Here is a 53423-nt window from a genome sequence, read left to right as displayed (position 1 = left end):
CCGGAGGCCGAGATCCTTCGCGTGATAGTGGAGGGCGGTCGTGGCGGGTTCGCCGTCGCGCCCCGCCCGACCGATCTCCTGGTAGTAGGCGTCGAGGGACTCGGTGACGGCGGCGTGCAGCACGAAGCGCACGTCGGGTCGATCGATGCCCATGCCGAACGCCGAGGTGGCGACGACGACGTCGAGCTCGCCGTCGCGCCAGCGGTCCTGGATGCTGCGACGATCGGCGGCCTTCATCCCGGCGTGGTACGCGGCGACCCGACGATCCGCCGCGGCGATCTCCTCGGCATACGCCTCGGTCTCCTTGCGGGTCGCCACATAGACCAGACCCGGCGCGGTCCACGTGCGGGCCTCCTCGACGACGGCCGCCCGCTTCTGCGTCTCGCTCTCGTGGCGATGCACGACGAGACGGATCTCGGGGCGGTCGACGCCGTGCACCTGCACGTCCACGTCGGTCATCGCCAGCTTCTCGATGATCTCGGCGCGCACCGGCTCGGAGGCCGTGGCGGTCATCGCGAGCACCGGCGGGTCGCCCAGCTCGCGACGGACGTCCGCCAGCCGCAGGTAGTCGGGCCGGAAGTCGTGCCCCCAGGACGACACGCAGTGCGCCTCGTCGACCACCAGGAGGGTCACGCCGGCGGCCGCGAGTCGGGCGACGGTCTCCTCGTGGCTCAGCTGCTCGGGAGCGAGCAGCACGTACACGGGGCCGCCTGCGTCGATGAGATCCCAGGCTCGCGCGGCCTCGGATGCGGGGATGGCCGAGTTGATCGCGACGGCCGGCGGCGCCGCCGGGGCCGCGGCGATCGAGGCGATCTGGTCGGCCTGCAGCGCCACGAGCGGCGACACGACCACCACGACACCGCCCCGCTGGGCGCCCGCGATCTGGTACACGGCGGACTTGCCGCCGCCGGTCGCGAGCACGAGCAGCGTGTCCCGACCGGCCGACGCCGAGTCGATCGCCTCGCGCTGCCCGGGAAGGAGCTCGTCCCACCCGAAGCCCTCTCGCGCGATGGTGTCGACGGACGCGGGAGACGTGCGGGAGGAGCTCATGCGAGAGACGGTATCCGCGCTCATCCCGATCCGCGCGCGGGTTGACAGACGGCGCCTCGGACGGCTCCGGACGGGCGTCGACCGCTGCTCATGATCGGCCGCGCTCCCGGTGCCTCGCCGTCAGCGCCGCCTCTCGGCGTCGAGGACGGCGGCGGGCAGCTCCTCCGCGAGTTCTCGCGCCAGGAATCCGAGCCCCATCCGCTCGGTGAGGCGGTCGCCGGCGCGACCGTGGCACCAGGCGCCCCAGACGGCGGCGCGCTCCAGCGGGAGTCCGCGGGCGGCGAAGCCGGTGATCGCGCCGGCGAGGACGTCTCCGGACCCCGCCGTGCCGAGCCCCGCGCCGCCCGCATCCAGCTCCCACACCTCGCCGGAGGGCGCGGCGACGGCGGAGTAGCAGTGCACCACGGCGTCGAGATCGCGCGCGAGTCCGCGCAGGTCGCGAGAGAGATCGTCGACCGGGCGGCCGAGGAGGATCTCCGCTTCGTCGAGGTTCGCGTTGACGATGAGCGATCGCGGCAGCTCGTCGCGTGGCACATCGCGCAGGATGCCGACGGCGAAGGCGTCGACGACGAGACGGTCGATCGTCCGCTCGGACAGCCGTCGCAGCCAGTCGCGCGCCGTCTCCGGGTCGGCGAGTCCCGGCCCGACCAGGACGGCATCCGCGTCGTCGCAGGAGCTCGCGCACGCGGCATCCGTCGGCCCGCCGGATTCGGGCGCGTCATGCACGCCGGCCTCGGGGAACGCCCCCCGGACGACATCGGTCAGAGTGGCATCCGTCGTCACCCCGACCTTCCCCGCGCCGACGCGCAGCGCAGCCTCGCCGGCCAGGATCACGGCGCCGGTCGACAGGGGCGACCCGCCGATCACCATCGCGGTGCCGCGGGACTTCTTCGAGTCGCCGGGGTCGGGCAGCCCCCATTCCGCGAGAAGGGCGGGCGTCACGGCCGTCGGGTCAGCGGGGAAGGACATCGGGGCTCCCGGGGTGTGCGGTGACCTCCGCGCCGAGCCGCTCGAGGTGGCGCACATCCGAGAAGTCGGTGAGCTGCCATCGCTCCCCGTCGGCGCGGAGACGAGTGACCGAGGCGTTCAAGACCGTGTTCGCGGCGGCGAATCGCAGGAGAGCGGCTTCGCCCATGCCCGTGAGCAGCGCCACCAGCAGCATGACGACGGCGTCGTGCGCCACGACCAGACCCACCCTGGCATCGGCCGCCGAGGCGTCGTGGAGGAACGACCGCAGACGCAGCGACACGTCGGCCCAGGACTCGCCGCCGGGCGGCCGGTGATAGTACTTGCCCAGGTTCGCCCGCCGTGCCGCCTCCTCCGGATGCCGCGCGACCACGCCCCGTCGGGTCAGCAGGTCGAGGATGCCGAGCTCGCGGTCGCGGAGCCGCTCATCGGTGAGCACGCGGCGGATGTCCGGACCGTTCTCGATGCTCAGCGCGAAGGTCTGCTGCGCCCGCACGTACGGCGACACCCAGGCGATCTCCGGAATCCGCTCGGCGCCGAGCAGCGGTGCGCCGAGCGCTCGCGCCTGCTCCACTCCGGTCTCGGACAGCGGCACGTCGGCGTCGCGCGTGTCGAGCGCGATCACCTCGGCACCGGCCACCTCCGCGGCGGTGGCCGCGACGTTCCCGATGCTCTCTCCGTGACGCACCAGCCACAGCTCTTCCAACGACGTCATGCGTGCCCTCCGTCCGACGGACTCCGAGAATCCCACAGCTGCGGAGCGTGCGTCGCGGGGTTGACCACACGACCGGCGGGGAGTACCCGGGGGAACAGACGGATGCGGTGCGAATGCTGCGGGGCAGGTTACGCGCGCCGTCGCGGAAGAGCAACCGCCCTCACGCATCGACGCGAGAGGCCTACATTCCGCAGCATGAGCACACGAGACAGCACACCCGACCCCGCCGCTCCGCGTGACCCCCGCACGCCGCGCGACCCCGACTACGTTCCCGATCCCCGCGCCGCCCGTGAGCAGGGCGCGACCGTGCACGAGGTGCCGGAGGGCTCTCCGCCGGCCCGCGACGACGCCCGATCGCTGCACGACGACGTGCATCGCCGCGAGAAGGCGGAGTTCGGCGGCTTCAAGTTCGGCTCGGCGTTCTTCGGCTGGCTCACCGCGATGGGCACGACGGTCCTCCTCACCGCCCTCGTCACCGCGATCGGTGCGGCGGTCGGCGCGAACAGCGGAACGACGCCCGAGGAGGCGGCCGACTCGGCGATGGGTCCCCTCGGGATCGTCGCGATCGTGGTGATCGCCGTCGTGCTCCTGGTGTCGTACTTCGCCGGCGGCTACGTCGCCGGGCGGATGGCGCGATTCAGCGGGGCCAAGCAGGGCATCGCCGTCTGGATCTGGGCGATCGTCGTCGCGATCGTCGTCGCGATCGTCAGTGCGATCGCGGGAGCGCAGTGGGACATCCTCGGGAACCTGCAGGGCTTCCCCCGCATCCCCGTCACGCCCGAGACGGCGACGACGACCGGCATCCTCACCGCGGTCGGAGCCGCCGTGGTGACCCTCGTCGGCGCCGTGCTCGGCGGCCTCGCGGGCATGCGGTATCACCGCAAGGTCGATCGCGTCGGCCTCGGTCGCTGACGCGCAGGAGGCCTCGGGCCGCGCGACCCGAGGACTCCCGCGTCGGCGGGGTCCGGATTAGCGCGACGTCGGCGGAAGCTTGTCGACGCCGTGACGGTTCGGCTTGTCCGGTTCGGCGGCCGTCTCGGGCGAGGCGTGGGCGGGGCCGGTCGGCGACTCGGACGTCGGGTAGCTCGGCTCCTCGATCTCGACGGCCTTGTCGCGTTCGTCGAGCGGGGGGAGGTGGTCGAGGGGCTGCTTGATGTCATCGGGGTGGCTCATGGGCCCAGGCTCCGCCTGCGTGCCGCCCCGCGCACAGGGGGTTGAGATCGAAGCCGGGTTGTGGTCGCCACCGCCGAAGCGCCACCCGACGCCGATCTCAGAGAGGGATCGCGTGGCCCTTGTCCTCGTGATCCGCGAAGCTCTGCATCGGCTCGTGGACGAGGTACAGCCCCGTCGGCGCGTGCGCCGTGTACGAGAGCGCCTCGACCCATCGCCGGTTGATCGACGGCTGGCGGCTTCCATGGAACTTGTACACGATCGCGCTGCGCCCGTGCAGCCACACCGTCGTACGTCCCCCGCCGATGCTCGGGTCCTCCTTCCAGGTGAAGGTGAACGGTTCGCTGCGGCGCAGCTTCGCAGTGATGACGATCTGCAGGTGCGCGAGCGCGCGGTCCTCGATCTCTACCTTGACATTGCTCTCGTAGATGAAGCTTCCCATCGCGGGCCCCCTGTGACTGTCGATCTCAACGGAGACGCGAGTCGGGGACTGGGACCAGCGGTGGCATCGGTCGGATCCGAGGATCCGCGACCACATCCACAGAATATCGTGTCGCCCGCGGCGAAGGAACCCTGCGCGGGCGGTCAGTGCGAGGCGGCGGAGTCGATGACCTCCTGGGCCACCACCGACAGGCGTCGCCCGCTGCTGCGCGCCCGATGTCGCAGCAGCCGGAAGGCCTCGTCCATGTCGACCTGCTCGCTGTGGGAGAGGACGCCCTTCGCCTGCTCGATCAGCACGCGGCTGTCGAGCGCTCGCTGCAGCTGGTCGCGGGCGATGTTCGCATCCCGGAGGGCACGCTCCTGGATCGGGCTGATGGTCGCGATGTCCGTGAGCGCCCTGGCGATGGTGAGGTCGTTCGCGGGCAGCGGTCCCGCGCGATCGCTGAAGAGATTGAGGGAGCCGATGACATCGTCGCGGAACCTCATCGGTATCGCGTACAGGGCGCGGTATCCGACGCTGGCCGCGCTCTCGGCGAAGGTCGGCCAGCGCGCGGCGCTGGAGGCGATGTCGTCGACGGAGACGACGGAGCCGGTCTCGTACGCGTCGACGCAGGGGCCTTCGTCGGCGCGCAGCTGCAGCAGACTCACGAGGTGGCTGCGCTCGCTCGTCGATGCGACCACCTCGAGGTCACCGGACGCGTTGGGCAGCAGGAGGCCCGCATCGGCGGCCTCCAGGATCCGCGACGACTGTTCGACCAGCGTCTGCAGGACGTCGACCATGTCGTAGTCGTTGACGAGCGTGTCGGCCAGGGCGACGAATGTCTGTGCGAGCTGGGCCTCGCGGGTCTGGGCGATCATGAGCACAACCTACCTTTCGGGTCGGTGCGAATCACGGTTCTAGGGTGAGTCGGCGGGATGTGATGTCGGCGGCCGTCTCGCGCACGGAGCGGCCGGAGGCGAACGCATGGGCGCGGATGCGAAGAAGTGCCTCGGTGGGGGGGATGCGGAGCTGCGCGATCACCATGCCCGTGGCCTGATGCACCTCGCGCCGCGAGAACGGGCTGTCGTCCGAGGGCTCGAGACTCCGGGTCCGCAGCGCATGCTCGAGGACATCGGCGGCCGATCGGGCGACGAGGTCCGTCGCGAGATCGATCGCGTTCGGGCTCAGCGCATCCGCCGACTCGGCGTACAGGTCGACGGCTCCCATGCGCAGCGAGCCGATCGCCAGGGGGAAGGAGTAGAGCGCGCGCACGCCCGACTCGGCGATCGCCTGACCGAAGATCGGCCAGCGGACGGGAGACACCTCGCCGAGGTGGGGGACGAGGACGGGAGCCTGCGAGCGGTGGGCATCCCAGCTCGGTCCCTCGCCGGCATCCAGTTGGGATTCGATGAAGTGCGCGGCGAGGTCGTCGCTCGCGCTGACCGTCTCGACGTCGAACGGCACGTCCAGGGTGGAGATCGCCGCCCTCTCTATGTTCAGCGCGGCGACGAACCGTGCGCTGAGATCCGGCGCACGCGGAGTTCGCGCGGTCGTGATGATGACCTCCTGGTCCGGCGGGGTACCAGAAGCCGTGAGCGGCCATGGTCGGGACGGGATTTCCGTCTCACACGATATAAGAGGACCCGCGTCGCCTTCACGGAACCCCCTTCACAACGGCGAGTCGAGATCCTACAGTCAGCCCTGGCGACATCTCCGGCTACTCGGGCTGGCGGGGCGCGGTTCGCGCTGTCAACCGGTTCCCCCGGGAGCCTGCGGCGAGAGATGATCGATTCATGGATACAGCGGTCGTCGTCGGTGCCGGTCCGAACGGTCTCGCCGGAGCGGTGACGCTCGCGCGCGCAGGGATGCGGGTTCGGGTGTACGAGAGGGCCGACCAGCCAGGCGGGGGCGCGGCGACCCGTGAGCTCACTCTTCCGGGGTTCCACCACGACGTGTGCTCGGCCGTGCATCCGATGGCGTTCGAGTCGCGCTTCTTCCGCGAGTTCGGCCTGAGCGACCGCATCCCGTTCGTCACGCCCGAGGTCTCCTTCGCGCAGCCCCTCGACGGCGGTCGCGCCGGGATCGCGTATCGGGACCTCGAGCGCACCCGCGAGGGGCTGGGCGCCGACGGGGACGCCTACGCGCGACTGCTGCGTCCGCTCGTCGAGCGGGCGAGCGAGGTCGCGGAGTTCACCGGGTCGCCGCTCCTGCGCATCCCCGACCGCCTGCGCACCCCGATCGTCTTCGGGCTCCGCTCCCTCGAGCAGGGCACCCCGGCGTGGAACGCGCGGTTCCGCGAGGAGGTCGCCCCGGCCCTGCTCACGGGCGTCGCGGCCCACACGATCCTCGCGCAGCCGAGCATCGCCGGAGCCGGCGCCGGGCTCGCCCTCACGACCTACGCCCACGCTCAGGGGTGGCCGATCCCCGTCGGCGGCAGCCAGTCGATCATCACCGCGCTGCTCGACGACCTGCGCGCGCACGGCGGCGAGCTGATCCTCGACCATGATGTGACCTCGCTGGCCGAGCTGCCGGAGGCCGCGGTCACGCTCCTCGACGTCACGCCGAAAGCCTTCCTCGGTCTCGCCGGCGACCGGCTTCCGGCGCGATACCGTCGGGCGCTCCGGCGCTTCCGCTACGGCGGCGGCGTCGCGAAGGTCGACTTCGCGCTCGACGGACCGGTGCCCTGGCGGCATCCCGAGCTGGCCCGAGCGGGCACCGTGCACGTCGGCGGTACGCGGCAGGAGGTCGCGGAGGCCGAGAACGCGGTGCATCGAGGGCGACTGCCCGACCGCCCCTACGTGCTCGTCTCGCAGCCGTCGGTCTTCGACGCGACGAGGGCGCCGGCGGGGAAGCACACGCTGTGGACGTACACGCACGTGCCCGCTGGCAGCCCGGCCGACCGCCGGGAAGCCGTGACCGCGCAGATCGAGCGGTTCGCGCCCGGGTTCCGGGACCGGATCCTCGCGACGAGCTCCCGCACCGCGATCGAGGTCGAGCGCCACAACCCCAACTATCCGGGCGGCGACATCTCGGCGGGCGCCCCCGAGCTCTGGCAGCTGTTCGCGCGACCCACCTTCAGCGGCGAGCCGTGGCGGACGCCGATCCCCGGGGTCTACCTCGCCTCCGCGTCGACCGCGCCGGGGCCGGGTGTCACCGGACTGCCCGGATGGTTCGCGGCGCTCACGGCACTGCGCCGCGAGTTCGGCATCGCGACGGCACCCGACCTCGCGCCGCGCTGATCGCAGGCCGCACCCGATCTGTCAAGGGGCCGGTGAGCCCGTGATGCGGCACCTATCGTCGCCGCATGCGCGCAGCCCGGAAGAGGAACCCGCCCGTCGTCGTCATCACCGGCGCGTCGAGCGGCATCGGCCGCGCGACCGCGCACCGCCATGCGCGCCGAGGAGCCCGACTCGTCCTGGCATCCCGCAGTGCGAGCGCCCTCGAGGTCGTGGCCGAGGAATGCCGCGCGGCGGGCGGTGAGGCCCTGGTCGTGCCGACGGACGTCACCGACGAAGCCGCGGTGCAGGCTCTGGCGGCAACGGCCGTCGCGGCGTTCGGGCGCATCGACGTGTGGGGGTGACGGTGAACCCGGCCCACGTCGTCGCCGATGTCGTCAGCGCGCTGCACGACGATCACGGGCGCATCCGACTGCCCCGCTTCTACGACGACGTCGACGAGCTCACATCCGAGCGTCGCGCGGACTTCGCAGACCTTCCGTCCGACGAGGACGAGTGGATGGCGCGGGTCGAGACCACCGCGGTCGACGGCGAGGAGGGCTACACGCTCCTCGAGAGACTGTGGGCCCGGCCGTCGATCGAGATCCTCGCGCTGCTCGCCGGCGACCCGCTCGGCCTGGAGCGCTCGGTGATCCCCGAGACGGCGGAGGCCTCCTTCAGCATCCGCACGGTACCCGGTCAGCGCGTCCACACCGTCGCCGACCAGCTGCGCGAGTTCGTCGCCGAGGTCGTCCCCGCTCACGTCGAGTACACGCTCGAGACTGACGAGGTCATCGCGCAGGAGGCGTACATCAGCCCTGCGGGAACCGCTCGGGACGCGCTCGAACGCGCGCTCGAGCGCGGGTACGGCCTCCCGCTCGCCGGGCGCATGGGGAACGCGGGCGGCGGACCGGCGGACTTCCTCGCCAAGACGCTCGGAGCGCCGGTGATCCTCATCGGCACCGGCCTTCCCGACGATCACTGGCATGCGAGCGACGAGAGCGTGTCGCTCACGATGCTGCGGCGCGGTGCGGCCTCGATCGCCCACCTGTGGGAGGAGCTCGGAGCGACGGCGCCCCCGCAGTCGGGGCGGTGAGGCGCTACCACGACGGGGGAGCGGTGTCCATCTCTTTCGGGTGACCTGCTCACGGCTCTACTGTTGTCGTCCGAGGCCGCGCCCGCGGTCTCGGAAAGGGTGGTCATCATGGGTATCGGCAGCGGCATCGCACTCGTCGTCATCGGAGCGATCCTCGTCTTCGCCATCAACGTCGACACCGGCGGCTACGTCAACCTCGACATGATCGGCTACATCCTCATGGCGGCGGGAGTCCTGGTCTTCCTGATCAGCCTCGTCCTCGTCATGCGGCGTCGTCAGACCGACAGCGTCGCGCGCACCACGGTCGATCCCGCGACGGGCGACCGCGTCACGCGCCGCAGCGTGAGCGACAACGACCCCATCGTCTGAGCCCGATGGATCTCACGGCCTTCCAGGTCGTCGACTGGCGACGCCGCGTCTTCGCGCTGTACGCCGCGGTGCGCCAGTCGTCCTCGCCGGAGGAGGCCCACGAGCTGTGGCGCATCGAGCGCGACGACCTCCTGCTGCGGCATCCGTCGACCCCGCTGCTCGCCGAGGATCGGGCGCTGTTCGAGGGTCTTCCCGTCGCGCCGTACGATCCCGCGTGGCGTTTCGAGCTGCCTCTCCTCGACACGGAGTCCGCCGGGTTCGAGTTCGCGACCGGCACCGATGGCGTCGTGCCCTTCGACCGCGTGGGGCGGGTCGAGGTGCCGGACGTCGGATCGCTCGACGTCTGGCGTATCACCTCGTACGGCGGTGGGCTGTTCGTCCCGGTGCGCGACGCCCTGGCGGGCCGACCGGGCGGTACGTACGGCGGCGGCCGGTACCTGCTCGACACCATCAAGGGCGCCGACCTCGGATCCGACCCCGTGCAGGGCACGATCGTGCTCGACTTCAACTTCGCGTACAACCCGTCGTGTGCGTACGACCCGGCGTGGGCCTGCCCGCTGGCCCCTCCCGGGAACGTGCTCGCCGTGCCCGTCCCGGTGGGCGAGCTCTACGGGGGCAGCGCGCACTGATGACGTGACCGGCACGTCCGGTGCGCGTCCGGGGCCATTCCGACCGAGCGGTGCGGAACGGGCTGTCGATCCCTCGGCATCGGTGGGATAGTGGAGACATCACCACTCAGCGATCATCTCGGTCGCGCCTCTTGGCGCGGGTTCCCGTGGCGACGACGAAGAGGAGCCCGTCATGGGCAAGTTCATCTATGAGGGTGGTCCCAAGGTGGAGATCGAAGACCGCGCTCTCACCCACATCCAGCTCGCGGTCACGGCGAAGCTCCGCCGCGGTGAGCCGTTCGGCTTCACCTGGAAGGAAGACGCGAGCATCGGCGGCGGCCGGACGACCGTGTGGATCCACGCGGGCAGCTCGATCGTGTTCAAGTACTTCGGCAGCCGTCAGCCCCAGATCAACCGTGCATGGGTCGAGGCTCTCGCCTTCACGGCGAACTCGCCGAGCGGCCTGTACCTCGTGCCGGAGCCGACGGCGGAGGGCGCTGCGAAGTCGCCGGATCTCGCCAGCGCGTAGCGCCGCCTTTACTCCCGGGTTCGACGGTACGCAACCCCCTGAGTGATCGCGCGGGTCGCGCCTACCGTCGCTGACATGGGCGGCGCACGGACAGGGATCAGGACGCATGTCGAGGTCGACGGCAGGGACTTCCTGCTGGGCGGTGATCGGGATCTGGTCCACGTGATGTCGCAGATCGAGGCCGCGGCCGCCTCGCCGCCCGCGTTCGTGGACCTCTCCGACGGAGACGAGATGGTGAGCGTGCTCATCCATGGGACCTCCCGCGTCGTCGTGTCCGTCGAACGGGAGCATCGCCCTCCCGAGCCTCTGGATCCGCCGACCGCGTCGATCGATGACTGGGAGATGTGAGGGAGAGACGCCGGACGCGGATCAGCGCCGCACGCGAGCCCTCGTCTTCGCGACGCTGCTGAGCGTCGCCCGCATCGGCGTCCCGAGGTAGAGGCCGAGGGATGCTCCGGACGCGAGCGCGATGCCGATCACCGCCGCGTCGATCAGCGAGCCGCCGATGCCGAGCACTCCGGTGGAGGTGCCCGCTGCGTGCACCATCTCGAGCAGTCCCTGGAAGACCGCGACTCCGGGCACGAGCGGCACGATGGCCGCCGTCGTCACGGCGACCGAGGGCACGTGCAGATTGCGGGCGATCAGCATCCCGACCACGCTCGCGAGGAGGGCACCGATCGCGCTCGCCGCGGCAGGGTGCAGGTTGAGCGCCGTGGTCGCGGAGTATCCGGCCAGCGTGACGGCGCTGAGCAGCGCGCTGACGAGGATGATGCGCAGACCCGCGCCGTTGAAGACGGCGACCGCGACGGCGATGATGATCGCGCCGGCGAACTGACCGAGCAGCGGCCCGAAGGGGGCGGGGTCGTCGGGGAGCTCCATCGTGAACCCGAGCACGCCGCCCAGCTCCAGCCCGACGAGGATGCCGATCACCACGCCGAGCGTCTGCATCGTCAGGTCGAGGATGCGCCCGCCCGCGGTGAGGGCGAAGCCGTCGATCGCGTCCTGTGCGGCGCCGACGACGGTGAGACCCGCGAGCATGAGCACGATGCCGGAGGCGACGATGATCGACGGCCGGATGCCGACGAACGGCTCGATGCCCGCGGCGCCGAGCGCCGAGACGATGACCGCGACGACCGTCGTCACGAACCCTCCGGCGATCTGGCTGAAGAAAAGCGGCACGCGGAGGCGGGCGAGTCCGGCCTGGGTGAGCGCCGCGCCGAGCGCGGCGACGAACGTGAGGCCGACGACGATCGGCGAGGCGCCGAGCATGATGCTCACCCCGACCGCGAGCAGGGCGCGGGCGACGATCACGACCGGCTGCTGGTAGCGGAACGGCACCCTGCGGATGACGCGGAAGGCCGTGCGGGCCGACTCGAGGTCGAGGCCGTCGTCGATGTCGGCGACGAGCGCCTGCACGCGCTGGAGCTTGGCATGGTCGGGAGCCGCGACGCGCACGACCCGCACCAGGGTCTCCGGCCACGCCTCTCCGCTGAGGTGGAAGGAGACGGTGATCGAGTTGTAGGTGACGTCGACCTGCACGTCGCGCATGCGATAGGCGGCGCAGACCCGGGTGATGGCGAGGGTGACCTCGTGGGCTGACGCGCCGACCGCGAACATCGACTCCCCGATGCGGGTGGCGAGATCGAGCACCCGGGGGATCGTGCGATCGTCGATCACGGGGATCGCCTCGGTGAGAGCGGCGGAGGTCGGGTCGGTGTGCAGGATCCGCTGCACGGAGGCGAGCAGTCGCCGCGGGGAGTTCGGGGACATGTCCTCCATTCTCGCGCCTCCGGGGCGATGCTCCGGGACCTCGACCCATGTGTACGAACGTACGCATAGTTGCTAGCATCGACACCATGACCGACCACTTCGCAGGCGACCCTCGAACGAACCGGGAGCGGATGCTCGCGGGCGACCTGTACATCGCCGACGACCCCGAGATGGAAGCCAGGGCCGCCCGTGCCGCGCGACTCGCCGAGCTCTATCGGCGGCAGGTGCTCGCCGGCGATCCGGCCGCGCGAGGATGGCTCGAGGACCTCATCGGCGATCTCGCGGCCGACGTCGTCATCCGGCCGCCGCTGCACGTCGACTACGGCGATCACATCTCGATCGGCGCGCGCACGTTCGTGAACTTCAACCTCACCGCGCTCGACGTCGCGTCGATCACGATCGGCGCCGACTGCCAGATCGGTCCGAACGTGCAGCTGCTCACCCCCACGCATCCGATCGACCCCGAGCTGCGCCGCGACAAGCTCGAGGCGGCCGAGCCGATCACGATCGGCGACAACGTCTGGCTCGGCGGAGGGGTCATCGTCTGCCCCGGCGTCACGATCGGCGAGAACAGCGTCATCGGCGCCGGCTCGGTCGTCACGCGCGACATCCCCGCCGGCGTCGTCGCCGTGGGCAGCCCCGCCCGCGTCGTGCGCACCATCGAGGCCACTCATGTCGCGTGAGGTCGGCGATGCGGGCGAGACCGGAGCTGCGGACGAGACCGGCGCGGGCGCCCGGCCTGTGGGCAGCAGGAGCGGACGCCGCACCGATCCCGAGCGTCGCGATCGCATCATCGCGGCGTGCCTCGACGTGATCGCGGAGTCCGGCGTCGCCGGCGCCTCCCACCGACGGATCGCCGAGGCCGCAGGCGTGCCCCTGGGGTCGATGACCTACCACTTCGACGGTATCGACGATCTGCTGCACGAGGCGTTCACGCGGTTCTCGACCATGATCAGCGCCCGTTTCGAGCACCGCCTCGCGGCGGCATCCGATCTCGAGTCCGCCAGGGCTGCGGTGGTGGACATCATCCGAGAAGACGTCTTCGGCGACACCCGCGAGTTCGTGCTGTCGCACGAGCTGTACACGCTCGCTGCGCGCAAGCCCGAGTACCGCGCGCTCACCACGGCGTGGATGCAGCGCAGCCGTGCCGCGCTCGAGCGTCACTTCGATCCGGACACCGCGCGGCTGCTCGACGCCATGATCGAGGGCATCTCGATCCATCGCGCGCTCGACGAGCAGGCGCGCGAGGTCGGCGAGATCGCGGTCGCCGTCGAGCGCATCACCACTCCCTGACCGAGCTACGGCTGAGGCGCTGACGGATCACGGACAGAAGGACAGATCACGGCCGAACGGGATCAGAACCTCCGTCATCCGTCCGAAGATCCGTGATCCGTCCGGGCCTGGGGCCGGCTCGGCTGAGCCGGGCCGGCCGAACGGGGTCAGCTGAACAGGATCAGCACGTACGCCGCGAACGTCACGAGATGTGCAGCGCCGTGCATCGCCGTCGCGCGCTTCGCGCCGAACGTGGTCACCGACAGCAGCAGGGTGACGCCGAGCATCAGCAGGTTCGCGGGCGATTCGGCGAGCACGACGGTCTGCCCCGTCGCCATGCCGATGATCAGCACCGCGGGGATCGTCAGCCCGACGGTCGACACGAGCGCGCCGTGGCACAGGTTGCTCACGCGCTGCGCCTCGCCGCCGAGCGCGGCGCGCACCGACGTGATCGACTCGGGCAGGAAGACGATGGCCGCGATGAGCACGCCGGCGAGGGCCGGCGGGGCGCCGAGACGGCCGAGCCCGTTGTCGAGCAGCGCCGCCATGTCGTGCGAGAGCAGCACGATCGGCACGACGGTGACGACGAGCAGCACGAGCCGTGTCACGACCTCACGGCGGTTCTCGCGGAGCACGGCGCGGATGCCGCCGGTCGGCGCCTCGCTCCGCGCGGCGGTGCGCGCCGACATCCGCCCGCCGACCGGCATCCGCTCGCCCACCGGCATCCGCTCGCCCACCTCGATGAAGTCCGCAGCCTGCGCGCCCATCTGCCGGGAGAGGAAGAAGGCGTAGAGGCCGAGGGTCAGGACGATGACCGGGATCGCCTGCCCGAGCGTGTAGGAACCGCCCTCGCCGATCAGCGCCGGCAGCCCGAATGCGAGCGTGCCGAGCACGACGAGCATCGCGAGGTACGCCGACGTCCCGGTGCGGTTGTGCGTGAGGCCGCGGTGGCGGATGCCGCCCAGCAGCAGGCACAGGCCGATCACCAGGTTGAGGATGATCATCGCCACGGCCATGACCGAGTCGCGGGCGATCGTCCCGTGCTCTCCCGGTCCGAGCATGACGGCCGAGATCAGGATGACCTCGATGAGCACGATCGACAGGGTGAGGACGAGCGATCCGTAGGGATCGCCGAGCCGATGCGCGAGCGCTTCGGCCTGCTTCACGACGCCGAACGCGCACACGATGATGACCGCGATGATCGCACCCAGCGCGACGATCAGCACGGGAGCAGGTGCGGGCGCCTCGATGAGCGGATGGATCAGCAGCAGGATGCCGAAGGCACCCCACCCGAGGACGATGCGCCCGATGTCGGTGGGTCCGACCAGTCCGGTCCGAGGTGGGCGCGACATGACAGCTCCTTCGAGGCGGGGCCGTCCCCGGTGCGAGAGGCGACCGGGTCGTCCCGGCCGCGGTGCTGCGTCAGCGTTCAGATCCCATGGTACGCGGTCGACCGTCGTGAACCCTGATCATCGTGTGTGCGACGAGGAGCAGCCGGGCGCTGCAGGTTCCGGCGGCTCTGCCTCCGTTCTCTCGTGTGCGGCTATGGTGGACGCGACCGTCACGACTCCCTCGGCGGAACCGCGTCGGTCTCCGAGCGCGTGCCTGGCTCGACCGGTCCGATCGACGACCTTCTCGTGGACGCCGAGCAGGTCGACGCGACCGTCTCCTTCAGCGTGACCTGTCCGAACGACTAGGCGCCGGTTCCCGCGTCACTCGTGCTCGGGAAGCACCGGCGTCGACCACCCGGGATCGCGTCCGAGCTGGGTGCCGCGCGACAGCGACTGCGCGCCGAATCGATCGCGCACCGCGTCGAGAGCGGTGTCGAGACGCTCTCGTTCGCCCCAGTCGATCGGCAGCTCCGGCTGCAGGTTCTCGATGCGATCCAGGTGGGAGAGCGAGACGCCGATCAGCGTGATGCCGCGCTCCTCGATCGTCGGCAGGGCGGCGGTGAGCAGGGCGCGGGCGACGGCCAGCAGCGTGGAGGTCCGCTCGGTCGGCACGCCGACGGAGCGCGAGCGGGTGGCCTTCGAGAAGTCGCCGAACCGCAGGCGCAGCACGACCGTGCGGCAGGTGCGTCCGCCGTCACGCAGCCGGCGGGCGAGGCGGTCGACGATCTGCGTGAGGGTCACATCCAGCTCCTCCGTCGTGCGCGGACGGCTCCCGAGCGCGCGCTGCGACCCGATCGAGCCGCGCCGGCGTGTCGTGTCGACCGGCCGCGGGTCGCGGAGCCGCGCGAGGGCGTGGAGGTGCCCACCCGTGGCCTTGCCGAGCAGGCGCTCGGCCGTCGCGGCCTCGAGCTCGGCGAGCTGACCCACGGTCCGGATGCCGAGCCGATGCAGCTTCTCGGCGGTGACGGCGCCCACGCCCCACAGGCGCTCGACCGGCAGGGGGAGGAGGAACTCCTCCTCCCGGTCCGGATCGATGACGAGCAGTCCGTCGGGCTTGCTCACCGCGCTCGCGACCTTCGCGAGGAACTTGGTGCGGGCGACGCCCACGGAGATCGCGAGGCCGACGTCGTCGCGGACCCGGGTGCGCAGCCGCACCGCGACCTCCTCCGGGGTGCCGGCGATGCGCCGGAGCCCGCCGACCTCGAGGAACGCCTCGTCGATCGACAGGCCCTCCACCAGGGGCGTCGTGTCGGCGAAGATGGCGAAGACGTCCTTGCTGGCGGCGCTGTAGGCATCCATTCGCGGCGGCACGACGACGGCATCCGGGCACAGCTGCAGGGCCTGGCGACCGCCCATCGCCGTGCGGACCCCGCGGGCCTTCGCCTCGTAGCTCGCGGCGAGCACGACGCCGCCGCCGACGATCACGGGGCGGCCGCGCAGCTCGGGGGCGTCGCGCTGCTCGACCGAGGCGTAGAACGCGTCGAGATCGGCGTGCAGCACGGTGGCCTCGTCGCGCATCGCGCTCTCCTCTCGACCTGCCGATCGTCGCATCGGCCACCGACATCGACGGGCCGTCGGGAATAGTGCACGCGGTGCGCTCCTTGCGTCCCTGTGTGAGTCTTTTCGAGCCCGCCGCCTTCGGCGCCCTGTCTCTGTCCAACCGCGTCGTCATGGCGCCCCTCACCCGCACCCGCGCGGACGACGAGGGGGTGCCGACCGAGATGATGGTCGAGTACTACCGCCAGCGCGCGGGCCAGGGGCTCATCATCACCGAGGGGACCTGGCCCGTCGCCGAGGGCAAGTCGTACTCCGGACAGCCGGGCATCGAGACCGCCGCGCAGATCGAGGGCTGGCGCCGCATCGCGGATGCCGTGCACGAGGCCGGCGGCACGATCGTGATGCAGCTGATGCACGGCGGCCGCGTCTCGCACCCCGAGATCTCGGGTCAGCCGCGCGTCGTCGGCCCGAGCGCGCTGGCCGCGCCGGGTGAGACCCACACGCCGGTGGGCAAGGCCGAGATGCCGGTCGCGCACGCGCTCACCCTCGACGAGATCCCCGAGGTCGTCGAGCAGTTCGTCCAGGCCGCCCGCAACGCGATCGCCGCGGGGCTCGACGGCGTCGAGGTGCACGGCGCGAACGGCTACCTCGTCCACGAGTTCCTCTCACCGGTCTCGAACGTGCGCGACGACCGCTACGGCGGATCGCCCGAGAACCGCGCGCGGTTCGCGATCGAGGTCACGCGCGCGGTCGCGGACGCCGTCGGGGCCGACCGCACCGGCATTCGGCTGTCGCCCCAGCACAACATCCAGGGCGTGCTCGAGGAGGACGACGCCGACGCGCTGGCGACCTACCTCGCCGCCGCCGCCGGTCTCGCGCCCCTCGACCTCGCGTTCGTCGACATCCTGCACGCCGCCCCGACCTCGGAGACCGTGCAGCGGATCCGCCGCGAGATCGGCGCCCCGTTCATCGTGAACTCCGGCTTCGCCGTGCCCACGAGCCGCGGCGAGGCGCACGACCTCGTGTCGGAGGGGTGGGCGGATGCCGTCGCCGCCGGTCGTCCCGTGATCGCCAACCCCGACCTCGTCGAGCGCTGGCGCCAGGATGCCGAGCTCAACGAGCCGCGGCCCGCGCTGTTCTACGGCCGCACCGCCGAGGGGTACACCGACTACCCGTCGCTGGAGGCCGTGCGCGCGGAGGCCTGAGTCCCGCCGGTCGGTCTCGCCCCCGGCATCCGTTCTGTCAACCCTCTGTGCTGTCGCCACGTCGTCGCCGAGGGTGGCCCTTCGACGACTTATCGAGGAGGACGGACGATGAAGGCACTCACCTGGCAGGGCACACGGAACGTTGCGGTCGAGGAGGTGCCCGATCCGGTCATCGAGCACCCGACCGACGCGATCGTGCGCATCACCTCGACCGCGATCTGCGGATCCGACCTGCACCTCTACGAACTGCTCGGTCCGTTCCTCGACAAGGGCGACGTCCTCGGCCATGAGCCGATGGGCGTCGTCGTCGAGGTCGGCAGCGAGGTGACGCAGCTCGCCGTCGGCGATCGCGTCGTCGTGCCGTTCAACATCTCCTGCGGGCACTGCTTCTCCTGCCTGCGCGGCCTGCAGTCGCAGTGCGAGACGACGCAGGTGCGCGAGTACGGGAGCGGTGCCTCGCTGTTCGGGTACACCAAGCTGTACGGCCAGGTGCCGGGCGGCCAGGCCGAGTACCTGCGGGTGCCGCTCGCCGACTACAACCACATCAAGGTCGCCTCCGATCTGCCCGACGAGCGCTATCTCTTCCTCAGCGACATCATCCCGACGGCCTGGCAGGGGGTCGAGTACGCGCAGGTGCCGGACGGCGGCACCCTCGCCGTCATGGGGCTCGGGCCGGTCGGCCAGTTCGTGGCCCGCATCGGCGCCCACCGCGGCTACCGAGTGCTCGCGGTCGACCCGGTGGCGGAGCGCCGCGAGATGGCCGCGCGACACGGCGCCGAGGTCTTCGACCTGACCGACGACGTGGTCTCCGAGCTCCGCGACCTCACCGAGGGGCGGGGCGCGGATGCCGTCGTCGACGCCGTCGGCATGGAGGCGCACGGCAACCCCGGTGTCTCCCTCGTGCAGAAGGCGGTCGGGCTGCTTCCCGACGCCGCTGCGCGGAAGATGATGGAGACGGCGGGACTCGACCGCCTGGCGGCTCTGCACGCGTCGATCGACGTCGTGCGGCGCGGCGGCACCGTGTCGCTCAGCGGCGTCTATGCGGGAGACGCCGACGTGCTGCCCATGAAGACGATGTTCGACAAGCAGGTGAGCCTGCGCATGGGGCAGTGCAACGTCAAGCGCTGGATCGACGACCTGATGCCCCTGGTCGAGGACCTGCACGACCCGCTCGGCGTGATGGACCTCACGACGCACTCTGCCCCGCTCGAGGACGCACCCGCGCTGTACGGGACGTTCCAGCGCAAGGAGGACGGCTGCATCAAGGTCGTGCTCCGTCCGGACGCGGCCTGAGCGTCTCCGAGGGGCGCGTCCGGCCGATCAGCCGGCGCGCCCCTCGGTGAGTCAGCCGGCGCGTCCCTCGGCGAGGTAGGCGAGCCGGTGCAGCGTCTCGGAGTTGCGCCAGCGCAGCAGGGGAGTGGTGATGAGGCCGGGCACCAGGGTCGCCGGTCCCTCGACCGGCTCCTCGTCGATGCGCACCATCGAGCCGCCGTCGAAGGCGCGCACGCGCAGAGTGACGCGGGCCTCGCCGATCGGCCATCCGCGTGCGCGCATGACCATGCGGTTCGGCGGCGACCACTCCTCGACGACCGTCGTGTCGTCGAGGAGTGCGGGCCAGACGCCGACGGAGTGGTGCAGCTCGGCCCCGGGCTGCGGCCACGACTCGTCGACGTCGCGCATCCGTGACGCGCCGACGACCCACGCCGGGTAGAGCCAGCCGTCGGCCAGCACCCGGAAGACGTCGTCGGGGCGGCAGTTCATCGTGCGGACGTTCTTCGCCATGGCGGTTCCTTCCCTCGCTCCTGCCAGCATCGTGACGGTCGACGAGACGTCGTCCCAGGGGGTTGACGAGCGGATGCCGGAGCATACCGCCGCTCCGCCGGCGCTAGCACACGACCCCGGATCGCGCCTCCCCCTGGAAGCGTCGTCCGGTCCCTGAGAACGTCGTGTCATGGCACTCATCGATCTCCCCGCGCAGGCCGCGCGCCGACTCGGCGCCCTCGCCCGCGACGATGCCCCCACCCTCCTCACGCACGGCTACGGCTTCGGCGCCCGCATCTGGCGTCGCGTGCGACCGGGGGCGCGATCCGCGCCCCTCCGACTCCTCGGCAGCGACGCGGTCTTCGTGCGCGGCGTCGAGGGCGTCGAGCTGTTCTACGACGAGAGCCGCATCGCCCGGCACGGCGCCATGCCCGCGCTCGTGCAGGAGAGCCTGTTCGGCCACGCCTCGGTGCACAGCCTGGACGGCGCAGCGCACCGTCATCGCAAGGCCACCTTCGTGGACGTCGCGTACGAGGACGAGCAGGTCGCGCGGCTGACCCCGTTCCTCGAGCGCGAGTGGCGCAGGGAACGCCGGGCGTGGCTCGACGGCGGCACCCGCAGCGCCTACGACGCCGCGGTCGGCGCGCTCGGCCGGGCGATCATGCGCTGGGCGGGCGTGCCGGGCACGCCGGCGGCGCAGACGCGCTGGTCGGCGCGGCTCGCGCAGATCGTCGACGGCTTCGGCTCGCCGTACTCGCCGGAGTATCTCGTCGCCATCGCGAACCGCTGGTGGTCGGATCGGCACGCGGAGCGGCTGATCGAGGCCGTGCGCCGCGGGGCGCTGACGGCGGCGGAGGGCACAGCGCTCGAGCAGTGGGCGCATCACCGCGATCCTGACGGCGAGCTGCTCCCGGCGAAGGTCGCCGGTGTGGAGCTGCAGAACAGCATGCGGCCCATGATCGCCGTGGCGCGCTTCGTGGCGTTCGCCGCGAAGGAGCTGCACGACCGCCCCGAATGGCGCGACCGCATCGCCGCCGAGACCGCCGAGCGCGAGGCGCTCGTGGGCGGCCCGCTCGCGGTGATGTTCGCACAGGAGGTCCGCCGGACCGCGCCGTTCGTGCCGATGCTCCCCGGCTGGGCGACGGCCGACATCGAGATCGACGGCCAGCACGTCCACGCGGGCGGCCGCGTGGTCCTCGACATCATGGGCACCAACGCCGACGACCGCTTCTGGGCCCGCCCCGACCGCTTCGATCCTGAGCGCTTCCGGGATGCCGAGGACTACGAGGCGCTCGCCGCCTTCATCCCCCACGGCGGCGCGGACGTGGCGACCGGGCACCGCTGCCCCGGCGAGAAGCTCGCGATCGCCGGGCTCTCGGCCGCGATCGCCGTGCTCAGCGACCCCGACCTGCGCGTCCTGGGCGAGGGCCTCGACGTCGATCGCCGCCGCCTGCCCACCAAGCCGCGCTCCGGAGGTCGGGTGCGTGCCGCGACGGCATCCGGTCGCTGCCCGTTCCACTGAGCGGCATCCAGACGGTCCCGAGTCTGTCAAGGGGCACCCGTGCCCGGCACGGGGGAGAGAAGCTGGGCGCACCCCAGAGAACACCGACGGAGGGAGACTCCATGTCAGACCCGCAGAACGCCCAGGACCCCGCTCAGTCGACGTCGGACGAGACGCCGATGATCCCGGATGAGCTCGTCGGTCGCCAGGTGTCGGACGACCCGGTGGCGAACGACGGCGACGCCACGGGCCCGGCCGAGGACAACCGCAGGAATGCGGACGACGAGGACGACGACAAGATCGACCTCAACGACCTGGCGTAGCCCGGAGACCGTCGACCGCAGCCGCGATCGACCACGGCGCCCGCCGCACGGATTCCCCCCTTTTCCTGGTGCGGTGGGCGTCGCCCGTGTCCGGAGGTCGACCGTCAGGCGCGTCCGTCCGTGTCGGTGCCCTCGGGCAGCCGGTCCGTCGGGACGATCACGACCTCCTGCACCTTCCAGTCGAGGTCCGAGATCCGGGCGGCGAGGTCGGCCGTCTCGGCGAGCGAGACGCGATCCCGACGCGGCACGACGAACGCCTCGATGTGGAACACCTGGCCCTGATCGCGCATCCGCACCGAGGCCTCCTTCACCCACGGCCGCGAACGCATGGTCGACAGGATGTCGCCGGCGAGCGGATGCGGGTGCGTGCTGTCGTACGTCCGCGCACGCTGATCCATGAGGTCGATGACGGCGGTCTTCGTGTTGCGCGCGCCGTCCCAGATGATGCCGAGCGAGATGAACAGGGCCGCGGCGCCATCGAGCCACCACACGCCGGCGCCGACGCCCAGCACGCCGATGATCGACGCGACCGTCGTCTGCCAGTCGGCCTTCGCCATGTCGGCGTCCGCGTAGAGCAGCTTGTTGTGCAGGATCGGGGCGAGCTTCGACTTCGCGGGGCCGTAGAGGAAGACCGGACCCACGATCACGACCGCCATCACCGCCACCATGAGCCAGCCGAGCCAGACGGTCTGACCGAAGAGCACCACCGTGCCGATCGTCGGATGCTCGCCCGAGACGAGTCCGACGACGGACTCGCGGGCGAGGTTGAGGCCGACGGCGAGCAGCGCCACGCCCGCGACGAGGTGGCCGACGCCCATGGCGCGATGGAGCCCGTACGGACGCTTGACCGTCGGTCGCCGCCGCACGAACAGCAGCGCCACGAGGAAGGCGATCTGCGGGATCAGCGACAGCATGTCCTCGATCCACGCCGTCCGCATCGCCTGGGAGTTGCCGACCACGAGCGCGATCACGGCGATCGTGACCGAGGTGTACGCGATCGTGAACCACTCCCAGCGCACGGCCCCGCGCAGGGCCGCCCTCTGCTCGTCGGGGAGCTCCGTCCGTCCGATCCGATCGACGGTGCTCACGAGCCCACCTCCTCGTCGAGATGGCGTTCGAGCGCGCTGAGGAAGGCGTTCTCGCCGAGCGGCACGAGCATGACCAGGATGCGCCCGTCCGCGCCGTCGATGCCGGTGTATCCGCGGCTGACGCCGGCCTTGTCGAGCCACGGCGTCTGGTCGGTGATGCCTCCGGCCACGAGATCGAGGTCGCCGCGCTCCAGCATCCCCACCAGCGTCTCCTCCGAGCCGATCGTCCACTCGACGTCGGCGTCGAGGCTGTCCGAGAATCCGGTCACGAGGTCGGGGATGCTGCCGGTGGGCGGATCGTCGCGCGAGACGAGGCCGGGGTCGGGCGACACTCCGACCCGCAGCTCGCCGCCGGAGACGGTCTGCAGAGTGCCCTCGGGGTCGGACGGGATCGTCAGCCCGCACCCCGCCAGGGTCGCGGAGAGGGTGACGGCGGCCGCGATGCCGGACAGTCGTCGGCGCCGGCGGTTCCTCGATGCGTTCACGACGCCATGCTGGCCCCTCCCGTGCACGGGTCGCAATGCTGTTGACCCGTGCCGCCGGGGTGGCTAGGACGGCGGGAGCGGTGCGGACGACCTCAGCAGGTCCCGGCGAGCTGGCAGTCGCCGTTCACTACGGCGTCGTACACGTAATTGAGATTCGGCAGTTCGAGAGTCACGCGAACGGCTTCGATCGCGAGTCCTCTTCCGGCCCCTCCGTTCCCACAGTGAAGTTGAGCTTGTTCGAACCGCTCACGAGATCGGTGCTCTGCGACGTCGAGCGCCACCCGATGTTCTGGATGTGAGTGCTCCAGCTCGAGGACACGATGACCCGGGGCATGGTCTGCGCCGACGCCGCAGTCGCGGGGAGGGCGAGCATCATCGCAAGTGCTCCCGCAGTGAAGAGCGCAAGCCGCCCTGCTTTCTCGATCAGGCTTCCCCCATACCTGAATGTCCGTGGAGCAGTAGCACTTCGACGACCAGCTCGACGCGAGGGTGTTGATAGACAGCGAGCGGGCTCCGCCCGTCACCGGCACGCCTCGAACACGTGGCCGGGGTCGTCGGGCGTGAGGAGGTCGCGATCGCGCAGCACCATGGATGCCGGGGCGTCGTCGTCGGCGCACATCTCCGCGAACGGGCGGGGCAGCTCGTCGGTGTACTCGATGTCGACCACCGCATCGCCGTAGACCTCGGTGTACGCCGCACACTCCTCGTAGGCGGCGCACTCCTCGACCACGGCGAAGTCGAATCCCGCTCGATCGTGCAGCTCGACGGCGTCCTCCGCCGCGTTCTTCTGCCCGGCGGCGAGGCCCGCGCCGTGCGCGACGGCGACGAGGGCTTCAGCGAGGGCGAGGTTGTCGTCGAGCGTCAGCGCGCCGTCGGAGCGGGTGTACGAGTCGAGGTTGTCGAACTCGACCGCGTCGAAGCCGGCGTCCGCGCAGCCGTCGATCGCGTCGCCGATCCTCGCCGCGATGCGGTCGCGGCGCTCCGCCGTCGAGGTGTCGAGGAGCGCCTCGTCGGGCCAGTCGGGATCGAACACGGGTGCGCCGCCGCTCTGCAGCAGCAGGTCGCCGTCCCAGTCCTGCAGCTCGCCCGGCTGGGTCTGGAAGCCGTTGACGTAGCAGATCGAATAGAGACCGTCGGCAGGGGCGTCCGACCGGTCCCGGCCCACGATGCCCACGCCGTCGGCCGGCTCGTACGCGCCGCCGAGCTGGTAGTCGGGCGTCGCTCCCGCTGGGGGGAGAGCGATGGCCGGGTCGGCGACATCCGTCGCGGCGCAGCCGGACAGGGCGGCGACCGCGAGCAGCATCCCGGCGACGAGGGCGGCGGCGGACGCGGAGAGGGAGCCGGTCGCGCGGCCGGCTCCGCGCCTCAGGATCGTGCCCCGTAGAGCTCCGCGATCTCCTTCGACCCCATGCCCTGCGCATAGGTCGGATGCTGGGGCCAGCCCTCGGGCGACTGCTCCCACTCCTCCTGGCGGCCGTAGGGCAGCACGTCGACGAGCCCCTGCAGGTGGCCGAGGCGCTCGGTGCCGCGTCCGTTCGTGTGCCACGTGCGGTACACCGTGTCGCCGTCGCGCAGGAAGACGTTGACGCCGAACCCCTCGTTCGGACCTGCGTCCATGTCGGCGCCGAACGAGCTGTCGGCGCTCGAGAACCAGGCCATGCGGTTGCCCACGCGCTCACGGTAGGCGAGAGCCTCGTCGATCGGACCGTTCGTCACGATCACGAACCGGGCGTCGTAGTACCGCTCCAGCACGTCGAGGCGGGTGAACTGCGACGTGAAGCCGGTGCATCCGGGGCACTGCCACTCGCTGCCGTCCGACCACATGTGGTTGTAGACGATGAGCTGCGGGTGCCCGTCGAACATCTCGGCCAGGCGCACCGGACCTTCGGCGCCGATGAGCGTGTAGTCCGGCAGCTCGACCATCGGGAGGCGTCGACGCTGCGCGGCGATCGCGTCGAGCTCGCGCGTCGCGGCCTTCTCGCGCACCCGCAGGTCGGCGAGCTCGCGCCGCCACGTCTCGGCGTCGACGACGGGCGGCAGTGCGGTCGAGGTGGTGCTCACGGGGACCTCCATCGGTCAGGGGATCGGCGTCGGCGAGACGTCGCCCTCAGTCTGCGCCCGCCCTTCGACACCGTCAACGGGGAGCGTCGACGGCTGCCGGGGCCTCCTCCTCGGCGGGGTTCCGTCGGATGCCGATCCACGACACCACTCCGCCGAGCACGAGCAGCGCGGCGGTGACCCACGCCGCGTTGTGGAAGCCGGCGAGGTCGAGTGTGCCGCCGATGATGGTCGACAGCATCGCGACGACGAGCAGCCCGGCGACGCGGGAGACCGCGTTGTTGACGGCCGAGGCGATGCCGGAGCGCGACTCGTCGATCGCCCCGAGGATCGCCGACGTCAGCGGGGCCACCGTGAGCGAGAGGCCGAGACCCATCACGATCATGGCCGGCAGCACCTGCCACCAGTAGTCGAAGTCCTCGCTGACGAGCAGCAGCATGACGGCGCCGGCCGCCATCACCAGCGGGCCCACGGTCATGAAGATGCGCGGCCCGTAGCGTCCGGCCCACGAGCCGGCGCGCGAGCTCACGAGGATCATGAGGATGGTCATGGGCAGGCTCGCGAGTCCCGCGGCCGTGGCCGAGAGGCCGGCTCCCTGCTGCAGGTAGACGCCGATCACGAAGCCGTTCAGCGAGAGCGCCGCGTAGACGAACAGGGTCGCGAGGTTGCCCCACGCGAAGTCCCGCACCCGGAAGAGCGAGAGCGGCATGAGAGGGGCGGCCGAGCGCTGCTGCCGCACCAGGAACAGGGCGAACAGCACCACGCCGGCGACGCCGGGCATCCAGATCGCGGGCGACGACCAGCCGAGGTTGGGCTGCTCGATCAGCGCGAACACCACCGCTCCCAGGCCGATCGCGCACAGCATGCCGCTGACCCAGTCGACGCGCACGCCGCTCGGCCGCTCCGACAGCTTCATCCGGCCGAGGAGCACGAGCGTCACGGCGATGGGGAGCACGTTGATGAGGAACACGAGTCGCCAGGAGAGGAAGTCGACGAAGAGACCGCCCAGCAGCGGTCCCACGAGCTGCGCGCCGGTGGTGAAGGCCGTCCAGACGCCGATCGCGCGCGACTGCACGTCGCCGCGCATCGTGGCGGTGATCAGCGCGAGCGAGCTCGGGACGAGCAGCGCCCCCGCGGCCCCCTGTGCGGCGCGGGCGATGATGAGGATCAGCGGGTCGGGCGCAGCCGCCACCGCGATCGACGCCACGCCGAACGCGACGAGCCCCACGCGCATCACGAGCACGCGGCCGTAGGCGTCGGACAGCGAGCCCGCGAGCAGGATGAGCGCGCTCAGCGTGATGAGGTACGCGTCGACGACCCACTGCTGCGTCGTGATGCCGCCGCCGAGCTCACGGCTGATCGCGGGCAGCGCCACGGTGACCACCGTGCCGTCGAGGAAGGTGACGAACGAGGCCAGTACGGCGACCGAGATGACGAGCCGCTGCAGAGGAGCGAAGCGAGAGGATGCCACAGGGCGACACTACTGCCGGCCGGCGGCGTGCGGGGCGATGCGGGGCCGGATCGGGTCAGGCGGATGCGGTGCCGGCGCGATAGAGGTCGCGGAGGCCGTCCACTCCGCGCTCGGCGTGCGCGCGGAGCTGCCGCTGCGCTCCGGTGCCGTCGGCGCGCAGTCGTGCGATCCCCTCGGTCACCAGGTCGTCGTCGCCGAGCTCCTCCAGCACCGGTCGGAGGCGCTCCCGCATCCGGTCGACCACGTCCTGCACCGAGGCGACCTCTCCGCTGGTGGGATCGAGGATGAGGGCGTCGGGTCCGCGGCGCGCGGCGGTCCACAGCGAGGCGTCGATCGCGTCGAGTCCCATGTCCGGCAGGCCCCCGAGGTCGTCGCTCAGCACGAGCGCGCGGGTCAGGGCGACCCCGAGCAGCGTCTCCTCGACGGTGAGCTGCGCGTCGAGCACACGCACCTCGACGGTCGGATAGCGCTCGGCGAGCCGCACCGTCCACCCCAGCGAGCTCGCCTCGGAGATCAGGCCGACCTCGACGAGCCGGGCGACCCGGTCCCGGTAGTCGGAGAAGTCGGCGAGACGCGGCGGGGTCCAGCAGGTCGACAGGCGTCGGATCAGGATGCTGCGCCAGCTGGCGAACCCGGAGTCGCGGCCGTGCGAGAAGGGAGCGTTGCCCATCAGGCCGAGCAGCGCCGGCATCCATCCGCGGACGCGGTTGAGCGCGCGGACGCGCTCCTCGTCGTCCGGCACCTCCACGTGGATGTGCAGGCCGTTCGCCTGATGCTCGCGCGTGATCTCGCCGAGCAGCTCCGCGACGACGACGTAGTGCTCCGACGGCGCCAGGTCGACGCGCTCCGGCGCGATGAACGGGGTGCCGGTCGACGCGGCGATCCCGCCGTCCGACGCGACGTGGTCGGACACGCGCCGACGCAGCGCGCGCACCTGCTCGGCGGCCTCCGTCATGGTGCGCAGCGGCGCCGTCGCGGTCTCGAGCTGGCACATCAGGTACTCGGGGAAGATGCGGCCCCCCGCGTGCTCGCCGATGACCCCGGCGTGCGCCTCCGGCCTCAGGGCCAGCGGGACGAGCGACGTCTGGTCGAGGAGGACGAACTCCTCCTCGATGCCGAACCGGGCCACAGACGGCGGCCTAGTGGTTCCGTAGAGCGGAGATGAGCTCGGCCTTGCGCTTGCCGCTGTAGCCGGTGAGACCGATCTCCTTCGCGCGCGTGCGCAGCTCGGCGACGGTCCAGTCCTCGTAGTCGCCGTGCTCGCCCCCGCGCTTCCCGACGGCGCTCCGACCGTCGCGCGCGGCGGCGTTGGAGATGCGCGCCGCCTTCTCCTTCGAGGCCCCGTCGTCGCGGAGCTCTTCGTACAACTCCGGATCCTTCAGGGAGTTGTTCCTGCGTCCTGGCATGTCCTGCTCCTCTCACACGGGCGGAAGCCTCGCGTCAAGCCCCTGCGGAGCTGGCGCTCCCGGGTCTAGGTTGACCGTAGATGGGCGCGCCGCGCCCCGAAGAAGGGAAAGACCGATGAACATCCTTCTGATCATCGTCATCGTGATCGCGATCATCCTTGCGATCACGGGCGGACTCGTGCAGTCCCTGCAGTTCCTGCTGTGGGTCGGCCTGGTGCTGCTGGCTATCGCCGTGATCGCGTGGTTGATCCGCTCGATCTCGGGCAACCGCACCCGCTGATCCGAGGGGTGAGACCCACCCTGGCGGGCCTCACCCCTTCAGCCGTCACTCCTTGAAGCCGTCCCGAAGGCTCTCGCCGGCGGTCTTCGCGGCGTCCTTGACGTTCTCGCCGGCCTGCTTCGCCGACGCCTTGGTCTGGTCGGCGTGACCCTCGGCCTCGAGGCGCTCGTTGTCGGTCGCCTTTCCGACGCCTTCCTTGATCTTCCCGCCCAGCTTCTCGGCGTTGTTCTTGATGTCGTCTCCTGCACTCATGTGCCTGTCCTCTCATCAGTCGATCAATGGGAGTCCCACCCTCGCACGGGGCCCGGAAACCGGCCACGGGATTGACAACGGCGGGGACTCGTGACAGGTCGGATCGACCGTCGACGCCGCGCGATTCCCGGGTTACCCTGGCGTCAGGCGGGTGGTCCTGCCCGCTCCTCCTCGGCCGGATCCTCTCGGGTCCGATGACGAAAGCGGTGTGCGATGGACTCGATGATGATGGGCGCCATGTCGAAGAGCATGGAGTCGATGCCCGACATGGCGATGATGGACATGGCTGTCATGCAGGCCTGCATGGACGCGTGCGCGGCCTGCGAGCAGGCATGCACCGTCTGCTCGACGCAGCTGATGGACTGCGCGCCGGCCTGCATGAACTGCGCCGACATGTGCCACACCATGATGCGCTCGATGATGCGGATGCAGGGCATGACGCCGGCCACCATGATGGCCATGCTCGACGCCTGCATCGCGATGTGCCAGCTGTGCATGGACGCGTGCATGGAGCACGCCGACCACAGCGAGATCTGTCGGATGTGCGCTCAGGCCTGCAAGGACTGCATGGACGCCTGCATGGCCGTCAAGACGATGATGACAGCGGCGGCCTGAGGTCTCTCAGCCGATCGCGACGTTGAACCGCGCTCGGCCGACGGACAGCACGCCGTAGCGGACGTGCAGTGCGACCGGGGTGCCGACAGCGGCCTCGAGTGCCGCGCCGCCACCGTTCCACAGCGTGTGCGCGTCGCCGTCGAGCGTGCGCACCACGAGGTCCCCGCGTGACGCATCCGCCTGTTCCACGATCGCATCGACCCACTCCGCGGGGGTGGCGGCTGCCATGCGGGCCTGGATGAGGTGCAGGGAATGGCCCGCACTGAACGACGAGCAGGCGAAGCCGTGCCGGCACATGCACGCGGAACGCTCACGCACCGAGAGGGGCGGAAGGTGGTTCAGCGGCGTGGACACGGGGTTCTCCTTCGTGAGGGTCGAGCGGGCGTTCCGGCAAGAGTAGGTCGGACTCGCGGAGCGGGGAACCCGAGGCGACACGGTGTGAAACAAACGGGCGTAGACTCGCGGCCTGCCTTCCGCGGCCCCACTCGAAAGCACCTCTCTCATGCGTCCCATCGACGAGCGCGCGCTGCGCGCCTCCTTCCTCAACGCCTCCCGCAAGGAGGTCTCCGACCTGAACCTCCCGGCGGGCTTCGACGACATCGACTTCGAGAAGCTCGACTACCTCGGCTGGACCGACCCGAAGATGCCCCGCCGTGCGTACGTGGTGGTCTGGATCGACGACGTCGCGACGGGGATCTTCCTGCAGCGCGCCGAGCAGCGCGTGATCGCCCGCGCGCAATGCTCGTGGTGCGAGGACGTCACGCTGCGCAACGACGTCCAGCTCTACGTCGCTCGCAAGGCGGGCCCGGCCGGTCGCAAGGGCGACACGGTCGGCATCCTCACCTGCGCGGAGTTCGGATGCTCGACGAACGTGCGCATCCTCCCGCCGTTGGCGTACGAGGGCTACGACCGTGAGCTCGCGAGGGAGCTGCGCATCGTGAAGCTCCAGGAGCACGTCGCCGCCTTCGTCGGAGCCGTCCGAAGCTAGCAGTCGTCCCGGCCTCAGACGATGTCGACGGACGCGACCGTCTCCTCGTCGTCGCAGGCGCCGCCGACCCACAGGCGGATGCGACCGGGCTCGACGCGCTTGACGCCGTCGAGGCCGGTGAACGCGAGACGCTCGACCGGCACGTCGATGTCGACCACGGTCGCCTCTCCCGGTGCGAGAGCGACCCGCTCGAACGCGATCAGCTGCGCGACGGGGCGGGTGACGCTCGCGACCTCGTCGTGCGCGTAGAGCTGCACGACGTCGGTCCCCTCCCGGCCGCCCGTGTTGCGCACCGTGACGCTCGCGCGGATGCGGTCGCCGGCTGAGACCTCGGGAGCGACGGTGAGATCCTCGTGCGCGAAGGTCGTGTAGCTCAGGCCGAAGCCGAACGGACGCGCGGGCGTGGGATCGGCGCTCGTCACGTCGGTGCGGCCACCGAGCGGGGCGTGGAGGTACGAGTACGGCTGGGCGCCGGCAGACCTGGGCAGCGAGACGGGCAGTCGGCCGGACGGCGCGACCGCGCCGCTCAGCACGGCGGCGATCGCCGGGGCTCCCTCCTCGCCAGGGAAGAACGACTGCAGCACCGCCGCCGGGCGCCGGATGTCGCGCTCGGCGGCCGGGGCGTCCACCGGCGCCGGCGCGTTCACCGCGCCGAGTCCGACGATGGTCCCCTCGGCCCCGCGTCGCGGCGGGAGCGCCCAGTCGATCGCATACGGGCGGCCGGTCAGGAGCACGAGGACCGTGGGGGTGCCGGTGGCGACGACGTCCTCGACGAGCCGTCGCTGCAGGCCGGGGAGCTCGAGCGTGTCGACGTCGTTGCCCTCGCCGACCGTGCCGCGGCCGAAGAGTCCGGCGCGGTCGCCGACCACGACGATCGTGACGTCGGCGGATGCCGCGGCGTCGACCGCCGCCGGGATGCCGGAGGCGTCGTCGCCCTCGACCTCGCAGCCGCGCACGTGCGCGAGCTCCGCGAGCGGCAGCTCCGCCCGCACGGCATCGAGCACCGTGGGCAGGTCGATCCCCGACGGCACCCCGGGATGGTGCGCGAGCACGTGATTCACGAACGAGTAGCAGCCCATGAGCGCCTCGGCGCTGTCGGCGTTCGGTCCGACCACGGCGACCTTCACCGGGCTGCGGGGGTCGAGGGGCAGGATGCCGTCGTTGCCGAGCAGCACGACCGACCGCTCCGCGAGTCGCCGGGCGATCGCCCGGTGCTCCGGCGGATCGAGATCGATCGCCGACGGCGGCTCGCCGAAGTCGGCGTCCAGCAGCCCCAGCTCCTCCTTCTGCGCGAGCACCCGCCGCACGGCCGCATCGAGCACCGACTCGGGGAGCACGCCCTCCCGCACCTGCGAGGCGAGCGTCGGGTAGGCGTCCGGCGAGGGCAGCTCGACGTCGATCCCGGCCGTGATCGCGAGACGCGCGGCATCCGCCTTGTCCGCGGCGATCCGCTGCATGCTCCGGAGGAAGTCCACCGAGAAGTAGTCCGACACCACGACGCCGTCGAATCCCCAGCGGTCGCGCAGCACTCCGGTGAGATAGGTCGGGTCCGCGGCGAGGGGCACGCCGTCGATGTCGGAGTACGAGTTCATGACGCTCCGCGCGCCGCCCTCGCGGACTGCCATCTCGAACGGCGGGAGCAGCACGTCCTCGACCTCGCGACGTCCGGCGCTGACCGGAGCGTGGTTGCGCCCCGCGCGCGACGCCGAATAGCCGACGAAGTGCTTCAGGGTCGCGTGCACGCCCTCGGACTGCAGTCCGCGCACGTAGGCCGTGCCGACGGTGCCCACGACGAGCGGGTCCTCGGCGATGCACTCGTCGACGCGTCCCCAGCGCGGATCGCGGATGACGTCGAGCACGGGAGCGAGTCCCTGGTGCACGCCGAGCGCGCGCATGGACGCGCCGACCGCACGGCCCACCTGCTCGACGAGGTCCGGGTCGAAGGCGGCGCCCCAGGCCAGCGGCGTCGGGAAGGTCGCGGCCTTCCACGCGGCGAGTCCCGTCAGGCACTCCTCGTGCACGATGGCCGGGATGCCGAGGCGGGTCTCCCGCTGCAGGCGGCGCTGCTCGCCCCACAGCCAGGCGGCGCGCTCGACCGGGTCGACCGGGCGCGTGCCGTACACCCGAGTGAGGTGGCCGATGCCGTGCGCCGACGCCTCCTCGTACCGTGTCGAGCTCCGCTTCTCGCCCGAGAGCGGAGCGACCACCTCGTCGCCCTGGTCGACCCAGAAGCCGACGAGCTGCGCCTGCTTCTCCTCGAGCGTCATCTGCGCGAGCAGCGCGTCGACTCGGGTGGACGCGGGGGAGACGGATGCGGTCACGGTGACCTCTTTCGGGAAAGGCGTCGAGCGGGCGGCGGCGGGGGACGTCATCCCTTCACCGCCCCGGTGAGCCCGCCGACGATGCGTCGTTCGAACAGGCTGAAGAAGATCAGCGCGGGGATCATCGACAGCGACGTGAAGGCGAGCACCTTCGCCGTGTCGACGGAGTACTGCGAGGCGAACGACTGCACCCCGAGCGGCAGTGTGAACACCGACGCGTCGTTGAGGATGAACAGCGGCAGCAGGTAGCCGTTCCAGCTGCCGATGAACGCCAGGATGCCGGTCGTGATGACTCCGGGCAGCGAGAGCGGCAGCACCATCCGCCAGAAGAAGCCCAGACGGCTGCATCCGTCGATGAACGCGGCCTCCTGGATCTCGTCGGGGATCGCGCGCAGGAAGGGCACGAGGATGATGATCGTGGTGGGCAGGGCGAACGCGATCTGCGGCAGGATGACGCCGCCGAGGGAGTTCATCAGCCCGAGGCTGCGCACCACGATGTACAGCGGCGTGATCGCGACCGTCAGCGGGAACATCAGGCCCGCGGCGAAGAACGCGTAGAGCACTCCGCGGCCCGCGAACCGGTAGCGCGCCAGCACGTACGCGGCCATGAGGCCGAGAGCGACGACGCCGACGGTCGTGGCGAGGGCGACGAGAGCGGAGTTGCCCACGAGTCGCCAGAAGACGTCGCCGGACAGCACGTCGAGGTAGTTCGACGTCACCCACGGCTGCGGGAAGCCGGCCGGATCGGTCGTGATCTGCGCGTTGGTGCGGAATCCGCCGATGATGATGTACGCGATCGGCGCGAGCATGAGTGCGACCGCGATCGCCGCGACGACGTAGACGGCCGGGTTCGCCCACGGCAGCGGGGGCCTGGCCGCGCGGCGGCCCGCGCGGCTCGGGCGCTGGGTCACCAGCAGCGAGGTGGCGGTCATCGGACGGACTCCTTCTCGAGGGCGGCGGATGCGGCCTGCTCCTGCGCGGTGTCGATCGGCGCCGACGGCGTGCCGCTGCCCGCACCCCGCGGACGACGGGCACGGGGACGCCCGGACGCTCCGGTGAGCGCGCCCTCGGTGTCCTTGCGGAGCACGGCTCGCTGGTAGATCAGCGCGACGACGAGCGAGATGACGAAGAGCACGACGGCGACCGCGTTGCCGTAGCCGTAGTTGCCGGCATTGCGGCCCTCGGAGACCATGTAGGTCGCCATGGTCGACGTGCCGGCGGTGGAGGCGATGTACTGCCCCCAGATGATGTAGACGAGATCGAAGAGCTGCAGTGAGCCGATGATCGACAGGAAGGCCCAGATGCGTAGCGTGGGCGCGAGCAGCGGGAGGGTGATGCGCCACTGGATCTGCCAGTAGGACGCGCCGTCGATCGATGCCGCCTCGTGGAGCTCCTCGGGGATCCCCTGGAGGCCGGCGAGGAAGAGGATGACGGCGAAGCCGACGTACTTCCACGTGATGATGGCCATCAGGGTCCAGATCGCGATGCCGGGGTCCGACAGCCAGTCGGTGGCGAGGGACCCCAGTCCGAGATCGGTCAGCAGGGCGTTGAGCGCGCCGGTGGTCTGGAGCATCAGGCTCCATCCCGTGCCGACCACCACCTCCGAGATCACGTACGGCACGAAGATCAGCACGCGGATCAGCGACTGCCCGCGCATCCTCCGGTTGAGGAGGAGCGCGAGCAGGATCGCGATCGGTCCCTGCAGCACGAGCGACAGGACGAGGACGACCCCGTTGTGCGCGAGCGCGTCGTGGAAGAGCGGGTCCTGCAGGATCGTGAGGTAGTTCTTCAGCCCGACGAACTCCGTGGGCGGGCCGTAGCCCTGCCAGCTGAAGAAGCCGTAGTAGGCCGCCATCAGCACCGGGAAGATCACGAACGCGAGGAAGACGAGCAGGGCGGGCCCGGCCAGAAGGATCACTTCCAGCCGGGCGCCCGTGTCACGCCTTCGCCGCGGCATCCTGGACAGCCTTGACGAGGTCCTCCGCCGAGCTGTTCCCGGCGAGCAGGTCGACGACGGCGACGTTCAGCGCATTGCCGACGTTCTGTCCGTAGACCGTGTCGAGCCACTGCGTCGCGTACGGAGCGGCGTTGTACGCCTCGAGGATCGCCTGCAGGTACGGCTCGGTCACCGCCTCCTGGGCGACGGTGTTGACCGGGGGAGCGTTGAACGCCCGGTAGTAGGCGGTCTGGACGTCGGAGGTGCCCAGGTAGTTGAGGAAGTCGACGCACGCGTCGGGAGCGTCGACCGCGCACGAGTAGCCGTCGACGCCGCCCATCATCGATCCCGGCTCTCCGTCGCCGCCGTCGATCTCGGGGAAGGGGAACCAGCCGAGGTCGGCGAGGGGCTGCTGATCGGGAGTGAGCGACCCGATGACCCCGGGGTTCCACGCGCCCATGAGCTCCATGCCGGCCTGGTGGTTGGCGATGAGGCCGGCCGAGCTGCCGGCGCCCTGCTGCGCGGAGGTGGTGAGGAAGCCGGCGTTGAACGGCTCCGTCTCGGCGAACGCCTGCAGGTCCTCGCCCGCGCGGACCCAGCATTCGTCGCTGAAGTCCATCTCGTCGGCCGCGGCGGCGAGGGTGTCGGAGCTGCACTCGCGCAGTGCGAGCCAGTAGTACCAGTGGGCCGCGGGCCAGGCGTCCTTGGCGCCGAGCGCGATCGGGTCGATCCCGGCGGTCTTCAGCGCCTCGGCGGCGGTCTCGAGCTCGTCGAGCGTCGTGGGGTTCTCGGTGATCCCCGCCTGGTCGAAGAGGTCCTGGCTGTAGAAGAGGCCGCCGGGCAGCACCGCCACGGGCATCGCGTAGATCTTCTCGTCGAGACTGTTGGCCGAGTACGCGGCATCCGGGATCTCGTCCGCCGCCGCTCCGCTGATCTCGTCGGTGAGGTCCTTGAGCTGCCCGGCCTTGACCATCGCGGCCATCTTGCCGCCGCCGCGCTGCAGGAAGATGTCGGGGGCGTCGCCGGAGTTGAGCGCTGTCTGCAGCTTGCCGTCGAGGTCCTCGTTCTGGATCGACTGGATCTCGATCGTGACTCCGGGATTCTCCTCCTCGAAGTCGGCGACCGTCTGCTCCCAGAACTCGACGCCGGGGCCGGTGGTGGAGTTGTGCCAGAGAGTCATGCTGGTCGCGCCGTCGCCGGAGCCGGAGTCGCCGGCGGTGCAGCCGGAGAGTGCGAGGGCCCCGACGGCCAGGACGGCCGCGGAGGCGAGCGGGAGCCTTCTGCTGTTCATGTGATCGTTCTCCTCATCGAGTCGCGCACCGCGACGATGCGGGCGCCCGCAGCGCTCGGGCGAGACCGCGGTGGATGCAGTCTCCAGTCGACCGCGGCTATCGTCAAACGTTTTCGAAAACAGTTTCCATGGCGGTTTCGGCCGCGCTACGCTGACGTCTCATGGGCGCACGCACGACGATCCACGACGTCGCGAAGGCGGCAGGCGTCTCGGTGTCGACCGTCTCCAAGGCCGTCAACGGGCGGTACGGGATCGCGGATGCCACGGTGCGGCGCGTGCTCGACACCGTGCGCGAGCTGGGATACGAGTCGAGCCTCGTGGCCAGCAGCATGCGTGCGCGGCGGACCGGGGTGATCGGCGTGCTCCTCGCCGATTTCGAGCCGTTCAGCGCCGAGATCCTCAAAGGCGTCGGCGCCGCGATGCACGACTCGGCCTTCGACCTGCTCGCCTACGCGGGCTCGCACCAGGGAGCCGGAGACGGATGGGAGCGGCGCTCGCTGAGCAGGCTCTCCGGCACGCTCATCGACGCCGCGATCATGGTCACCCCGACCGTGGTGAGCGCGGCCACCGAGATCCCCGTCGTCGCCGTCGATCCGCACACCGGGCGGGCCGACCTCCCCACGGTCGAGTCCGACAGCTTCGGCGGGGCGCTCGCCGCGACCCGCCACCTCATCGAGCTCGGCCATCGGCGCATCGGGTTCCTCGCCGGACGTCCGGACCTCCGCTCGGCCGGACTCCGCGACGCCGGCTACCGCAGGGCGCTCGCCGATGCCGGCATCCCGCTCGACCCCGCGCTCATCGGCGTCGGCCGCTACGACCTGGAGACGACGCGGGAGTCCGCGCGCGTCATGCTCGCGAGCGCGTCACGCCCGACCGCCGTCTTCGCCGCCAACGACCTGTCGGCGATCGCCGTGATCGACGTCGCGCAGGGACTCGGCCTGCGCGTGCCGGACGACCTGTCGGTGATCGGGTTCGACGACGTGCCGGAGGCGACGCGTCGCGCCCTCCCTCTGACCACGATCCAGCAGCCCATGCGCCGGCTCGGAGCCGTCGCGGCGGACATGGTGTTCACGCTGCTCACCGGTCGCGAGCTCGACGAGATGCACGTGATCCTGCCGACGCGGCTCATTGCGCGCGCGACGACGGCTCCGGCTCCGAGCGCATCGCCGTCGACCCCGTGAGATCGCGCACGCGCTGCCAGGCGGCACCCTCGAGGGCGGCGGAGAGCCGCGAGAACTCCGACAGGCTGTGCGCTCCCGGCCAGTCGGTCGGGAGCATCGACGGCGGCAGCCCCGGGTCGACGTAGGGAAGCACCCGCCACCGGTCCATGAGGTGCACGTAGGCCGCGAAGGGCTCGGCGGGGAGGGCGCCGACGGAGCGCTGGAACGCCTCGTGCTCCGCGCGGAGCGCATCGAGGTCCCACCAGGTCGCCGCGGCCTCGGGCAGGGGCGCGGACGTCACCGGGGTCCCCGCCTGGAAGAGGGTCGCGGCAGCGCGGATGCCGAGCTCGTCGAGGATGTCCTCGACCTCGCCCTGCAGATGGCCGGGGCAGATCCACAGCGCGGGGGACACGACGCCCGCGCCGATCCACTGCAGGCGACGGCGGAGCTGGTGGCGGATGCTGCGGGCGCTCTCTGGTACCGAGAACGAGATGAGGCACCACGCGTCGGCGTCCGTCATCTGCCGCATCGTGAAGATGCGCCGGTCGCCCCGCTCGAGCATGGCGACGGCATCCGGGTTGAGCCGATAGCCGATCGCACGCTCGCGCGCGGCGAGCAGCAGACCCTTCTGCTTGAGGCGGGTGATGCCCGTGCGAGCCTGTGCCGCGGGGATGCCGAGATCGCCGGCGAGGGCGACGAGGTCGGCGGCCGAGATCCACCCGCCGAGCGGTCGCAGGTACAGGCCGACGAGGGTGCGCAGGAGGGAGGCCGTGCTGCCAGGGCGCGCGTCGATGTCGTCGAGCACCGCTCCCGCGGCGGGGGCGACGGGCTCAGCCGACATGCGACTCCAGGGCGTCGCGCACCGCCAGAACGCCGGTGACCGTCTCGACGTGCGAGGTGCTCAGCGGGGAGAGGCCGAGGCGGATCCCGTCGGGAAAGCGGAAGTCCGGGATGATGCCCGCCGCCCAGAGCGTCTGCGTCACGGCCCGGAAGTCGGGATGCCCGATCGTCACGTGGCCGCCGCGGACGGCGCCGTCGCGCGGGCTCAGGAGGCGCACGCCGAGCGGCGCCAGCACCTCGTCGGATGCGCGCACCGCGAGGTCGGTGAGACTCAGCGACTTGTCGCGCACCGCGTCGACGGTGGCCTCCTCGAGGAGGTCGAGCATCGCCTGCATCGCGAGCATCGACGTCACGGGCGGGGTGCCGCTGAGCAGCTGGCGGATGTCGCCGGCGGGGACGTACTCCGGCCCCATCGCGAAGATGTCCGCCGCGCTCCACCACCCCTGGATGGGCTGGCGCAGCACGCCCTGATGCGCGCTGCGCAGATACGCGAACGCGGGGGAGCCCGGACCCCCGTTCAGGTACTTGTACGTGCACCCGACGGCCATGTCGACGCCCCACGCGTCGAGCTGCATCGGCACGACGCCCGCCGAGTGGCAGAGGTCCCACATCATCAGCGCCCCCGCATCGTGGACGATCGCCGTGATGCCGCGCATGTCCGCCAGCGCGCCGGACCGGTAGTCGACGTGGCTGAGGGACACGAGGGCCGTGCGCTCCGAGACGACGGCGGCGACGTCGGCGACCTGCACCCCGTGCACCGGGTCGGGTTCGAGCCAGCGGATCGTCGCGCCGGTCTCGGCGGCGACGCCCTCGGCGAGGAACCGGTCGGTCGGGAAGTTGCCGGTCTCGATCACGAGCTCCGTCCGGCCTGTTGCCGGCCCGGCGAGCGCCGCCCGCATGAGCTTGTAGATGAGCACGCTCGTCGAGTCCGCGACCACGGTCTGACCGGGGGCCGCTCCCAGGGCCACGCGACCGATGCGGTCGCCGAGCTCCATCGGCAGCGCCATCCACTGCTCGTCCCACGACCGGATGAGGCGCGTGCCCCAGTCCTCGCGGGCGAACGACGCGAGCCTCTCCGGCACGTCGCGCACCGGGCGTCCCAGCGAGTTGCCGTCGAGGTAGGCGCCGACCCCCGGCGCCTCGGCGAACGCGTCGAGGTGGACGGCGAGCGGGTCGGCGGCGTCGAGGGCGCGGGCGAGGTCGAGCAGGGAGTCGTCGGAGGAGCCGGCGGTGCGGGAAACGGCGTCAGTCGTCATGTCAGGCCTTCAGGTCGGCGCGGGTGAGAGGGCGGGCGAGCGCGGGGTCGGCGTCGACCCCGGGGAGGAGCAGGAGGCGGGATCGGGACTCTCGCGGGTCGTGCGGCGCGAGGGCGCGCAGCAGATCGACGCCGGTGACCCCGGCGTCGCGCAGGGCGGCGAGCTCCTGCGGATTCAGCCCCACCGGGGTCGGACCGTTGCCCATGTCGGTGCCGTAGAGCACGGTGCCGCCGGCCGCGTGGAAGCGGCGGACGTTGTCGAGTGCGACGTGGAGATCGGCGCCGCCGTGGATCGCGAGCGTCGAGATCCACGAGACGGAGGCGGCCTGCTCGGCGATCTCGGCGTCGGTGAGCCGCTCGGTGAACGGCGCGTGGGCGAGCAGGTCGGCACCCAGACGCGCGACTCGCTGCGCCTCGCCCCGGCCCTCGGCGTGCGCGACGACCGGCAGCCCGAGTGCGTGGGCGGCTCCGACGATCGTGCCGAGGAGGGCGTCGTCGAAGACCGGTCCGGCGCTGCTGTTGCTCGCGACCTTGATGCAGGATGCTCCGGCATCCGCCATCTCGCGCACCGCGCGCTCGACGTCCGTGGCGTCCGCGATCTCGCGGAACGACCCGTCGGGAGCCCAGTCTCGATCCGACGGGTATCCGCCCACCGGGGTGAGGAAGGCGCCCGCGTACTCGACGACGACCCCGCCCGCAGCGGCGAGGGCGGCGATGGCCGAGGGGTCCGCCCCGAGGTCGACCACGCGCCCCAGCGCGGACGCGGCGAGGTCCTCGTGGTCGACCAGCTGCAGGTGCACGTGGTGGTCGGTGAATCCGCCGACGAGCACGCCGTCGAGCCGCGGCATCCCGGGCGTGGTCCAGGCGTCTCGCAGCGTCGGGCGCTCGTCCGTCGTGTCGAGCACGGCGTCCCGCCATCCTTCGCCGTCGAAGAACGTCGCGGCGAGCATCAGCCGCCGATCTCCGTGCGCACGGTGTAGAGCTCGGGGAAGAACGTGAGGTCGAGCGCCCGCTGGAGGAAGCCGACGCCGCTGGAGCCCCCGGTGCCGACCTTCATCCCGATCGTGCGGGCGACGGTCTTGAGATGGCGGAATCGCCAGAACTGGAAGTTGTCCTCGAGGTCGACGAGGTCCTCGCATGCCTCGTACAGGTCCCAGTGCTCCTGGTGGTTCTGATAGATCTCGCGGATCGCGGGCACGAGCTCGGGGGTCTCGCGGTACGGCTGCCGCACATCGCGGTCGAGGATCTCGGCCGGCACCGGGAGGCCGCGGCGCGACGCGTACCGGAGGAACTCGTCGTACAGGGTGGGCTTCTCCCATTCGGCGGTCAGCAGCGCGAGGTTCGCCGGGTGATCGCGGAAGACGCCGAGCATCTTCTCGTTCTTGTTGCCCAGCGCGAACTCCACCGCGCGGTACTGCACCGACTGGAAGCCCGACGAGCTGCCCAGCGCACCGCGGAACTGCGCGTACTCCGTCGGGGTGAGGGTCGCGAGCACCGACCACTGCTGGGTCATCACGTCCTGGATGCGCTTGACGCGTGCGACGCGCTTCAGCGCCTCACGGAGATCGTCGCTGGCGAGGAGCTCCCGCGCGGACGACAGCTCGTGCAGCAGCTGCTTGAGCCAGAGCTCGGTCGTCTGGTGCTGGATGATGAACAGAAGCTCGTCGTGGTGCTCGGGCTCGCTGACCGGATGCTGGGCGGAGAGCAGCTGGTCGAGGGCGAGGTACGACCCGTACGTCATGCGTCCGGTCAGGTCGGTGACGATGCCGGACTCGAGCTCGCGCTCGTTCGTCTCAGTGCTCATGCAGCGAACATATAACAATCGTGTCGGGCGTCACAACCGTGAAATGTCCTGCCACGTCAGGTTCGCAGCCTCGGCGTGCGCGGGGGAGCGGTGCGGCGCTCTCCCGGACCCCCGGTCGCCTCGAAGGCGGCGGCGAGCCGCAGCAGAGCCGTGTCGTCGTACGCGCGGCCGGCGAACGTCAGGCCGATCGGCATCCCGATGTCGGCCATCAGGCCCATCGGCACGGTGACGGTCGGGATGCCGAGGTGGCGCACGGCGAGGTTGCCGTTCGCGATCCAGGTGCCGTTGCGCCATCCGAGGTCGGCGGAGGTCTCGCTCACGTCCATGTCGGCCGGACCCACGTCGGCCACCGCGGGGAACACGACCGCGTCGAGCGCGAGTCCGTCCATCCACTCCTCCAGGTCGCGGCGCCGGGTCTCTTCCAGGCCGCGGAGGCCGTCGGGCAGCTCGGGCATGTCCTCGAACCGTGCGTCGGGGTGGACGCGCACCCAGTCCGGGTACTCTGCGATGTCGTCGTCGAACCCCGTGTAGCGATCCGGCAGCGCGCCCTCCGGATGCGGGAAGATCCGCGTCCCGTCGACGTCGGCCAGCGTGGACAGCGCCGGGTCGCCGTTCGCCCGCAGGAAGTCCTCCCACGCCCACGCCGACAGGTCGACGATCTCGCGCTGGAGATACTCGGGCGTCACGAGCCCGCGCGTCCCGATGGTGGGCGCGCCGGGTCGGTCGCCCTCGTAGTTCGAGATCACGGGGAAGTCGACCTCGACCACGGTGGCTCCGGCCGCCTCGAGGTCGCGGCGCGCGGCCTCCCAGCGGTCGACGACCGACGCGCGCGTCTCGATGCGCTGCCCGGTGGGGCCGCCGATTCCCGGATCCTCCGCGGTGCCGGCATCGGGGTCCGCGTTGATGTACATGCGGGGGATGCCGATGCGCGCACCGGCGAGCGCGGCGCCGTCGTCGGCGAGCCCGCGGTACGAGTCGGGGCGCACGGCGGAGGCGGCGGGCACGGTCACCCACGGCTGCGCCCGCCAGAAGTCGCCGCGCGTCTCGGCGTCGTCGGCGACGATGACGTCGAGCACCTCGAAGAGGTCGGCCATCGTGCGAGTGTGCGGCACGACGACGTCCATGGTCGGCACGAGCGGCCAGTTGCCGCGCGTCGAGATCACCCCGCGCGAGGGCGTGTAGGCGCAGAGCGCGTTGTTCGTCGCGGGACCGCGGCCGCTCGACCAGGTCTCCTCGCCGAGGCCGAACGCTCCGAAGCTCGCCGCCGTCGCGGTGCCGGAGCCGTTCGAGGACCCGGAGGCGAACGGCGCCGTGAGGAAGTCGGCGTTGTACGGACTCTCGGCGCGACCGTAGACGCCGCGCTGCATGCCGCCGTTGGCCATCGGGGGCATGTTCGTCAGCCCCAGGCAGATCGCGCCACCGGCACGCAGCCGCTCGATCGTGAAGGCGTCGTGCTGCGCCACGAGGTCGGCGAACGCCGGGCTGCCGGATGCCGCGGTGAGGCCGCGCACGAGGTAGCTGTCCTTCGCGGTGTAGGGGATGCCGTCGAGCGGCCCCCGCGTCTCGCCGCGCGCACGACGCGCATCCGATGCCGCCGCCTCGGCCCGCGCTGCGGGATTCCGGACCACGACGGCGTTCAGCGCGGTCGTGGTGTCGGGGCCGTCGTACGCGGCGATGCGGGCCAGGTAGGCGTCGATGAGCTCGACGGCGGTCGTCGCTCCGGTGTCGAGCGCTCGCCGCAGATCGGCGATCGAGGCCTCCACGACGTCGAACATCACACCACCCCCGCGCTCGGCTGCTGCTGCGTGATGCAGTGGATGCCGCCGCCGCGGTCGAACAGCGGTCGGGCGTCGACCGTGACCACGCGGCGACCCGGGTAGACGTCGGCGAGGATCTCGCGGGCCGCGGCATCCGCCGACTCGTCCCCGAACCCGCACGCGACCACGCCGTCGTTGGTGACGAGGTGATTGACGTAGCTCCAGTCCACGAAGCCCTCCTCGTCGCGGAGCGTCGACGGAGCCGGGAGGTCGATGATGTCGAAGCGGCGGCCCGCGGCATCCGTCTGTGCGGCGAGGTGCGCGCGCAGCTCGCGCGTCACCGCGTGATCGGGATGAGCGGGATCGCGCTGGTCGTGCAGCAGCAGCCGACCGGGAGAGACGAGCGTCGCGACGATGTCGACGTGACCGTTCGTGCCGAACTCGTCGTAGTCGCGGGTCAGGCCGCGCGGCAGCCACACGGCGGTCGTCGCGCCGATCGTGCGCGCCATCTCGGCCTCCACGCGCTGGCGGTCGGCGTAGGGGTTGCGGCGCGGGTCGAGCTGCACGGTCTCGGTGAGCAGGACCGTCCCCTCGCCGTCGACGTGGATGCCGCCGCCCTCGTTGACGAGCGTCGAGCTGACGAGCTCGGCGCCGACCGCACCGGCGATGATGCGGGCGTGCTGCGCGGCCTTCTGCCACTGCGCCCACGCCGGGGCGCCCCACCCGTTGAAGATCCAGTCGACCGCGCCGAGCACGCCGGGCCGCTCCGGATCGAGCACGAAGGTCGGGCCGGAGTCGCGCATCCAGAACTCGTCCACGGGCGCCTCGACGATGTCGATGCCGCTGCTCAGCATCCGCCGGGCGCGCGTGATCTCGCTCGGGTCGACGAGGATCGAGACGGGCTCGAACTCGGCGACGGCGTGGGCGACGGCGGTCCACGTGGCGTAGCCCTCCTCGCGCTCGGCCGCCGACTCGCCCAGGGTCACGCCCTCGGCGGGGAACGCCATCCAGGTGCGGTCGTGCCGTGCGGTCTCGGCGGGCATCTGCCAGGCCATCGTGGTCTCCTCGCTGTCGGGTCGAGATCGGCATCCGCTATTGAACACCTGATCAACAGCTGCTACGGTAACCCGTGATGCACACCCCGTCAAGAGCCCCCGCAGCTCGTCGGCTGCCCCCGGAGCAGCGCGAGCGATCGATCCTCGACGGCGCCGTCGCGCTGGCCGTCGAGAGCGGACTCGAGGCGCTGACCGTGCGCGCGGTCGCCGCGCGCGTGGGCGTCACGCCCGCCCTCGTCGCGCACTACCGTCCGGTGATGGACGACTTCGTCGCCGAGGTGTTCGCGCTGATCGTCGCCGCCGAGCGCGACGAGGTCATCGGCGGCCACGACCCGGCGCTGGATCTGCCCGACGGGCTGCTGCGCATCATCGAGACCCTGCTCGACGACTCCCGCGAGGACGTCGCGATGGTGTGGGTGCAGGCATGGGCGCTGGGCGCCCGCAACGACGCGCTCGCCGCCGCCGTGCGCGCCGAGATGGACCGGTGGCAGAGCGCGCTCGAGGAGCTCATCGCCCGGGCGGTCAGCGGCGACCCGAGCATCCGCGTCGACGCCGGGACATCCGCGTGGATGCTGCTCGCGATGGTCGACGGCATGAGCGCGCACTCGCTCGTGAAATGGGCGCCGCGCGACCGCGCGGCGCTGGCGCGGCGTACGCTCGCGGCGGTGCTGGACGCACCGACCGACACCGTCCCGGGCCGATCGCCCGGGCTCACCCCCACGGACAGCGGAGGAATCCCATGAGCGCACAACGCATGCATGCGGCATCGCCCGAGTCGTCGGCGATCGTCGACGCCGTGCTCGACTACTCGCGACGACGGATGCTGGCGGCCGATGTGCCGCTCGACAAGCCGCAGACCCCCGCCGAGCTCGATCGGCTCGTGGGGCCGACGATCACCGACGCGGGTCTCGGCTCGCACCGGGCGCTCAGCGTGTTCGAGCACATCCTCGCTCCGGCGTGCCTGACGACCAGCCACCCCGCCTATCTCTCGTTCATCCCGACCGCGCCGACGATCGCGTCGATCGCGTTCGATCTCGTCGTCTCGGCATCCGGCCTGTACGGCGGCAGCTGGCTCGAGGGCGCGGGCGCGGTGCATGCCGAAAACGAGGTGCTGTCCTTCCTCGCCGGGGAGTTCGGGCTGCCCGAGGGCGCCGGCGGCGTGTTCGTGCAGGGCGGCACGATCGGCAACCTCTCGGCGCTCGTCGCCGCGCGCGAGGCGGCGGCGGCACGGCTGGCGAATGCCGGCACGACGCCGCCCGCGCGCTGGAAGATCGTGTGCGGCGTCGAGGCGCACTCGTCGAACAAGTCCGCCGCGAAGGTCATGGACGCCGATGTTCTGCTCGTGCCTGCGGGCGACGACGGCGTGCTGCGGGCGGATGCCGTACGGGCGGCGCTCCTTGAGCACGGCGACGAGATCTGCGCGGTCGTCGCGACCGGCGGATCGACGAACTTCGGCATCGTCGACGACATCGCGGGCATCGCCGCCCTCAAGGACGAGTTCGACTTCTGGTTGCACATCGACGGCGCGTACGGGCTCACCGCGATGCTGGCTCCCGAGGCGCGCGGCGTCTTCGCCGGGGTCGAGCGCGCGGACTCGGTGATCGTCGATCCGCACAAGTGGCTGTTCGCGCCGTTCGACTGCTGCGCCCTGATCTACCGCGATCCCGAGACCGGTCGCCGGGCGCACACGCAGCACGCCGAGTACCTCGACACCCTCACCGACGCCGGGGACTACAGCCCGTCCGACTACTCCATCCAGCTCACGCGTCGACCGCGCGGCCTGCCGCTGTGGTTCTCGCTCGCGACCTACGGCGTCGCCGCGTATCGCGAGGCCGTGTCGGCGACCCTCGCCCTCACGCGGCGCATCGCCGACGAGATCGCCACGCGTCCCGAGCTGCGCCTCGTGCGCGACCCGCAGCTGTCGGTCGTGGTGTTCGAGCGCGACGGATGGGAGCGCGCCGACTACGACCGGTGGTCCGACGAGCTGCTCGACTCGCAGCGCGCCTTCGTGGTGCCGAGCTCGCACGGCGGCCGTCCGAACACGCGCTTCGCGATCCTCAACCCGCTCACCACGTTCGAGAGCCTCGTCGGCATCCTCGACACGATGAAGTAGGACCGAACTACTTCGTCGTGTGCGCGTCGAGGAACGCGATCGTCTCCTCCAGGGCGGTCTGCGCGTCGGGGGAGTCCAGTTGGAACTGGTACTCGTGAGGCAGTGCGGGTTCGTGCGGGGCGGGCCAGAACAGCGTCGTCACGTCGACCCCGAGCTCGTCCAGCCGCTGAGCCATCGGGATCGACTGCAGCCAGGTGAGGCCATCGCCGTTGCCGCCGGAGATGTACGTGGTGGGGAAGTCCGCCGTCACCCAGTCGATCGTCGACATGGTCGCTCCCGTGGAGTCCTCGGCCCAGGTCTTGGTGCCCGAGTACGCCCACATCGCCGACTTGAAGCCCCATCCGGCGATGCCGTCGAGTCGCGCGAGCGCCGCCAGGTCGTACACGCCGCAGTTGAGGATCGTCGCCACGACCTGCGACGGCTGCAGCGACGGCTCGACACCCATGATCTCGGCGTACTCGGGGCTCGTGATGAGCGTGGCCATCTGGCTCGCGAGCTGGCCGCCGGCCGAGTCGCCCGCCAGCACGATCCGGTCGGGGTCGACGCCGAGCTCGTCGGCGTTCTCGTCGATGTAGGCGAGGGCGTCGTTGAGCTGGTTCACGGCGAGCGGATACACGCCCTCCGGACCGATCGTGTAGTTCACGCCGATGGTCGTGTACCCCTCCGCCGCGAGGATGCGCAGATAGGGGTCGACGTTCTCCTTCGACCCCGAGATCCAGGCGCCGCCGTGGATCCAGACGATCGTGGGCAGAGGGCCGGTGGCGGATGCCGGGGCGAAGACGTCCATCGTCGTATCCGCACCACCGTCGGCGTACGCGACGTCGAGCTGCTCGGTGAGCTCGGTGTCGGGCACGTGCCTGTCCATCTCGGCAGCGGTCTCGTCGCCGCCCTTCGTGAAGACCGCGCGGATGAGCATGGCCGAGGGCCACGGCGTGAGCGCGCCGACGATCGCGACGATCGCCACGACGATCAGCACCAGGGCGACCGCGACCTTGGTGCGGTGCCAGGGGCGGTGCCGCGGACGGCGAGCCTTCGTCGGGTGATCCGACTCGTGCTCGTGCTCCCGCTCGTGGGCGTGCGCGCTCGCGGTCATGGAAACCCCTCTCCGCGCATCATCCTGGCAGTATTCCGCCTGGTGACGGGTCAGGCCTCGGCGGCGAGCCCTGCGATGATCCGGCGGAGCCCGTACGAGAACGCCTGATCCACGTCGCCGCCGAGCCGGAAGGCGCCGGCGAGCTCCATCTGCAGGAACCCGGTCGCCCAGGCGGTGAAGAGTCGGGCGGCGTCCAGCGCGTCGGCCTGCCCCACGACGGCCGCGCAGGCGCGGAGCACGTGCTCCGACGACCGGTGCAGCGCGTCGTCGGGGGCTGCCGCGGTGAACATGAGCCGGAAGCCCTCCGGATGCCGGTGCGCGAACGACCGGTAGGCGTGGCCGAGAGCGGTCAGATCGTCGCCGGCCGCCTCGAGCCCGATGCTCAGCGCGTCGATCGACGCCCCGGCGACGGCCGCGTGCAGGGCCTCGCGATCACGGACCCGCTTGTACAGCGACGGCGCGCGCACGCCCACTCGATCGGCGACCGCCTGCATCGTGAGGCCGCCGGGGCCGGCGACCTCCAGGATCTCTCGACCGGCGGCGACGATCTGGGCGAGGGACGTCCTCTCGGGTGTCGGCATTCCGGCCTCCTGACGTTCGGTGACGGGATCCACCGCGATAGCTATTGACAATAGCCATGATAGCTACGTAACGTAGCCATCGCAACCAACCGAAGGATCCGCCATGCAGCTCGCACCGCACCTCCACCGCCTGGGCAACGACATCGTCGCCTCCTACCTGATCGACCTGCCCGAGGGCATCACGCTGATCGATGCCGGGATGCCGGGGCATTGGAGCGATCTGCAGCGCACGCTCGCCGAGATCGGGCGGCCGATCACCGACATCCGCGGCCTCGTGCTCACCCACGGCGACAGCGACCACATCGGCTTCGCCGAGCGGCTGCGCGTCGAGGCCGGCGTGCCGGTGTTCATCCACGGAGCCGACGCGCATCGTGTTCGCACGGGGGAGAAGCCGAAGTCGCCGATGGGGCCGGCGCGCATCGGTCCGCTGCTCGGGTTCTTCGCCTACGGCATCCGCAAGAACGCGCTGCGCACGCGATACGTGAGCGAAGTCACTGAGGTCGTCGACGGCGAGGTGCTCGCGCTGCCGGGCGCGCCGGCGATCATCGGGATGCCGGGGCATTCGCCGGGCAGCATCGCCGTGCACGTCCCCGCCGTCGACGCCGTGTTCGTCGGCGATGCGCTGACCACGCGGCACGTGCTCACCGGCCGCGAGGGTGCGCAGCCCGCTCCCTTCACCGACGAGCCCGACGAGGCCCTCGCGTCGCTCGACCGGCTGTCGGCCCTGTCGGCGTCGTGGGTGCTGGCCGGGCACGGTGCGCCGTGGCGCGGATCCCCGGCGGAGATCGCGGCCGCGGTGCGCGCTGCGGGCTGACCGGTGCCGGGGTCCGGACCCCGCGGTGCGCTCAGCGCCCGGCGAGCACGGTCGCGGTGTCGGTGACCGTGATCTGCGGCGGGTAGAGGCCCATCACCTGGATCGCCGCGGCGTGGTTCTCGGCCGTCGACCCGGCGCACGCGTCGGCGACGAGCGCGATGTGCGCCCCGGCATCCGCTGCGGCCAGCGCCGTGGAGATGACGCAGCAGTCGGTCGACACCCCGGTCAGGACGATGTGCGCGCCCGCGCCCACCACTTTCTCGATCTCGCCCCACTTGCCGAACGTCGGCGCATCGAGGGTCGGTCTCGACGTCAGGTCGGCAGCCTCGGGGACCAGGTCGTACAGCGGATCGTCCGCCGGTCGGTCGGCGAACGGCCACGCCGCGAAGTAGTCGCCCCAGGCCGTCGAGCGGTCGGCCGTCGGCGTCCACCGCGTCACCAGCACGCGGTCGCCGAAGGACTCCGCCAGCGCGCGGATGCGAGGCATGGCGTCGGCGAAGAACGGCGAGCCCCATTCCGAATCGGGGGAGGCGAAGATGGTCTGCGGATCGATCACGACGAGCCAGGAGTCGTCGTCCTGGCGAGCCGCTGTTCCGGTCACGCCGTCTGCTCCTGGCGGCGGATCGCCCCCGCCCGGGCGAACCAGGTCACCGCGAACGACAGCACGAGAGCGAAGAACACGCCGAGGTTCGCATAGGCCCAGTCGCCGTCGACGCCGCCGACCAGGAAGAGCAGATAGCCCTGCCAGTTGTTCCAGGGCGCGGCATCCGCGAATCCGTTGAGCACGAAGCCCCATCCGATCACGCTCGCGACGACCATGGTGACGATCGAGATCCAGTCCCACGCGCCGTAGCGGCCACGGCTGTCGAACAGCGCGGCCTCGTCGTAGTCCTTCCTCCGGCGCAGGATGTCGGCGATGAGGATGCCGGCCCAGGATGCCAGCGGGACGCCGAGCGTGATGAGGAAGCTCTGGAACGGTCCGAGGAAGTCGGTCGCGAAGAACACGACGTAGATCGTGCCGAGGGTGAGGATCACGCCGTCGATCGCGGCGGCGGACGGGCGCGGGATGCGGATGCCGAGGCTCAGCAGCGTGAGTCCGGACGAGTAGATGCCGAGCACGGCGCCGGAGACGAGCGCGAGCACCGCGGTGAGGAGGAAGGGCACGAGCACCCATACGGGAAGGATGGTGGCGAGGGCGCCGATGGGGTCGGCCTGCACGGCGGCGAAGAGGTCGTCGTTCGAGCCGGCGAGCAGGAGACCGAAGACGACGAGGATGACCGGGGCCACCGATCCGCCGATCGTGTTCCAGGCCACGATCGCCCCGTCGGAGGCCGTGCGCTTCTGGTACCGCGACCAGTCGGCGGCGATGTTGATCCACCCGAGGCCGAAACCGGTCATGACCATGACCAGCGCGCCGACGACCTGCCCGAGCCCGCCGTCCGGGCGCGCGAGCACAGCGGCGATGTCGATGCTCGGCGCCGCGAGGATCACGTAGAGCACCGTCACGACGCCGGTGATCCAGGTGAGCACCGACTGCATCCGCATGATCGTGTGGTAGCCGAGAACCGAGGCCGCGACGATGAGCGCGGCGACGATCACGGTCGCGATGATCTTCAGGGCGATGCTGTCGCCGTCGCCGCCGAGCTGCGAGATCACGGTCGCCGTCGCGAGCACCGCCATGATCGCGAGGAACGTCTCCCAGCCGATCGACGTCAGCCACGAGACGATGCCGGGGACCTTCTGGCCCTGCACGCCGAACGCGGCACGCGAGAGGACCATGGTCGGCGCGGACCCGCGCTTGCCGGCGATCGCGATGAGACCGCACAGCAGGAACGACACCACGATGCCCACCACCGACACGATCGTCGCCTGCCAGAACGAGATGCCGAAGCCGAGCACGAACGATCCGTACGACATGCCGAACACCGACACGTTCGCCGCGAACCACGGCCAGAAGAGGTCGCGCGGCTTCGCCGTGCGCTCGGACTCGGGGATGATCTCGATGCCCGCGCGCTCGATGAGCGCACCCCGGGTCTCGGTGAGCTGATTCGCCGTCATCTGCTCATGATGGCACCAGCGGAGCCCATCGGGGCGGTCGACGGCGCTCAGCCGGCGAAGAACGCTCCTGCGACGCGCGTGAGGTCGTGCAGGTCGGAGACCCCGGCGAGCTCGCGCGCCGAGTGCATCGACAGGATCGGGATGCCCACGTCGACCGTGCGGATGCCGAGGCGCGTGGCCGTGATCGGGCCGATGGTCGACCCGCAGGGCACGTTGTTGTTCGACACGAACTCCTGCGTCGTGACGTCGGCGGTGTCGCACCAGCCGCGCCAGGCGGCGGAGCCGACGGCATCCGTCGCGTACCGCTGGTTGGCGTTGAGCTTGAGGATCGGTCCCGAGCCGAGCACGGGCTGCACGACCGGGTCGTGCTTCTGCGCGTAGTTCGGGTGCACGGAGTGGCCGACGTCGCTCGAGAGGCACCACGACGTGGCGAACGCCTGACGGCGCTGCGAGGCGTCGGCCCCGAGGGCGTCGTAGACGCGGCCGAGGATGTCGTCGAGGAAGGGGCCTGCGGCGCCGGAGCGCGAGTTCGAGCCGAGCTCCTCGTGATCGAAGGCGGCGAGGAGTGCGATCGGGTGCCCCGCTCCCGACGCGGAGGCGGCGCGCTCGATCGCCACGACGCCCGCATGGACCGAGGCCAGGTCGTCGAGGCGGCCGGATGCGAAGAACGCGTCGTCCTTGCCGAACACCGCACCGCGCGCCGCGTCGGCGATCACGACGTCGTACCCGCGGATGTCGGATGCGCGGACATCGGCCGACCGGGCGAGCTCGGCGAGGATGTCGGCGTCGGATGCCTCTCCGAGGCCCCACACGGGCTGCGTCTCGCTCTGCTTGTCGAGCGCGAGGCCGTTGGTGTTGACGCCGCGATCGAGGTGCACCGCGAGCTGCGGAAGACGCAGCAGCGCGCCCGTGTCGGCGAGCACGACGCGGCCGTCGGAGAGCGCGAGGCGTCCCGCGAGGCTGAGCTCCCGGTCGAGCCAGGAGTTCAGCAGCGGCCCGCCGTAGACCTCGACGGCGGCCTGCAGCCAGCCCCGTCCGCCGGTGGTCGGCTGCGGCTTGAGCTTGAATCCGGGCGAGTCCGTGTGAGCGCCGAAGACGTGCGCGGGCGTGGTCGCGGTGGCGTCGTCGGGAATCGTCCACGCGATCGTCGCCCCGTCGCGCACCACGACGTAGCGGCCCCCGGGACCGATCTCCCAGGCACTCTCCTCGTGGAGGCGCTCGAACCCGGCGCTCTCGAGGCGGCGCGCCGTCTCGGCGGCGGCATGGTAGCTCGAGGGGGAGGCGGCGACGAAGTCGGCGAGATCCTCGGCATGGGCGAGAGCGTCGGGGGTGACGGGCATGGTCGACCTTCCTGATGGCGTCCTTCGATCGTAATCGGAGGGGTCCGACACTGCGGATGCGCCGCCGCCGACGGCATCCTGTTCACCTGCCGGACACGTTCGACGACTACGGTGACACCGATAGCGCCTAGGGTTCCGGGGCACGATCCCTCCCGCGAGGGGTCGGCTCGACTGGTCCGAGCGGCGCCACGGTGCTCCTCCGCAGGAGCGCCGTCATCTGACAGGACAAAAGCCCGGAGGACCCTGTTCGTCGCGCCCGCGACGGATGGAAGGGTCCCGCATGTCTGCTCTCGCCTTCGGTCTCGTCATCGCCGCCGCGATCGCGCACGCCGCCTGGAACGTCATCGCCCACGGGGTGAGCAAGGCGGGCATGCCGTTCCTCTGGTGGGGCGCGGTCGGCGGCACGGTCGTCTGGATCGGCGTCATCCCGTTCACGGGCGGACTCGGCACCGACGATGTGCTCGCCTTCCTCCTCGGAGTCGGGGTCTCCGCGGTGCTGCACGTCGCGTACATGGCGGTGCTGCAGCGCGGATATCGAGAGGGCAACCTGTCGACCGTCTACGCGACCGCGCGGGGGACCGGTCCCTTCCTGTCGGTCCTGGTCGCGGTGCTGCTGCTCGGGGAGAGGCCGTCGGCGATCGCGCTGGTGGGCGTCGCCGCGATCATCGTCGGTGTCGTGGCGATCGGTCTGGTCGACCGGGGCCGAGCGCAGGGGCGTCGGCGGGGGATCGACCTCGGGCTCGTCTTCGGCCTGCTCACGGGCGTCGCCATCGCGATCTACACGATCTGGGATGCGAACGCGGTGCGCACCTGGAGCCTCTCGCCGGTCGCCTTCATGGTCGGCACGATGCTCCTCGAGATCCCCTTCTACACGGTGGGGCTCCGTGGTCGCTGGGCTGCGGTCCGGGCGCTCGGGCGCACGCAGTGGCGGCGCATCGTCGCGTTCGGCATCCTCTCTCCGCTGTCGTACATCCTGGTGCTCACGGCGATCCGGATCGCTCCCGTGGCGCTCGTCGCTCCGCTGAGGGAGGTCAGCGTCGTGCTGGTGAGCCTGTTCGGGGTGTTCGTGCTCAAGGAGAGCAGACCGGTGTGGCGGATCGCCGCATCGGCGGTCGTGGCGGTCGGGATCGTGCTCCTCGCGGTGTGAGGGTCCCGGGGCTCGGCAGTGCGCGCCGCGCCTGGGTCGGTGATACTCCGGCATGCTCGCGCGGGATGCCGGAATATGCTTCTGATCTGGGCTGTTTCTGCTCGATTCGGGGGTGGGAATGTCGGTGGGGGCGGGTTGACTGGGGTCATGTCCACCAGTCCTCGCGTCCTTCTCGGTCAGGTCGTCGCCGACCTCGATCGGGTGCTCTCCGATGACGCTCTCGCGGGCGTGTCGGACGCGGAGCGGGTCGAGATCCTGCAGGCGGCGGGTGCGGTCAGGCGTCGGGTGGATGCGGTCGTGGTCGAGACTCTCGCCACGGGGCATCCTGTCGAGTTCCCCCATGCGGCCGGGTGCCGGTCGCAGTCCGAGCTCCTGCAGCGCACGCTGCTCGTCGACGTGGCCGGGGCGACCCGCCTGGGCAAGGTCGTCCCCTTGGTCCTTCGGGAGATCAGCCCCTCGTCCGGCGAACGTCTGCCCGCTCGGTGGCCGGCGCTGCGTGACGCTCTGCTCGAGGGGGTGATCTCCGTGTCGGGGATGCTGGCCGCGACGACGCCGATCGAGAAGATCGCCCACCGGATCAGCGCCGACGAACGCCTCGGCGCCGACGAGCACCTCGCCGACGCAGCCCGCGGTGCGCGCGATCCGGAGTCACCCGGCCGCGGCCCGGCGCCGACCACGGAACAGCTGAAAYTGCTCGCCGACATGATCGCGGCGCTCCTGGACCCCGACGGCGAGATGCCGGGCAATGAGCCGGAGCGACGCCGCGGGGTCAYTCTCGGGCGCATCCGCGACGGTCTCCGCCCGATCAGGGGGTGGCTGACCCCCGACGTCGCGGCTCAGCTCGAGCTGCTCCTCGACGCGATCACGAATCCCAAGGGCGATGGCCCGCCGGTCCCGGACGGGGTCCGCTTCACGGCCGCCGACGACGACRCGCGCACTCCTGACGACGACATGCGCRCTKCCGACGCTCAGACCGCCGACGWCACCCACGATCGACGTCGGCAGGCGGAACCCCCCGACGCGGGAGCAGATGTCCCGCCGGGTCGTGGTGATCGTCCGGGTTCTGCGTGTGATGCGGGGGCGGAGGATCCGTTCAATTCCGATCCGCGGTGTGTGTTCGATGACCGCACCGCTGCGCAGAAGCGCCAYGAYGCGCTCGCGATGGCGCTGTCRGTCGCGGCTCGRCATGACAGCATGCCCACGATCGCAGGCGCGGCGCCCACCCTCGTCGTCACCGTCGACCTCGCCGACCTCGCCGACCTCGCCGACCTCGCTGACCTCGCGGGCTCCGGCTCACTGCGGGGAAGTGTGCCCGGGGCCTGGGGCCGTGGGCGCGGGGGTCGGGCGAGTGTGCAG

At 71.2% G+C, this 53423-nt stretch carries 60 protein-coding genes (1 of these 60 running past the window's edge); 23 read left to right on the top strand and 37 right to left on the bottom strand.

What is annotated here, in order from left to right:
• The 3 genes from A4X16_RS04605 to A4X16_RS04595 all read right to left on the bottom strand — a co-directional run.
• A protein-coding gene (locus A4X16_RS04605; protein WP_067117071.1) for a RecQ family ATP-dependent DNA helicase crosses the window boundary here: on the bottom strand, positions 1 to 1050 show its 5' portion. It extends 600 nt beyond the left edge of the window; the window shows 1050 of its 1650 coding nt (coding positions 1-1050); its start codon is at positions 1048 to 1050; its stop codon lies beyond the left edge, outside the window.
• 120 nt (positions 1051 to 1170) lie between these two features.
• Positions 1171 to 2019 carry an ADP-dependent NAD(P)H-hydrate dehydratase gene (locus tag A4X16_RS04600; RefSeq protein WP_082914267.1) on the bottom strand — a complete coding sequence of 283 codons (849 nt, stop codon included), beginning with the start codon at positions 2017 to 2019 and terminating at the stop codon, positions 1171 to 1173.
• Complete coding sequence (locus tag A4X16_RS04595) at positions 2003 to 2731, bottom strand: histidine phosphatase family protein (RefSeq protein ID WP_067117068.1); 729 nt, start codon at positions 2729 to 2731, stop codon at positions 2003 to 2005. Before A4X16_RS04595 ends, A4X16_RS04600 begins: the two co-directional genes overlap by 17 nt.
• Before the next feature lie 195 nt (positions 2732 to 2926).
• Here A4X16_RS04595 and A4X16_RS04590 point away from each other — a divergent pair, with 195 nt between their 5' ends.
• Entirely contained in the window at positions 2927 to 3643 is a 717-nt protein-coding gene (locus tag A4X16_RS04590) for a hypothetical protein (RefSeq protein WP_231880273.1), read from the top strand.
• A 57-nt stretch (positions 3644 to 3700) separates the two neighbouring features.
• On the opposite strand, the gene A4X16_RS04585 is transcribed toward A4X16_RS04590, so the two are convergent.
• The 4 genes from A4X16_RS04585 to A4X16_RS04570 all read right to left on the bottom strand — a co-directional run bounded on the left by A4X16_RS04585 (position 3701) and on the right by A4X16_RS04570 (position 5786).
• Positions 3701 to 3904 (bottom strand): hypothetical protein, encoded by a 204-nt coding sequence (locus A4X16_RS04585; protein WP_067117065.1) that lies wholly within the window; start codon positions 3902 to 3904, stop codon positions 3701 to 3703.
• A 97-nt stretch (positions 3905 to 4001) separates the two neighbouring features.
• Positions 4002 to 4343: a DUF7882 family protein gene (locus A4X16_RS04580; protein ID WP_067117062.1), complete on the bottom strand. Its 342-nt coding sequence runs from the start codon at positions 4341 to 4343 to the stop codon at positions 4002 to 4004.
• Positions 4344 to 4486: 143 nt separating this feature from the next.
• Entirely contained in the window at positions 4487 to 5200 is a 714-nt protein-coding gene (locus tag A4X16_RS04575) for a GAF and ANTAR domain-containing protein (RefSeq protein WP_067117160.1), read from the bottom strand.
• A 31-nt stretch (positions 5201 to 5231) separates the two neighbouring features.
• Positions 5232 to 5786, bottom strand: a complete 555-nt coding sequence (locus tag A4X16_RS04570) for a GAF and ANTAR domain-containing protein (protein WP_082914266.1) — start codon at positions 5784 to 5786, stop codon at positions 5232 to 5234.
• Positions 5787 to 6115: 329 nt separating this feature from the next.
• On the opposite strand from A4X16_RS04570, the gene A4X16_RS04565 reads away from it, so the two are divergent.
• From A4X16_RS04565 to A4X16_RS04535, 7 genes are all read left to right on the top strand, one after another.
• A complete protein-coding gene (locus A4X16_RS04565) occupies positions 6116 to 7561 on the top strand; it encodes a phytoene desaturase family protein (RefSeq protein ID WP_067117056.1) in 1446 nt (481 codons plus the stop codon).
• Positions 7562 to 7626: 65 nt separating this feature from the next.
• A complete protein-coding gene (locus tag A4X16_RS04560) occupies positions 7627 to 7902 on the top strand; it encodes an SDR family NAD(P)-dependent oxidoreductase (protein WP_067117053.1) in 276 nt (91 codons plus the stop codon).
• The gene (locus A4X16_RS04555) at positions 7899 to 8633 is read left to right on the top strand and encodes a peptidase dimerization domain-containing protein (protein WP_231880272.1); all 735 of its coding nucleotides are present in this window, start codon (positions 7899 to 7901) and stop codon (positions 8631 to 8633) included. The genes A4X16_RS04560 and A4X16_RS04555 overlap by 4 nt, the downstream gene beginning before the upstream one ends.
• A 108-nt stretch (positions 8634 to 8741) precedes the next feature.
• A complete protein-coding gene (locus A4X16_RS04550) occupies positions 8742 to 9002 on the top strand; it encodes a DUF6458 family protein (protein WP_067117157.1) in 261 nt (86 codons plus the stop codon).
• 5 nt (positions 9003 to 9007) lie between these two features.
• Positions 9008 to 9631, top strand: coding sequence for a DUF1684 domain-containing protein (locus tag A4X16_RS04545; protein WP_067117047.1), 624 nt, complete (start codon positions 9008 to 9010; stop codon positions 9629 to 9631).
• Positions 9632 to 9803: 172 nt separating this feature from the next.
• Positions 9804 to 10139, top strand: a complete 336-nt coding sequence (locus A4X16_RS04540) for a DUF7882 family protein (protein WP_067117044.1) — start codon at positions 9804 to 9806, stop codon at positions 10137 to 10139.
• A 75-nt stretch (positions 10140 to 10214) separates the two neighbouring features.
• Positions 10215 to 10487: a hypothetical protein gene (locus A4X16_RS04535; RefSeq protein ID WP_067117041.1), complete on the top strand. Its 273-nt coding sequence runs from the start codon at positions 10215 to 10217 to the stop codon at positions 10485 to 10487.
• Positions 10488 to 10508: 21 nt separating this feature from the next.
• Here A4X16_RS04535 and A4X16_RS04530 read toward each other — a convergent pair whose 3' ends face one another.
• Positions 10509 to 11909 carry a threonine/serine ThrE exporter family protein gene (locus A4X16_RS04530; protein ID WP_067117154.1) on the bottom strand — a complete coding sequence of 467 codons (1401 nt, stop codon included), beginning with the start codon at positions 11907 to 11909 and terminating at the stop codon, positions 10509 to 10511.
• Positions 11910 to 11995: 86 nt separating this feature from the next.
• Between A4X16_RS04530 and A4X16_RS04525 the strand changes: the two genes are divergently transcribed.
• Both A4X16_RS04525 and A4X16_RS04520 read left to right on the top strand, forming a co-directional pair.
• The gene (locus A4X16_RS04525) at positions 11996 to 12592 is read left to right on the top strand and encodes a DapH/DapD/GlmU-related protein (protein ID WP_082914265.1); all 597 of its coding nucleotides are present in this window, start codon (positions 11996 to 11998) and stop codon (positions 12590 to 12592) included.
• Positions 12582 to 13202, top strand: coding sequence for a TetR/AcrR family transcriptional regulator (locus tag A4X16_RS04520; RefSeq protein ID WP_082914264.1), 621 nt, complete (start codon positions 12582 to 12584; stop codon positions 13200 to 13202). The genes A4X16_RS04525 and A4X16_RS04520 overlap by 11 nt, the downstream gene beginning before the upstream one ends.
• 146 nt (positions 13203 to 13348) lie before the next feature.
• On the opposite strand, the gene A4X16_RS04515 is transcribed toward A4X16_RS04520, so the two are convergent.
• The gene (locus A4X16_RS04515; protein WP_067117035.1) at positions 13349 to 14533 is read right to left on the bottom strand and encodes a calcium:proton antiporter; all 1185 of its coding nucleotides are present in this window, start codon (positions 14531 to 14533) and stop codon (positions 13349 to 13351) included.
• Positions 14534 to 14893: 360 nt separating this feature from the next.
• Positions 14894 to 16090, bottom strand: a complete 1197-nt coding sequence (gene dinB, locus A4X16_RS04510; RefSeq protein ID WP_067117032.1) for a DNA polymerase IV — start codon at positions 16088 to 16090, stop codon at positions 14894 to 14896.
• Positions 16091 to 16185: 95 nt separating this feature from the next.
• Here dinB and A4X16_RS04505 point away from each other — a divergent pair, with 95 nt between their 5' ends.
• Positions 16186 to 17274 (top strand): alkene reductase, encoded by a 1089-nt coding sequence (locus A4X16_RS04505; RefSeq protein WP_067117029.1) that lies wholly within the window; start codon positions 16186 to 16188, stop codon positions 17272 to 17274.
• Between the two features lie 108 nt (positions 17275 to 17382).
• Positions 17383 to 18567, top strand: a complete 1185-nt coding sequence (locus A4X16_RS04500) for an alcohol dehydrogenase catalytic domain-containing protein (protein ID WP_067117026.1) — start codon at positions 17383 to 17385, stop codon at positions 18565 to 18567.
• 51 nt (positions 18568 to 18618) lie between these two features.
• On the opposite strand, the gene A4X16_RS04495 is transcribed toward A4X16_RS04500, so the two are convergent.
• Positions 18619 to 19056 (bottom strand): SRPBCC family protein, encoded by a 438-nt coding sequence (locus tag A4X16_RS04495; RefSeq protein ID WP_067117023.1) that lies wholly within the window; start codon positions 19054 to 19056, stop codon positions 18619 to 18621.
• Between the two features lie 169 nt (positions 19057 to 19225).
• On the opposite strand from A4X16_RS04495, the gene A4X16_RS04490 reads away from it, so the two are divergent.
• Together A4X16_RS04490 and A4X16_RS04485 are read left to right on the top strand one after the other, a co-directional pair.
• Positions 19226 to 20557, top strand: coding sequence for a cytochrome P450 (locus A4X16_RS04490; RefSeq protein WP_067117019.1), 1332 nt, complete (start codon positions 19226 to 19228; stop codon positions 20555 to 20557).
• Between the two features lie 101 nt (positions 20558 to 20658).
• A complete protein-coding gene (locus A4X16_RS04485) occupies positions 20659 to 20859 on the top strand; it encodes a hypothetical protein (protein WP_067117008.1) in 201 nt (66 codons plus the stop codon).
• A gap of 104 nt (positions 20860 to 20963) precedes the next feature.
• On the opposite strand, the gene A4X16_RS04480 is transcribed toward A4X16_RS04485, so the two are convergent.
• From A4X16_RS04480 to A4X16_RS04445, 8 genes are all read right to left on the bottom strand, one after another.
• Entirely contained in the window at positions 20964 to 21947 is a 984-nt protein-coding gene (locus A4X16_RS04480; protein WP_067117006.1) for a cation transporter, read from the bottom strand.
• Entirely contained in the window at positions 21944 to 22432 is a 489-nt protein-coding gene (locus A4X16_RS04475) for a hypothetical protein (protein ID WP_231880271.1), read from the bottom strand. The genes A4X16_RS04480 and A4X16_RS04475 overlap by 4 nt, the downstream gene beginning before the upstream one ends.
• Positions 22433 to 22601: 169 nt before the next feature.
• Positions 22602 to 22808 carry a hypothetical protein gene (locus A4X16_RS04470; RefSeq protein ID WP_067117003.1) on the bottom strand — a complete coding sequence of 69 codons (207 nt, stop codon included), beginning with the start codon at positions 22806 to 22808 and terminating at the stop codon, positions 22602 to 22604.
• 144 nt (positions 22809 to 22952) lie between these two features.
• Positions 22953 to 23735, bottom strand: coding sequence for an endo alpha-1,4 polygalactosaminidase (locus A4X16_RS04465; protein ID WP_067117000.1), 783 nt, complete (start codon positions 23733 to 23735; stop codon positions 22953 to 22955).
• Positions 23736 to 23797: 62 nt separating this feature from the next.
• Entirely contained in the window at positions 23798 to 24493 is a 696-nt protein-coding gene (locus A4X16_RS04460) for a DUF899 domain-containing protein (protein ID WP_067117145.1), read from the bottom strand.
• A 73-nt stretch (positions 24494 to 24566) separates the two neighbouring features.
• Positions 24567 to 25961, bottom strand: a complete 1395-nt coding sequence (locus tag A4X16_RS04455) for an MFS transporter (protein WP_067116997.1) — start codon at positions 25959 to 25961, stop codon at positions 24567 to 24569.
• Positions 25962 to 26016: 55 nt separating this feature from the next.
• Positions 26017 to 27090, bottom strand: a complete 1074-nt coding sequence (locus A4X16_RS04450) for a carboxylate-amine ligase (RefSeq protein ID WP_067116994.1) — start codon at positions 27088 to 27090, stop codon at positions 26017 to 26019.
• A gap of 10 nt (positions 27091 to 27100) precedes the next feature.
• The gene (locus A4X16_RS04445; protein ID WP_067116992.1) at positions 27101 to 27367 is read right to left on the bottom strand and encodes a DUF7218 family protein; all 267 of its coding nucleotides are present in this window, start codon (positions 27365 to 27367) and stop codon (positions 27101 to 27103) included.
• Positions 27368 to 27482: 115 nt separating this feature from the next.
• Between A4X16_RS04445 and A4X16_RS18020 the strand changes: the two genes are divergently transcribed.
• Positions 27483 to 27647, top strand: coding sequence for a hypothetical protein (locus tag A4X16_RS18020; RefSeq protein ID WP_167948911.1), 165 nt, complete (start codon positions 27483 to 27485; stop codon positions 27645 to 27647).
• A gap of 45 nt (positions 27648 to 27692) precedes the next feature.
• Here the strand turns inward: A4X16_RS18020 and A4X16_RS04440 are convergent, their stop codons facing one another.
• On the bottom strand, positions 27693 to 27899 hold the full coding sequence (locus tag A4X16_RS04440) for a CsbD family protein (protein ID WP_067116988.1): 207 nt from the start codon (positions 27897 to 27899) through the stop codon (positions 27693 to 27695).
• Positions 27900 to 28042: 143 nt separating this feature from the next.
• Positions 28043 to 28360: a hypothetical protein gene (locus tag A4X16_RS18220; RefSeq protein ID WP_231880270.1), complete on the bottom strand. Its 318-nt coding sequence runs from the start codon at positions 28358 to 28360 to the stop codon at positions 28043 to 28045.
• Between A4X16_RS18220 and A4X16_RS18215 the strand changes: the two genes are divergently transcribed.
• A complete protein-coding gene (locus A4X16_RS18215; RefSeq protein WP_231880269.1) occupies positions 28335 to 28514 on the top strand; it encodes a hypothetical protein in 180 nt (59 codons plus the stop codon). The two genes, A4X16_RS18220 and A4X16_RS18215, sit on opposite strands and share 26 nt — an antisense overlap.
• Before the next feature lie 6 nt (positions 28515 to 28520).
• On the opposite strand, the gene A4X16_RS04430 is transcribed toward A4X16_RS18215, so the two are convergent.
• Complete coding sequence (locus A4X16_RS04430) at positions 28521 to 28868, bottom strand: hypothetical protein (RefSeq protein ID WP_067116983.1); 348 nt, start codon at positions 28866 to 28868, stop codon at positions 28521 to 28523.
• Between the two features lie 148 nt (positions 28869 to 29016).
• Here A4X16_RS04430 and A4X16_RS04425 point away from each other — a divergent pair, with 148 nt between their 5' ends.
• Positions 29017 to 29502 (top strand): FBP domain-containing protein, encoded by a 486-nt coding sequence (locus A4X16_RS04425; protein WP_067116981.1) that lies wholly within the window; start codon positions 29017 to 29019, stop codon positions 29500 to 29502.
• Between the two features lie 14 nt (positions 29503 to 29516).
• Here A4X16_RS04425 and A4X16_RS04420 read toward each other — a convergent pair whose 3' ends face one another.
• The 4 genes from A4X16_RS04420 to A4X16_RS04405 all read right to left on the bottom strand — a co-directional run bounded on the left by A4X16_RS04420 (position 29517) and on the right by A4X16_RS04405 (position 35050).
• Positions 29517 to 31769: a beta-glucosidase family protein gene (locus A4X16_RS04420; protein ID WP_067117141.1), complete on the bottom strand. Its 2253-nt coding sequence runs from the start codon at positions 31767 to 31769 to the stop codon at positions 29517 to 29519.
• Between the two features lie 101 nt (positions 31770 to 31870).
• Positions 31871 to 32755 carry a carbohydrate ABC transporter permease gene (locus A4X16_RS04415; RefSeq protein ID WP_067116979.1) on the bottom strand — a complete coding sequence of 295 codons (885 nt, stop codon included), beginning with the start codon at positions 32753 to 32755 and terminating at the stop codon, positions 31871 to 31873.
• Complete coding sequence (locus A4X16_RS04410) at positions 32752 to 33780, bottom strand: carbohydrate ABC transporter permease (RefSeq protein ID WP_231880268.1); 1029 nt, start codon at positions 33778 to 33780, stop codon at positions 32752 to 32754. The genes A4X16_RS04415 and A4X16_RS04410 overlap by 4 nt, the downstream gene beginning before the upstream one ends.
• Positions 33761 to 35050, bottom strand: coding sequence for an extracellular solute-binding protein (locus A4X16_RS04405; RefSeq protein WP_067116976.1), 1290 nt, complete (start codon positions 35048 to 35050; stop codon positions 33761 to 33763). The genes A4X16_RS04410 and A4X16_RS04405 overlap by 20 nt, the downstream gene beginning before the upstream one ends.
• A gap of 161 nt (positions 35051 to 35211) precedes the next feature.
• Between A4X16_RS04405 and A4X16_RS04400 the strand changes: the two genes are divergently transcribed.
• Positions 35212 to 36231, top strand: coding sequence for a LacI family DNA-binding transcriptional regulator (locus tag A4X16_RS04400; protein ID WP_067116972.1), 1020 nt, complete (start codon positions 35212 to 35214; stop codon positions 36229 to 36231).
• Here the strand turns inward: A4X16_RS04400 and A4X16_RS04395 are convergent.
• From A4X16_RS04395 to A4X16_RS04370, 6 genes are read right to left on the bottom strand one after another with little or no spacing between them, the layout of a single operon-like run.
• Entirely contained in the window at positions 36176 to 37051 is an 876-nt protein-coding gene (locus A4X16_RS04395; protein ID WP_067116969.1) for a PaaX family transcriptional regulator, read from the bottom strand. The genes A4X16_RS04400 and A4X16_RS04395 overlap by 56 nt on opposite strands.
• Positions 37041 to 38306 (bottom strand): kynureninase, encoded by a 1266-nt coding sequence (locus A4X16_RS04390; RefSeq protein ID WP_067116966.1) that lies wholly within the window; start codon positions 38304 to 38306, stop codon positions 37041 to 37043. Before A4X16_RS04390 ends, A4X16_RS04395 begins: the two co-directional genes overlap by 11 nt.
• A gap of 1 nt (position 38307) precedes the next feature.
• On the bottom strand, positions 38308 to 39255 hold the full coding sequence (locus tag A4X16_RS04385; RefSeq protein ID WP_231880267.1) for an amidohydrolase family protein: 948 nt from the start codon (positions 39253 to 39255) through the stop codon (positions 38308 to 38310).
• Positions 39255 to 40109, bottom strand: a complete 855-nt coding sequence (locus A4X16_RS04380; protein ID WP_067116963.1) for a tryptophan 2,3-dioxygenase — start codon at positions 40107 to 40109, stop codon at positions 39255 to 39257. The genes A4X16_RS04385 and A4X16_RS04380 overlap by 1 nt, the downstream gene beginning before the upstream one ends.
• 56 nt (positions 40110 to 40165) lie before the next feature.
• Positions 40166 to 41884 carry an amidase gene (locus A4X16_RS04375; RefSeq protein WP_067116960.1) on the bottom strand — a complete coding sequence of 573 codons (1719 nt, stop codon included), beginning with the start codon at positions 41882 to 41884 and terminating at the stop codon, positions 40166 to 40168.
• Positions 41884 to 42921 (bottom strand): agmatine deiminase family protein, encoded by a 1038-nt coding sequence (locus A4X16_RS04370; protein WP_067116957.1) that lies wholly within the window; start codon positions 42919 to 42921, stop codon positions 41884 to 41886. Before A4X16_RS04370 ends, A4X16_RS04375 begins: the two co-directional genes overlap by 1 nt.
• Before the next feature lie 77 nt (positions 42922 to 42998).
• On the opposite strand from A4X16_RS04370, the gene A4X16_RS04365 reads away from it, so the two are divergent.
• Complete coding sequence (locus A4X16_RS04365) at positions 42999 to 43664, top strand: TetR/AcrR family transcriptional regulator (protein WP_067116954.1); 666 nt, start codon at positions 42999 to 43001, stop codon at positions 43662 to 43664.
• The gene (locus A4X16_RS04360; protein ID WP_067116946.1) at positions 43661 to 45034 is read left to right on the top strand and encodes a pyridoxal phosphate-dependent decarboxylase family protein; all 1374 of its coding nucleotides are present in this window, start codon (positions 43661 to 43663) and stop codon (positions 45032 to 45034) included. The genes A4X16_RS04365 and A4X16_RS04360 overlap by 4 nt, the downstream gene beginning before the upstream one ends.
• A gap of 7 nt (positions 45035 to 45041) precedes the next feature.
• Here the strand turns inward: A4X16_RS04360 and A4X16_RS04355 are convergent, their stop codons facing one another.
• Both A4X16_RS04355 and A4X16_RS04350 read right to left on the bottom strand, forming a co-directional pair.
• Positions 45042 to 46127: an alpha/beta hydrolase gene (locus tag A4X16_RS04355; RefSeq protein WP_067116943.1), complete on the bottom strand. Its 1086-nt coding sequence runs from the start codon at positions 46125 to 46127 to the stop codon at positions 45042 to 45044.
• Between the two features lie 50 nt (positions 46128 to 46177).
• A complete protein-coding gene (locus tag A4X16_RS04350) occupies positions 46178 to 46708 on the bottom strand; it encodes a TetR/AcrR family transcriptional regulator (protein ID WP_067116940.1) in 531 nt (176 codons plus the stop codon).
• A 103-nt stretch (positions 46709 to 46811) separates the two neighbouring features.
• On the opposite strand from A4X16_RS04350, the gene A4X16_RS04345 reads away from it, so the two are divergent.
• Positions 46812 to 47522 carry an MBL fold metallo-hydrolase gene (locus A4X16_RS04345; protein ID WP_067116938.1) on the top strand — a complete coding sequence of 237 codons (711 nt, stop codon included), beginning with the start codon at positions 46812 to 46814 and terminating at the stop codon, positions 47520 to 47522.
• A 31-nt stretch (positions 47523 to 47553) separates the two neighbouring features.
• Here A4X16_RS04345 and A4X16_RS04340 read toward each other — a convergent pair whose 3' ends face one another.
• The 3 genes from A4X16_RS04340 to A4X16_RS04330 are packed head-to-tail and all read right to left on the bottom strand — an operon-like array spanning position 47554 to position 50920.
• The gene (locus A4X16_RS04340; protein ID WP_067116934.1) at positions 47554 to 48123 is read right to left on the bottom strand and encodes a cysteine hydrolase family protein; all 570 of its coding nucleotides are present in this window, start codon (positions 48121 to 48123) and stop codon (positions 47554 to 47556) included.
• Entirely contained in the window at positions 48120 to 49580 is a 1461-nt protein-coding gene (locus tag A4X16_RS04335; RefSeq protein ID WP_067116931.1) for a purine-cytosine permease family protein, read from the bottom strand. Before A4X16_RS04335 ends, A4X16_RS04340 begins: the two co-directional genes overlap by 4 nt.
• Positions 49581 to 49627: 47 nt before the next feature.
• Entirely contained in the window at positions 49628 to 50920 is a 1293-nt protein-coding gene (locus tag A4X16_RS04330) for a M18 family aminopeptidase (RefSeq protein ID WP_067116928.1), read from the bottom strand.
• A 280-nt stretch (positions 50921 to 51200) separates the two neighbouring features.
• Between A4X16_RS04330 and A4X16_RS04325 the strand changes: the two genes are divergently transcribed.
• A complete protein-coding gene (locus tag A4X16_RS04325) occupies positions 51201 to 52067 on the top strand; it encodes an EamA family transporter (RefSeq protein WP_067116925.1) in 867 nt (288 codons plus the stop codon).
• Positions 52068 to 52214: 147 nt separating this feature from the next.
• The coding region (locus tag A4X16_RS04320) for a DUF222 domain-containing protein (protein WP_082914263.1) at positions 52215 to 53423 on the top strand (1209 nt) is incomplete at its 3' end.

Origin of the sequence: Microbacterium sp. H83 (assembly GCF_001650405.1) — a bacterium.
Taxonomy (GTDB): domain Bacteria; phylum Actinomycetota; class Actinomycetes; order Actinomycetales; family Microbacteriaceae; genus Microbacterium.
Note: the sequence above shows the minus strand (reverse complement) of the source record. Positions and strands in the feature narration are given on the sequence as shown.

Coding starts and splice junctions, on each gene's coding strand:
- A4X16_RS04370 (WP_067116957.1), bottom strand. CDS start 42,921: ATGGCCTGGCAGATGCCCGCCGAGACCGCACGGCACGACCGCACCTGG.
- A4X16_RS04500 (WP_067117026.1), top strand. CDS start 17,383: ATGAAGGCACTCACCTGGCAGGGCACACGGAACGTTGCGGTCGAGGAG.
- A4X16_RS18220 (WP_231880270.1), bottom strand. CDS start 28,360: ATGGCCATCATGGTGGCCGGCGTCATGCCCTGCATCCGCATCATCGAG.
- A4X16_RS04380 (WP_067116963.1), bottom strand. CDS start 40,109: ATGAGCACTGAGACGAACGAGCGCGAGCTCGAGTCCGGCATCGTCACC.
- A4X16_RS04350 (WP_067116940.1), bottom strand. CDS start 46,708: ATGCCGACACCCGAGAGGACGTCCCTCGCCCAGATCGTCGCCGCCGGT.
- dinB (WP_067117032.1), bottom strand. CDS start 16,090: ATGCGCGACGAGGCCACCGTGCTGCACGCCGATCTCGACGCGTTCTAC.
- A4X16_RS04360 (WP_067116946.1), top strand. CDS start 43,661: ATGAGCGCACAACGCATGCATGCGGCATCGCCCGAGTCGTCGGCGATC.
- A4X16_RS04330 (WP_067116928.1), bottom strand. CDS start 50,920: ATGCCCGTCACCCCCGACGCTCTCGCCCATGCCGAGGATCTCGCCGAC.
- A4X16_RS04525 (WP_082914265.1), top strand. CDS start 11,996: ATGACCGACCACTTCGCAGGCGACCCTCGAACGAACCGGGAGCGGATG.
- A4X16_RS04575 (WP_067117160.1), bottom strand. CDS start 5,200: ATGATCGCCCAGACCCGCGAGGCCCAGCTCGCACAGACATTCGTCGCC.
- A4X16_RS04465 (WP_067117000.1), bottom strand. CDS start 23,735: ATGCTGCTCGCGGTCGCCGCCCTGTCCGGCTGCGCCGCGACGGATGTC.
- A4X16_RS04390 (WP_067116966.1), bottom strand. CDS start 38,306: ATGACGACTGACGCCGTTTCCCGCACCGCCGGCTCCTCCGACGACTCC.
- A4X16_RS04535 (WP_067117041.1), top strand. CDS start 10,215: ATGGGCGGCGCACGGACAGGGATCAGGACGCATGTCGAGGTCGACGGC.
- A4X16_RS04540 (WP_067117044.1), top strand. CDS start 9,804: ATGGGCAAGTTCATCTATGAGGGTGGTCCCAAGGTGGAGATCGAAGAC.
- A4X16_RS04470 (WP_067117003.1), bottom strand. CDS start 22,808: ATGATGCTCGCCCTCCCCGCGACTGCGGCGTCGGCGCAGACCATGCCC.
- A4X16_RS04415 (WP_067116979.1), bottom strand. CDS start 32,755: ATGACCGCCACCTCGCTGCTGGTGACCCAGCGCCCGAGCCGCGCGGGC.
- A4X16_RS04410 (WP_231880268.1), bottom strand. CDS start 33,780: ATGCCGCGGCGAAGGCGTGACACGGGCGCCCGGCTGGAAGTGATCCTT.
- A4X16_RS18020 (WP_167948911.1), top strand. CDS start 27,483: ATGAACATCCTTCTGATCATCGTCATCGTGATCGCGATCATCCTTGCG.
- A4X16_RS04445 (WP_067116992.1), bottom strand. CDS start 27,367: ATGCCAGGACGCAGGAACAACTCCCTGAAGGATCCGGAGTTGTACGAA.
- A4X16_RS04515 (WP_067117035.1), bottom strand. CDS start 14,533: ATGTCGCGCCCACCTCGGACCGGACTGGTCGGACCCACCGACATCGGG.
- A4X16_RS04365 (WP_067116954.1), top strand. CDS start 42,999: ATGCACACCCCGTCAAGAGCCCCCGCAGCTCGTCGGCTGCCCCCGGAG.
- A4X16_RS04490 (WP_067117019.1), top strand. CDS start 19,226: ATGGCACTCATCGATCTCCCCGCGCAGGCCGCGCGCCGACTCGGCGCC.
- A4X16_RS04395 (WP_067116969.1), bottom strand. CDS start 37,051: ATGTCGGCTGAGCCCGTCGCCCCCGCCGCGGGAGCGGTGCTCGACGAC.
- A4X16_RS04400 (WP_067116972.1), top strand. CDS start 35,212: ATGGGCGCACGCACGACGATCCACGACGTCGCGAAGGCGGCAGGCGTC.
- A4X16_RS04590 (WP_231880273.1), top strand. CDS start 2,927: ATGAGCACACGAGACAGCACACCCGACCCCGCCGCTCCGCGTGACCCC.
- A4X16_RS04520 (WP_082914264.1), top strand. CDS start 12,582: ATGTCGCGTGAGGTCGGCGATGCGGGCGAGACCGGAGCTGCGGACGAG.
- A4X16_RS04385 (WP_231880267.1), bottom strand. CDS start 39,255: ATGCTCGCCGCGACGTTCTTCGACGGCGAAGGATGGCGGGACGCCGTG.
- A4X16_RS04495 (WP_067117023.1), bottom strand. CDS start 19,056: ATGGCGAAGAACGTCCGCACGATGAACTGCCGCCCCGACGACGTCTTC.
- A4X16_RS04335 (WP_067116931.1), bottom strand. CDS start 49,580: ATGACGGCGAATCAGCTCACCGAGACCCGGGGTGCGCTCATCGAGCGC.
- A4X16_RS04355 (WP_067116943.1), bottom strand. CDS start 46,127: ATGACCGCGAGCGCGCACGCCCACGAGCGGGAGCACGAGCACGAGTCG.
- A4X16_RS04405 (WP_067116976.1), bottom strand. CDS start 35,050: ATGAACAGCAGAAGGCTCCCGCTCGCCTCCGCGGCCGTCCTGGCCGTC.
- A4X16_RS04550 (WP_067117157.1), top strand. CDS start 8,742: ATGGGTATCGGCAGCGGCATCGCACTCGTCGTCATCGGAGCGATCCTC.
- A4X16_RS04345 (WP_067116938.1), top strand. CDS start 46,812: ATGCAGCTCGCACCGCACCTCCACCGCCTGGGCAACGACATCGTCGCC.
- A4X16_RS04325 (WP_067116925.1), top strand. CDS start 51,201: ATGTCTGCTCTCGCCTTCGGTCTCGTCATCGCCGCCGCGATCGCGCAC.
- A4X16_RS18215 (WP_231880269.1), top strand. CDS start 28,335: ATGACGCCGGCCACCATGATGGCCATGCTCGACGCCTGCATCGCGATG.
- A4X16_RS04595 (WP_067117068.1), bottom strand. CDS start 2,731: ATGACGTCGTTGGAAGAGCTGTGGCTGGTGCGTCACGGAGAGAGCATC.
- A4X16_RS04420 (WP_067117141.1), bottom strand. CDS start 31,769: ATGACGCTCGAGGAGAAGCAGGCGCAGCTCGTCGGCTTCTGGGTCGAC.
- A4X16_RS04375 (WP_067116960.1), bottom strand. CDS start 41,884: ATGTTCGACGTCGTGGAGGCCTCGATCGCCGATCTGCGGCGAGCGCTC.
- A4X16_RS04565 (WP_067117056.1), top strand. CDS start 6,116: ATGGATACAGCGGTCGTCGTCGGTGCCGGTCCGAACGGTCTCGCCGGA.
- A4X16_RS04485 (WP_067117008.1), top strand. CDS start 20,659: ATGTCAGACCCGCAGAACGCCCAGGACCCCGCTCAGTCGACGTCGGAC.
- A4X16_RS04580 (WP_067117062.1), bottom strand. CDS start 4,343: ATGGGAAGCTTCATCTACGAGAGCAATGTCAAGGTAGAGATCGAGGAC.
- A4X16_RS04545 (WP_067117047.1), top strand. CDS start 9,008: ATGGATCTCACGGCCTTCCAGGTCGTCGACTGGCGACGCCGCGTCTTC.
- A4X16_RS04600 (WP_082914267.1), bottom strand. CDS start 2,019: ATGTCCTTCCCCGCTGACCCGACGGCCGTGACGCCCGCCCTTCTCGCG.
- A4X16_RS04585 (WP_067117065.1), bottom strand. CDS start 3,904: ATGAGCCACCCCGATGACATCAAGCAGCCCCTCGACCACCTCCCCCCG.
- A4X16_RS04560 (WP_067117053.1), top strand. CDS start 7,627: ATGCGCGCAGCCCGGAAGAGGAACCCGCCCGTCGTCGTCATCACCGGC.
- A4X16_RS04440 (WP_067116988.1), bottom strand. CDS start 27,899: ATGAGTGCAGGAGACGACATCAAGAACAACGCCGAGAAGCTGGGCGGG.
- A4X16_RS04425 (WP_067116981.1), top strand. CDS start 29,017: ATGCGTCCCATCGACGAGCGCGCGCTGCGCGCCTCCTTCCTCAACGCC.
- A4X16_RS04530 (WP_067117154.1), bottom strand. CDS start 11,909: ATGTCCCCGAACTCCCCGCGGCGACTGCTCGCCTCCGTGCAGCGGATC.